The sequence below is a fragment of the Streptomyces sp. NPDC013457 genome, assembly GCF_043089925.1.
Taxonomy (GTDB): Bacteria; Actinomycetota; Actinomycetes; order Streptomycetales; family Streptomycetaceae; genus Streptomyces.
In genome coordinates, this window is the sequence record NZ_JBICBL010000014.1 from 169,198 (window position 1) to 224,111 (window position 54,914).

General features: G+C 71.9%; 56 protein-coding genes (1 of these 56 running past the window's edge). 17 read left to right on the forward strand and 39 right to left on the reverse strand.

Translation table 11 applies throughout. The features are described from left to right. Positions 1-287: the 3' portion of an SURF1 family protein gene (locus ACF1G2_RS31565; protein ID WP_391801572.1), read on the forward strand. It extends 454 nt beyond the left edge of the window; only the last 287 of its 741 coding nucleotides appear in the window; its start codon lies beyond the left edge, outside the window; the stop codon is at positions 285-287. Positions 288-442: 155 nt separating this feature from the next. Here ACF1G2_RS31565 and ACF1G2_RS31570 read toward each other — a convergent pair whose 3' ends face one another. The 7 genes from ACF1G2_RS31570 to ACF1G2_RS31600 form a co-directional block, all read right to left on the reverse strand. Continuing rightward, entirely contained in the window at positions 443-1,654 is a 1,212-nt protein-coding gene (locus tag ACF1G2_RS31570) for a hypothetical protein (RefSeq protein ID WP_391801573.1), read from the reverse strand. Continuing rightward, a complete protein-coding gene (locus ACF1G2_RS31575) occupies positions 1,651-2,382 on the reverse strand; it encodes a SigE family RNA polymerase sigma factor (RefSeq protein ID WP_391801574.1) in 732 nt (243 codons plus the stop codon). The genes ACF1G2_RS31570 and ACF1G2_RS31575 overlap by 4 nt, the downstream gene beginning before the upstream one ends. A 280-nt stretch (positions 2,383-2,662) precedes the next feature. Beyond that, positions 2,663-3,733 (reverse strand): aspartate-semialdehyde dehydrogenase, encoded by a 1,071-nt coding sequence (locus ACF1G2_RS31580; RefSeq protein WP_391801575.1) that lies wholly within the window; start codon positions 3,731-3,733, stop codon positions 2,663-2,665. Continuing rightward, positions 3,730-5,001 (reverse strand): aspartate kinase, encoded by a 1,272-nt coding sequence (locus ACF1G2_RS31585; RefSeq protein ID WP_352190376.1) that lies wholly within the window; start codon positions 4,999-5,001, stop codon positions 3,730-3,732. The genes ACF1G2_RS31580 and ACF1G2_RS31585 overlap by 4 nt, the downstream gene beginning before the upstream one ends. A gap of 340 nt (positions 5,002-5,341) precedes the next feature. Next, on the reverse strand, positions 5,342-6,004 hold the full coding sequence (locus tag ACF1G2_RS31590; RefSeq protein ID WP_391801576.1) for a DUF5063 domain-containing protein: 663 nt from the start codon (positions 6,002-6,004) through the stop codon (positions 5,342-5,344). Positions 6,005-6,045: 41 nt separating this feature from the next. Beyond that, entirely contained in the window at positions 6,046-6,645 is a 600-nt protein-coding gene (gene recR, locus ACF1G2_RS31595; protein WP_352190380.1) for a recombination mediator RecR, read from the reverse strand. A gap of 73 nt (positions 6,646-6,718) precedes the next feature. Continuing rightward, positions 6,719-7,054 (reverse strand): YbaB/EbfC family nucleoid-associated protein, encoded by a 336-nt coding sequence (locus tag ACF1G2_RS31600; protein WP_352190427.1) that lies wholly within the window; start codon positions 7,052-7,054, stop codon positions 6,719-6,721. Positions 7,055-7,356: 302 nt separating this feature from the next. On the opposite strand from ACF1G2_RS31600, the gene ACF1G2_RS31605 reads away from it, so the two are divergent. Beyond that, entirely contained in the window at positions 7,357-8,094 is a 738-nt protein-coding gene (locus ACF1G2_RS31605) for an SLATT domain-containing protein (protein WP_391801622.1), read from the forward strand. A 130-nt stretch (positions 8,095-8,224) separates the two neighbouring features. Here ACF1G2_RS31605 and ACF1G2_RS31610 read toward each other — a convergent pair whose 3' ends face one another. The 3 genes from ACF1G2_RS31610 to ACF1G2_RS31620 all read right to left on the reverse strand — a co-directional run bounded on the left by ACF1G2_RS31610 (position 8,225) and on the right by ACF1G2_RS31620 (position 11,159). Next, complete coding sequence (locus ACF1G2_RS31610; RefSeq protein WP_391801577.1) at positions 8,225-8,875, reverse strand: hypothetical protein; 651 nt, start codon at positions 8,873-8,875, stop codon at positions 8,225-8,227. Between the two features lie 114 nt (positions 8,876-8,989). Continuing rightward, positions 8,990-9,685, reverse strand: a complete 696-nt coding sequence (locus ACF1G2_RS31615; RefSeq protein ID WP_391801578.1) for a GntR family transcriptional regulator — start codon at positions 9,683-9,685, stop codon at positions 8,990-8,992. Between the two features lie 112 nt (positions 9,686-9,797). Next, positions 9,798-11,159: an aspartate aminotransferase family protein gene (locus tag ACF1G2_RS31620; protein ID WP_391801579.1), complete on the reverse strand. Its 1,362-nt coding sequence runs from the start codon at positions 11,157-11,159 to the stop codon at positions 9,798-9,800. Between the two features lie 205 nt (positions 11,160-11,364). On the opposite strand from ACF1G2_RS31620, the gene ACF1G2_RS31625 reads away from it, so the two are divergent. Next, positions 11,365-11,991 carry a DJ-1/PfpI family protein gene (locus ACF1G2_RS31625; RefSeq protein ID WP_391801580.1) on the forward strand — a complete coding sequence of 209 codons (627 nt, stop codon included), beginning with the start codon at positions 11,365-11,367 and terminating at the stop codon, positions 11,989-11,991. Further along, on the forward strand, positions 11,988-12,491 hold the full coding sequence (locus ACF1G2_RS31630; RefSeq protein WP_391801581.1) for a MarR family winged helix-turn-helix transcriptional regulator: 504 nt from the start codon (positions 11,988-11,990) through the stop codon (positions 12,489-12,491). Before ACF1G2_RS31625 ends, ACF1G2_RS31630 begins: the two co-directional genes overlap by 4 nt. Here the strand turns inward: ACF1G2_RS31630 and ACF1G2_RS31635 are convergent. The 4 genes from ACF1G2_RS31635 to ACF1G2_RS31650 form a co-directional block, all read right to left on the reverse strand. After that, positions 12,424-12,918: a VOC family protein gene (locus ACF1G2_RS31635; protein WP_391801582.1), complete on the reverse strand. Its 495-nt coding sequence runs from the start codon at positions 12,916-12,918 to the stop codon at positions 12,424-12,426. The genes ACF1G2_RS31630 and ACF1G2_RS31635 overlap by 68 nt on opposite strands. A 162-nt stretch (positions 12,919-13,080) precedes the next feature. Then, entirely contained in the window at positions 13,081-13,965 is an 885-nt protein-coding gene (locus ACF1G2_RS31640; protein ID WP_391801583.1) for a glycoside hydrolase family 19 protein, read from the reverse strand. A gap of 177 nt (positions 13,966-14,142) precedes the next feature. Then, positions 14,143-14,667 carry a MarR family winged helix-turn-helix transcriptional regulator gene (locus tag ACF1G2_RS31645; RefSeq protein ID WP_391801584.1) on the reverse strand — a complete coding sequence of 175 codons (525 nt, stop codon included), beginning with the start codon at positions 14,665-14,667 and terminating at the stop codon, positions 14,143-14,145. Between the two features lie 159 nt (positions 14,668-14,826). Next, positions 14,827-15,768 carry an NADP-dependent oxidoreductase gene (locus tag ACF1G2_RS31650; protein ID WP_391801585.1) on the reverse strand — a complete coding sequence of 314 codons (942 nt, stop codon included), beginning with the start codon at positions 15,766-15,768 and terminating at the stop codon, positions 14,827-14,829. 165 nt (positions 15,769-15,933) lie between these two features. Between ACF1G2_RS31650 and ACF1G2_RS31655 the strand changes: the two genes are divergently transcribed. Continuing rightward, a complete protein-coding gene (locus ACF1G2_RS31655) occupies positions 15,934-17,457 on the forward strand; it encodes a substrate-binding domain-containing protein (protein WP_391801586.1) in 1,524 nt (507 codons plus the stop codon). Between the two features lie 38 nt (positions 17,458-17,495). Then, positions 17,496-19,376 (forward strand): serine/threonine-protein kinase, encoded by a 1,881-nt coding sequence (locus tag ACF1G2_RS31660; RefSeq protein WP_391801587.1) that lies wholly within the window; start codon positions 17,496-17,498, stop codon positions 19,374-19,376. Positions 19,377-19,469: 93 nt separating this feature from the next. On the opposite strand, the gene ACF1G2_RS31665 is transcribed toward ACF1G2_RS31660, so the two are convergent. Beyond that, on the reverse strand, positions 19,470-20,753 hold the full coding sequence (locus ACF1G2_RS31665) for an adenylosuccinate synthase (protein ID WP_391801588.1): 1,284 nt from the start codon (positions 20,751-20,753) through the stop codon (positions 19,470-19,472). Between the two features lie 142 nt (positions 20,754-20,895). Between ACF1G2_RS31665 and ACF1G2_RS31670 the strand changes: the two genes are divergently transcribed. The 3 genes from ACF1G2_RS31670 to ACF1G2_RS31680 all read left to right on the forward strand — a co-directional run bounded on the left by ACF1G2_RS31670 (position 20,896) and on the right by ACF1G2_RS31680 (position 22,641). Further along, positions 20,896-21,705 carry a diacylglycerol kinase gene (locus ACF1G2_RS31670; RefSeq protein ID WP_391801589.1) on the forward strand — a complete coding sequence of 270 codons (810 nt, stop codon included), beginning with the start codon at positions 20,896-20,898 and terminating at the stop codon, positions 21,703-21,705. Between the two features lie 145 nt (positions 21,706-21,850). Next, positions 21,851-22,348, forward strand: a complete 498-nt coding sequence (locus ACF1G2_RS31675; protein WP_391801623.1) for a DUF2975 domain-containing protein — start codon at positions 21,851-21,853, stop codon at positions 22,346-22,348. Then, on the forward strand, positions 22,348-22,641 hold the full coding sequence (locus tag ACF1G2_RS31680) for a helix-turn-helix domain-containing protein (RefSeq protein WP_391801590.1): 294 nt from the start codon (positions 22,348-22,350) through the stop codon (positions 22,639-22,641). The genes ACF1G2_RS31675 and ACF1G2_RS31680 overlap by 1 nt, the downstream gene beginning before the upstream one ends. A 59-nt stretch (positions 22,642-22,700) precedes the next feature. On the opposite strand, the gene ACF1G2_RS31685 is transcribed toward ACF1G2_RS31680, so the two are convergent. Further along, entirely contained in the window at positions 22,701-23,228 is a 528-nt protein-coding gene (locus ACF1G2_RS31685; RefSeq protein WP_391801591.1) for a GbsR/MarR family transcriptional regulator, read from the reverse strand. Positions 23,229-23,290: 62 nt separating this feature from the next. Between ACF1G2_RS31685 and ACF1G2_RS31690 the strand changes: the two genes are divergently transcribed. Further along, positions 23,291-24,202 (forward strand): ATP-binding cassette domain-containing protein, encoded by a 912-nt coding sequence (locus tag ACF1G2_RS31690; protein ID WP_391801592.1) that lies wholly within the window; start codon positions 23,291-23,293, stop codon positions 24,200-24,202. Then, positions 24,199-25,782, forward strand: a complete 1,584-nt coding sequence (locus ACF1G2_RS31695; protein WP_391801593.1) for an ABC transporter permease — start codon at positions 24,199-24,201, stop codon at positions 25,780-25,782. Before ACF1G2_RS31690 ends, ACF1G2_RS31695 begins: the two co-directional genes overlap by 4 nt. Before the next feature lie 87 nt (positions 25,783-25,869). Here the strand turns inward: ACF1G2_RS31695 and ACF1G2_RS31700 are convergent, their stop codons facing one another. From ACF1G2_RS31700 to ACF1G2_RS31775, 16 genes are all read right to left on the reverse strand, one after another. Continuing rightward, entirely contained in the window at positions 25,870-27,072 is a 1,203-nt protein-coding gene (locus ACF1G2_RS31700; protein WP_391801594.1) for a cytochrome P450, read from the reverse strand. A 41-nt stretch (positions 27,073-27,113) separates the two neighbouring features. After that, positions 27,114-27,773, reverse strand: a complete 660-nt coding sequence (locus ACF1G2_RS31705) for a response regulator transcription factor (RefSeq protein WP_352190399.1) — start codon at positions 27,771-27,773, stop codon at positions 27,114-27,116. Beyond that, positions 27,770-29,110, reverse strand: a complete 1,341-nt coding sequence (locus ACF1G2_RS31710) for a sensor histidine kinase (protein ID WP_391801595.1) — start codon at positions 29,108-29,110, stop codon at positions 27,770-27,772. Before ACF1G2_RS31710 ends, ACF1G2_RS31705 begins: the two co-directional genes overlap by 4 nt. A gap of 76 nt (positions 29,111-29,186) precedes the next feature. Beyond that, positions 29,187-30,056, reverse strand: coding sequence for an alpha/beta hydrolase (locus ACF1G2_RS31715; RefSeq protein ID WP_391801596.1), 870 nt, complete (start codon positions 30,054-30,056; stop codon positions 29,187-29,189). A gap of 103 nt (positions 30,057-30,159) precedes the next feature. Next, a complete protein-coding gene (gene kynU, locus ACF1G2_RS31720; RefSeq protein ID WP_391801597.1) occupies positions 30,160-31,374 on the reverse strand; it encodes a kynureninase in 1,215 nt (404 codons plus the stop codon). Then, positions 31,367-32,215, reverse strand: a complete 849-nt coding sequence (locus ACF1G2_RS31725) for a tryptophan 2,3-dioxygenase family protein (protein ID WP_391801598.1) — start codon at positions 32,213-32,215, stop codon at positions 31,367-31,369. The genes kynU and ACF1G2_RS31725 overlap by 8 nt, the downstream gene beginning before the upstream one ends. 112 nt (positions 32,216-32,327) lie before the next feature. Next, the gene (locus ACF1G2_RS31730; RefSeq protein ID WP_391801599.1) at positions 32,328-33,257 is read right to left on the reverse strand and encodes a DUF3152 domain-containing protein; all 930 of its coding nucleotides are present in this window, start codon (positions 33,255-33,257) and stop codon (positions 32,328-32,330) included. Between the two features lie 184 nt (positions 33,258-33,441). Continuing rightward, the gene (locus ACF1G2_RS31735) at positions 33,442-33,855 is read right to left on the reverse strand and encodes a DUF3151 domain-containing protein (protein WP_389570563.1); all 414 of its coding nucleotides are present in this window, start codon (positions 33,853-33,855) and stop codon (positions 33,442-33,444) included. 14 nt (positions 33,856-33,869) lie between these two features. After that, positions 33,870-35,324 carry an MFS transporter gene (locus ACF1G2_RS31740; RefSeq protein ID WP_391801600.1) on the reverse strand — a complete coding sequence of 485 codons (1,455 nt, stop codon included), beginning with the start codon at positions 35,322-35,324 and terminating at the stop codon, positions 33,870-33,872. A 45-nt stretch (positions 35,325-35,369) separates the two neighbouring features. Beyond that, the gene (locus ACF1G2_RS31745; RefSeq protein ID WP_391801624.1) at positions 35,370-36,509 is read right to left on the reverse strand and encodes a MalY/PatB family protein; all 1,140 of its coding nucleotides are present in this window, start codon (positions 36,507-36,509) and stop codon (positions 35,370-35,372) included. A gap of 101 nt (positions 36,510-36,610) precedes the next feature. Beyond that, a complete protein-coding gene (fbaA, locus tag ACF1G2_RS31750; protein WP_385852202.1) occupies positions 36,611-37,633 on the reverse strand; it encodes a class II fructose-bisphosphate aldolase in 1,023 nt (340 codons plus the stop codon). Between the two features lie 251 nt (positions 37,634-37,884). Continuing rightward, positions 37,885-38,433, reverse strand: a complete 549-nt coding sequence (pyrE, locus tag ACF1G2_RS31755; protein WP_391801601.1) for an orotate phosphoribosyltransferase — start codon at positions 38,431-38,433, stop codon at positions 37,885-37,887. Between the two features lie 10 nt (positions 38,434-38,443). Continuing rightward, positions 38,444-39,241 (reverse strand): aldose 1-epimerase, encoded by a 798-nt coding sequence (locus tag ACF1G2_RS31760; RefSeq protein ID WP_391801602.1) that lies wholly within the window; start codon positions 39,239-39,241, stop codon positions 38,444-38,446. A gap of 20 nt (positions 39,242-39,261) precedes the next feature. Then, positions 39,262-40,302, reverse strand: a complete 1,041-nt coding sequence (locus ACF1G2_RS31765; protein WP_391801603.1) for an SRPBCC family protein — start codon at positions 40,300-40,302, stop codon at positions 39,262-39,264. 76 nt (positions 40,303-40,378) lie between these two features. Continuing rightward, on the reverse strand, positions 40,379-42,067 hold the full coding sequence (locus tag ACF1G2_RS31770; protein ID WP_391801604.1) for a polyamine aminopropyltransferase: 1,689 nt from the start codon (positions 42,065-42,067) through the stop codon (positions 40,379-40,381). A 75-nt stretch (positions 42,068-42,142) separates the two neighbouring features. Next, positions 42,143-42,661: a DUF2617 family protein gene (locus ACF1G2_RS31775; RefSeq protein WP_391801605.1), complete on the reverse strand. Its 519-nt coding sequence runs from the start codon at positions 42,659-42,661 to the stop codon at positions 42,143-42,145. Positions 42,662-43,261: 600 nt separating this feature from the next. Here ACF1G2_RS31775 and ACF1G2_RS31780 point away from each other — a divergent pair. Both ACF1G2_RS31780 and ACF1G2_RS31785 read left to right on the forward strand, forming a co-directional pair. Beyond that, positions 43,262-44,443, forward strand: coding sequence for a pyridoxal phosphate-dependent aminotransferase (locus ACF1G2_RS31780; RefSeq protein ID WP_391801606.1), 1,182 nt, complete (start codon positions 43,262-43,264; stop codon positions 44,441-44,443). 205 nt (positions 44,444-44,648) lie between these two features. Continuing rightward, positions 44,649-45,839: a glycosyltransferase family 39 protein gene (locus tag ACF1G2_RS31785; RefSeq protein WP_391801625.1), complete on the forward strand. Its 1,191-nt coding sequence runs from the start codon at positions 44,649-44,651 to the stop codon at positions 45,837-45,839. Positions 45,840-45,872: 33 nt separating this feature from the next. Here the strand turns inward: ACF1G2_RS31785 and ACF1G2_RS31790 are convergent, their stop codons facing one another. Continuing rightward, positions 45,873-46,409, reverse strand: coding sequence for a YbjN domain-containing protein (locus ACF1G2_RS31790; RefSeq protein WP_352190415.1), 537 nt, complete (start codon positions 46,407-46,409; stop codon positions 45,873-45,875). 169 nt (positions 46,410-46,578) lie between these two features. Between ACF1G2_RS31790 and ACF1G2_RS31795 the strand changes: the two genes are divergently transcribed. Beyond that, positions 46,579-46,989 (forward strand): hypothetical protein, encoded by a 411-nt coding sequence (locus ACF1G2_RS31795; protein WP_391801607.1) that lies wholly within the window; start codon positions 46,579-46,581, stop codon positions 46,987-46,989. 25 nt (positions 46,990-47,014) lie between these two features. Here the strand turns inward: ACF1G2_RS31795 and clpB are convergent, their stop codons facing one another. After that, the gene (gene clpB / locus ACF1G2_RS31800; protein WP_391801608.1) at positions 47,015-49,600 is read right to left on the reverse strand and encodes an ATP-dependent chaperone ClpB; all 2,586 of its coding nucleotides are present in this window, start codon (positions 49,598-49,600) and stop codon (positions 47,015-47,017) included. A gap of 120 nt (positions 49,601-49,720) precedes the next feature. Between clpB and ACF1G2_RS31805 the strand changes: the two genes are divergently transcribed. Then, complete coding sequence (locus tag ACF1G2_RS31805; RefSeq protein WP_391801609.1) at positions 49,721-50,134, forward strand: pyridoxamine 5'-phosphate oxidase family protein; 414 nt, start codon at positions 49,721-49,723, stop codon at positions 50,132-50,134. Between the two features lie 166 nt (positions 50,135-50,300). On the opposite strand, the gene ACF1G2_RS31810 is transcribed toward ACF1G2_RS31805, so the two are convergent. Next, a complete protein-coding gene (locus tag ACF1G2_RS31810) occupies positions 50,301-50,618 on the reverse strand; it encodes a (2Fe-2S)-binding protein (protein WP_352190419.1) in 318 nt (105 codons plus the stop codon). Then, a complete protein-coding gene (locus ACF1G2_RS31815) occupies positions 50,615-50,806 on the reverse strand; it encodes a hypothetical protein (RefSeq protein ID WP_391801610.1) in 192 nt (63 codons plus the stop codon). The genes ACF1G2_RS31810 and ACF1G2_RS31815 overlap by 4 nt, the downstream gene beginning before the upstream one ends. Positions 50,807-50,934: 128 nt before the next feature. On the opposite strand from ACF1G2_RS31815, the gene ACF1G2_RS31820 reads away from it, so the two are divergent. Together ACF1G2_RS31820 and ACF1G2_RS31825 are read left to right on the forward strand one after the other, a co-directional pair. Further along, positions 50,935-51,915: a helix-turn-helix transcriptional regulator gene (locus ACF1G2_RS31820; RefSeq protein ID WP_391801611.1), complete on the forward strand. Its 981-nt coding sequence runs from the start codon at positions 50,935-50,937 to the stop codon at positions 51,913-51,915. Between the two features lie 2 nt (positions 51,916-51,917). Next, positions 51,918-52,391 (forward strand): hypothetical protein, encoded by a 474-nt coding sequence (locus tag ACF1G2_RS31825; RefSeq protein WP_391801612.1) that lies wholly within the window; start codon positions 51,918-51,920, stop codon positions 52,389-52,391. Between the two features lie 106 nt (positions 52,392-52,497). Here ACF1G2_RS31825 and ACF1G2_RS31830 read toward each other — a convergent pair whose 3' ends face one another. From ACF1G2_RS31830 to grpE, 3 genes are read right to left on the reverse strand one after another with little or no spacing between them, the layout of a single operon-like run. After that, on the reverse strand, positions 52,498-52,950 hold the full coding sequence (locus ACF1G2_RS31830; RefSeq protein WP_361441888.1) for a heat shock protein transcriptional repressor HspR: 453 nt from the start codon (positions 52,948-52,950) through the stop codon (positions 52,498-52,500). A 4-nt stretch (positions 52,951-52,954) separates the two neighbouring features. Then, positions 52,955-54,145: a molecular chaperone DnaJ gene (dnaJ, locus tag ACF1G2_RS31835; RefSeq protein ID WP_391801613.1), complete on the reverse strand. Its 1,191-nt coding sequence runs from the start codon at positions 54,143-54,145 to the stop codon at positions 52,955-52,957. Positions 54,146-54,175: 30 nt separating this feature from the next. Beyond that, positions 54,176-54,820, reverse strand: coding sequence for a nucleotide exchange factor GrpE (gene grpE / locus ACF1G2_RS31840; protein ID WP_391801614.1), 645 nt, complete (start codon positions 54,818-54,820; stop codon positions 54,176-54,178). Between the last annotated feature and the right edge of the window lie 94 nt (positions 54,821-54,914).

The following is a 54,914-nucleotide window of genomic DNA, read 5'->3' on the forward strand; positions in this document are numbered from 1 at the left end:
CGGGCGGTCTCCCGGACGGCCAGCTCGGCATGATCAGCGCGGGGTCGCTGGTCAACCTGGTCCCCGACGAGGTCTACGACGCGTGGATCACGCTCACGGACTCCCCCGCCGGCCTGACCCCGGTCCCGGCGGCGGCCGCGGCGGGCACGTCGCTCGACCTCAAGGCGTTCCAGAACCTCGGCTACACCGCGGAGTGGTTCGTCTTCGCGGGCTTCGTCGTCTTCATGTGGTTCCGCCTCCTGCGCCGCGAGGCGGAGGCCCACCGCGACGCGGCCCTGGGCCTGTAGACGCCCGAGCGCCCGAGCGCCCGAGCGCCCGGGGTCCTCGGGACCGGAAGGCGGCGGGGGCCGCGGGACCAGAGGCGGCCCCGCGGGCCCTCTCCATCACCCCGCCCGGCCCGGAGGCCACGGGCAGGCAGGCCGCCCGCGCCCCCGGAGGGGCGCTACGACGCGTCCAGCACGCCCGTGCGGTAGATGGTGCCCGCGCACGCGTTGGGGATCGTCGTGGCCGCCTGGGGGCTGCCGGGCTCGGCGGTGTGGCTGATCGCGACGCTGCCGTCGGCGGGCGTCCCGTCCACCCGGAACTGCGGGGCCGCGCCGTCGACGGAGTCACCGTTGCCGGTCGAGCCCGAGGCTCCCGACGTCTGGCCTTCGCCGTCCTTCGTCGGACTCGGGGTCGGGTCCACGCTCGGGCTCGGCTCGGGGTCCGGGGTCGGCTCGGGGTCCGGGGGCGTACCGGTGGCCGGGCACGTCTCCGCGGGGACCCAGGCGAACTTCACCTCGTACGCGCCGTCCGGCTTCAGGAGCAGCGTGGACGACGTCTGCGAGGGGTCGGGCAGTCCGCTCGCCGCGTCCCCGGCGGTGTGCGCCACCACCGAGATCCGGGCCGGGTCCGCCGCCCCGAGGGCCTGGAAGCCGACGCTGCCGTCGCCGCTCACCACGCACTCCTTGCCGGAGACGTTGGACACGCGGAACGTGCCGTAGACCTTCCCCTCGGCGTCCGGGCCGCCCGCCTGCGCCGAGCTGACGGCCAGCTGCGCCGCGTCGCACACGGGCGAGGACCCGGAGGGGGACTGCGAGCCGCTGCCGGCGCTCTCGTTCGCGCCGTCCTCGGAGGCCCCGCCCTCGGCGCCCTGGCTCGGAGGGGTGGTGCCGGTCGGCGCGCCGCCGCCGTTCCCGCCGGTCTCGACGCCGGTCTCGGAGCCCGTGCCGCCCTGCGCCTGCTCGCCGTGGCCGGCGTTGACGGCCTGGTCGGCGGTGATGCCACCGGAACCGGCGACGTGCACGAAGGCGGGGACGGCGGTGCCGAGCAGCACGGCGGCCGCGGCGAAGCCGACGACGGCCTGACGCTTGCGGGTCCGCCGCGCGGGTACGGCGCGGCGCAGGTGGTCGAGAGCTCCGTCGGTGGGCTCCAGGTCCGCCACCGCGCCGTGGAGCAGGCGCCTCAGCGCCAGTTCGTCGCCGCCGAAGAGGTCGTCGTGGCCGTCGGCCCGCTCGTTGTCCGGCCCGTCGTTCACAATCCCGTGTCCCATGTCGTCGCGGTCGCCGTCGGGCAGCCCACTCGTACCGCCGCTGTTCGCCTCGCCGGAACCCGTACCGCCGGGCCTCGTGTCGTCGGAACCCGTACCGCCGGGCCTCGTGTCGTCGGTGCTCATGCCGTCGCCTCCATAGCGACGCGCAGCGCCGCGATGCCCCGCGAGCCGTACGCCTTCACCGAACCCAGGGATATGCCGAGCGTCTCGGCCACCTGGGCCTCCGTCATGTCCGCGAAGTACCGCAGGACCAGCACCTCGCGCTGACGCCGCTGCAGCCCGCGCATCGCCTTGATGAGCGCGTCCCGCTCCAGCTGGTCGTACGCGCCCTCCTCCGCGCTCGCCATGTCCGGCATCGGCTTCGACAGCAACTTGAGGCCGAGGATGCGGCGGCGCAGCGCGGAGCGCGAGAGGTTGACGACGGTCTGGCGCAGATAGGCCAGCGTCTTCTCCGGGTCCCGCACCCGTTTGCGCGCGGAGTGGACGCGGATGAACGCCTCCTGGACCACGTCCTCGCAGGAGGCGGTGTCGTCGAGGAGCAGTGCGGCGAGACCGAGAAGCGAGCGGTAGTGCGCCCGGTAGGTCTCGGTCAGATGGTCTACGGAGGTGCCCGCGGACACAGCGCCTTCAGTGCTCTCGCGGGGCGAGGGGATGCCGGACACACCGGCCGTCCGGGTCTCTGCGGGCACGGGGGCGATCACCGGCATCCCGCCGGCCGGACGCGGGCGCCTGAGCGGGCGCACCACGGAGCCCGCGGTGCCGCGTGCGGGAACGGTGAGCGTCCCTCGCGCGGGGACCACTGTCGTGCCGCGGAGCGGGACGACGGCTGCGATGTCGAGTACCTCTGCCACGCCTGTTGGACACGCTTCCCCCCGTCAGGGTTGTACGAGTACGCCACCGTTTTTGACGGTGCACCAAAAACCCTCATGCGTACCCGCTCTTCCCCAATGCCCCGTTTTCAGAGCACGTTTTCCGACACACCACATGGGTGCGCCAAGAGACGCATCCCACCCAACTACCGGTTGCGGTAAGGGGTGAAAAGCATCGTCGGACATGCCGTCACCCCAGTTCAAGAGGCATCTGACGCCGATTTGCTCACAGGTCGTCCACAGATCCTACAAAGTCGAACGATCAGCCGTGGTCGATTTCCGGACGCTCGGGGCGAATGATTGACTCCGCGATCTGCACCGCGTTCAGCGCGGCGCCCTTGCGGAGGTTGTCGCCGCAGACGAAGAACTCGAGGGTCCGCTCGTCGTCCATCGACCTGCGCACGCGCCCCACCCAGACGGGGTCCGTGCCCACGACGTCGGCGGGCGTGGGGAAGTCGCCCGAGGCCGGATCGTCGAAGAGCACCACACCGGGCGAGGTCGCCAGGATCTCGTGCGCCCGCCCGACGCTCACCGGCCGCTCGAAACGCGCGTGTACGGAGACCGAGTGCGCGGTCACCACCGGGACGCGCACACAGGTGGCCGCGACATGCAGCCCGGGGAGGTCGAGGACCTTGCGGGTCTCCTCGCGCAGCCGCACCTCCTCGGAGGACCAGCCGTCCTCCCGCAGCTCCCCCGACCAGGGCAGCACGTTGAGCGCGACCGGCCCGGGGAAGGGCCCGGTGTCGTCGCCGACGGCCCGCCGTACGTCGCCGGGGTGCGTGCCCAGCTCGGTCCCGGCCACCATCGACAGCTGCTCGCGCAGGGCGGCGACACCCGCCTGCCCGCCTCCGCTCGCGGCCTGCTGGGCGGTGACCACCAGCTCGACGACCCCGAACTCGGCGTGCAGCGCGCCCACGGCGACGATCAGCGCCAGCGTGGAGCAGCCGGGGCTCGCGACGATGCCCCGGGGCCGTACCCGTACGGCGTGCGGATTGATCTCGGGGACCACCAGCGGCACGTCCGGGTCGGCCCGGAAGGCCGCGGAGGTGTCCACGACCACCGCGCCCTTGGCCGCGGCGATGGGCGCCCAGCGCGCCGCGATGTCCTCGGGCACCAGGAAGAGGGCGAGGTCAACGCCCTCCAGCGCCTCCTCGCTCAGGGCCAGGACCTCGGTCTCCTCACCGCGCACGGCCAGCTTGCGGCCGGCCGAGCGCGGCGAGGCGACGAGTCGGATCTCGCCCCAGACGTCCGCATGCTGCGTGAGCATCTGGAGCATGACCGCACCGACGGCTCCGGTCGCACCGACGACCGCGAGCGTCGGCTTCGGGGTCATCGCCCGGTGCCTCCGTAGACGACCGCCTCGTCGGAGTCACTGTCGAGACCGAAGGCACTGTGCACGGCGCGCACGGCCTCGTTGACGTCGTCGGCGCGGGTGACGACCGAGATGCGGATCTCGGAGGTGGAGATCAGCTCGATGTTCACGCCCGCGTCGGAGAGCGCCCGGAAGAAGTCGGCGGTGACGCCGGGGTTCGTCTTCATACCGGCGCCGACCAGGGAGATCTTTCCGATCTGGTCGTCGTAGCGCAGGGAGTCGAAGCCGATCGCGCCCTTCGCCTTCTCCAGGGCGTCGATGGCCCTGCGGCCCTCGGCCTTGGGAAGCGTGAAGGAGATGTCCGTCAGGCCCGTGGAGGCCGCGGACACGTTCTGCACGATCATGTCGATGTTGATCTCGGCGTCCGCGACGGCCCGGAAGATGGCCGCGGCCTCGCCCGGCTTGTCCGGCACGCCGACGACGGTGATCTTCGCCTCGGAGGTGTCGTGGGCGACGCCCGAGATGATGGCCTGCTCCACCTTGCGGTCCCCTTGCGGCTCGTTGCTGACCCAGGTGCCCTGCAGCCCCGAGAAGGAGGAGCGGACGTGGATCGGGATGTTGTAACGGCGTGCGTACTCGACGCACCGGTGCAGCAGCACCTTGGAGCCGGAGGCGGCGAGCTCCAGCATGTCCTCGAAGGAGATCCAGTCGATCTTCTTCGCCTTCTTCACCACACGCGGGTCGGCCGTGAAGACGCCGTCGACGTCGGTGTAGATCTCACAGACCTCGGCGTCGAGCGCGGCGGCGAGGGCGACGGCGGTCGTGTCCGAGCCGCCCCGGCCGAGCGTGGTGATGTCCTTCTTGTCCTGGGACACACCCTGGAAGCCCGCGACGATGGCGATGTTGCCCTCGTCGAGGGCGGTGCGGATCCGGCCCGGCGTGACATCGATGATGCGCGCTTTGTTGTGGACCGAGTCGGTGATGACACCGGCCTGGCTGCCCGTGAACGACTGGGCCTCGTGGCCCAGGTTTTTGATCGCCATGGCCAGCAGGGCCATGGAGATCCGCTCTCCGGCGGTCAGCAGCATGTCGAACTCACGCCCGGCAGGGATCGGGGATACCTGCTCGGCGAGATCGATCAACTCGTCCGTCGTGTCGCCCATCGCGGAAACCACGACGACCACCTGGTGGCCGTTCTTCTTGGCGTCCACGATCCGCTTGGCGACCCGCTTGATGCCCTCGGCATCGGCAACGGAGGAGCCTCCGTACTTCTGCACGACAAGGCCCACGTGCGCTCCTCGGTCAGTCTCTGCCGCAGTCATTACTGCGGTCGGCTCAGTTTAACGAGCGGCCCGGAATCGCCGACCGTATATCGCATCCTGAGATGTCCCGCTCAGTCAGTGATCACGCCCTGGGCTTACCGGACCGCCCGGTGGGTCTGCCTGCCCGGGAGAGTCGGGGGTACGCGGCGACGGGCCGAGATGTGCGCGGGCTCACACCCCGCCGCCCGGCGCGCGGGCTCACACCCCACCGCCCGGCGCGCGGGCTCACACCCCACCGCCCGGCGCGCGCGGGCTCACCTCACGCCGTTCGCTGCGCGGGCTCACACCGCCGCACGGTGTGTGGTCGCTACTTCTTCAGCGTGCCCAGGCCCAGCGGTCCGGCGATCTCCTCCGCCATGACGCGCCCCGCCTCCTCGGCGAGGTCGTCCTCGGTCAGGTCCTCGTCCGTGTCGAGGCCGTCCAGGGCCGCGAGGGGCTGGTCGAGCCGCACATGGGCGACGAGGGACTGCAGCGCACGCAGGGTCGCCGAGGCGGTCGGCCCCCAGTTGGAGAAGTACGAGAACTGCCACCACCACAGGGCCTCGCTGGTGCGCCCCGCACGGTAGTGGGCCAGTCCGTGCCGCAGGTCGGTGACGATGTCGGCGAGGTTGTCGGAGATCCGCGCCGGCACGGGCGCCTTGCGCGGCTCGTACGGGTCGAAGACCTCGGAGAAGACGTCCACCGGGTCGAGCATCGTCGCGAACCGCTCGCGCAGGTCGTCCACGTCCGGCTCCGGACCCGTGTCGGGTTCGTACCGCTCGTCCGGGAGGATGTCCTCGTGCGCGCCCAGACGGCCGCCGGCGAGCAGCAGCTGGGAGATCTCCAGGAGCAGGAAGGGGACCGCACTGTCGGGCTCGTCGCCCTTGGCCACTTCCGTGGTCGCCACGATGAAGGACTCGATCGAGTCGGCGATCTGGACCGCGAAGTCGTCCGGGTCGTGCGTGATCGCGTGCAGTGTGGCATCAGACATCGCGGGTGCCTCCTTCGGGCGCGGACGCGCAGACCCTGTCGTCATACATCTAGCAGTCGCCGCCCCTCGAAGGCACGCCCCAGAGTGACCTCGTCGGCGTACTCCAGATCGCCGCCGACCGGCAGGCCGCTCGCCAGACGCGTGACCTTGAGGCCCATGGGCTTGATCATCCGCGCCAGGTACGTCGCGGTGGCCTCGCCCTCCAGGTTCGGGTCGGTCGCCAGGATCAGCTCGGTGACCGTCCCGTCCGCGAGCCGCGCGAGCAGCTCACGGATGCGCAGGTCGTCCGGGCCGACGCCCTCGATCGGGCTGATCGCGCCGCCGAGGACGTGGTAGCGACCGCGGAACTCACGCGTCCGCTCGATCGCCACGACGTCCTTCGGCTCCTCGACCACGCAGATGACCGACAGGTCCCGCCGCGGATCGCGGCAGATGTTGCACTGCTCCTGCTGCGCCACGTTGCCGCAGACCGCGCAGAACCTGACCTTCTCCTTGACCTCCAGGAGCGCGTGCGCGAGACGGCGTACGTCGGTCGGCTCGGCCTGGAGGACGTGGAACGCGATCCGCTGGGCGCTCTTGGGACCGACGCCGGGCAGCCTGCCCAGTTCGTCGATGAGGTCCTGAACCACGCCTTCGTACAACGCGAGCGCCCTTCTCAGAAGTGCTTGTTTCTTACGGTAGTGGCTGCGGGGGCGCCTTAGAAGCCCGAGCGCCTCAGAAGCCCAGGCCCGGCATGCCGCCCAGGCCCTGCGTCAGCGGGCCCAGCTTGTCCTGCTGGAGCTGCTGGGCGTTGTCGTTGGCGGCCTTGACCGCGGCCACGACGAGGTCGGCCAGCGTCTCGGTGTCCTCCGGGTCGACCGCCTTGGGGTCGATCACCAGGCCGCGCAGCTCGCCGGAGCCGGTCACGGTCGCCGTCACCAGTCCGCCGCCCGCCTGGCCCTCGACCTCGGTCGCGGCGAGCTCCTCCTGAGCGCGCGCGAGATCCTGCTGCATCTTCTGGGCCTGCTGGAGGAGCTGCTGCATGTTGGGCTGGCCACCACCGGGAATCACGGTCACTCCTGGCATTTCGACGGTATACGGATGACAACCGGACGACTGATGTGACGACTGACGTTCGGTACGGCCGAGCCTACGTGGTCCATGCCCGGCCTGCCGCCACAACTCTTTCGAGTGAGAAACTGCGGGCTCCTCTACCTGATCAAGACCCTCTTGCGGGCGGAAATCCCGGGATTCCGGGCCCACAGCCCACCATTCGGCGGTAGGAAGGGCAGGCACCACGTGCACCGCACGTCACAGAAGGACACGAGCGCTGAGCTGAACAGAGGAGTGCCCCGGTGAGCCAGCAGCCGGAGATGCAGCCGCCGCAGCCGCAGCCCGGGAAACCGGGACGACCGGGAGAGCCCGGGCGGCCGGCCGCGCGCCGCGATCTGACCGGGACACCGTTCCCGCTCGGCGACTGGGGCGAGCCCGCGGAGCGTCTGGACGAGCTGTACCGCTGGGTCGAGTCCCAAGCGCTCGACACGGCGGAGTGGTACCTCTCCGACCGGGTCTGGAAGCGCCGCTGCGCCCGGGCGCTGCGCCTCGGCACGGCGCTCGGCGTGGTCGTCGGCGCCGCGCTGCCGCTGCTCGATCTGACGGGCGCGGCGGACGGGGCGGTGGGCTGGGGGTACCTGTCCCTGCTGCTCGGCGCGGCGTGCCTGGCGTGCGACCGGTACTTCGGGCTGACGTCGGGCTGGATGCGGGACGTGGCGACGGCACAGGCGGTGCAGCGCAGGCTGCAGGCCCTGCAGTTCGACTGGGCGTCGGAGAGCGTACGGGAGGTCCTCGGGCCCACCGAGGGGACCGCGAGCGAGGCGGCCGAGCGGTGCCTCGGGGTGCTGCGCAAGTTCTCGGAGGACGTCACGGAGCTCGTGCGGGCCGAGACGGCGGACTGGATGGTCGAGTTCCGCTCCGGCCCCACGCCGCTGGCCCTGCAGTCGGTGGGCGCGGGCGGGACCCGGCCCGAGGGCGGGCACCCGTCGGCCCGCTTCCCCCTTCCGCCGGGCACCCGCCCCAACATGCCGAGGCAGCGACCGCCGGAGCCGCGCTGACCTCCGTACGGGCAGAACCGTACGTACGGGCAAGGCAGGGCAGTGCGAACGGGCAGGAGAGCGCGAACGGAAGGAAGGGCGTCCCCGGGGCGGGGGCACCCTTCCTTCGTCCGTACGGCCGGGGCCGACGTCAGCTCAGGATGATCATCGAGCCCTGGCCGAGGCTCCGGGTCGCCGCCGCGTGCAGTCCGAGCCACACATGGCGCTCGCGTGCGAACGGACTGTCCTCGTACGCGATCGGCCCGGCCGGTTCCTCCAGCGAGGTCGGCCGTTCCGGCGGCAGCGGGGCGGCGGGCGGGTTGGCCGGGTCGATCCCGATAGCGGGGGCGACGAACTCCAGCTCCCGCAGCAGCCCGTGGGAGGACCCCAGCGGACCGCCGCCTTCCAGGAGTTCGTCGTTGGAGAGCGGAGCCGGGAAGTCCACGGGGACGTACGCGCCGGCGTGGTCGTAGTGCCAGACGAGATGGGACTGCTGCGCCGTGGCCTCGAACATCTCCAGGAGCTGCTCGTAGTCCCCGCCGAGCTCGTCGACCGGCTCGACGGGCAGGCCGCACAGGTGCAGCAGATAGGCGCGGCGCAGGAAGTGCAGGGCGTCGTAGTCGAACCCGGCGACGGGCGCGACATCGCCGGACAGCCCCGGCATGTAGGCGTACACGGGAACGGTGGGCAGACCGGACGAGGTCAGGGCCTTGTCGTAGGCGGCGATCTCTTCGGCGAAGGGATTGTCGGGGCTGTGGCACAGCACGTCGACAAGCGGGACCAGCCACAGGTCACAGGCCAAGGGAGGCTCGCTCTCCGTCAGTTGCAGGGACGGCCAGGGTAGTCGGCGCGGTCCGCACCGCACACCCGGTGGTGACCTGCCCGTCGACACACCGCGCGACACCCGCGCGGAGCATCAGCGCGCCTGGCGCTCCACGCGGTCCGCCCACTCCAGCGACTGCTGGTTGTACACCCGTACGACCTCGACCGCCGCGTCCGCGTCGCCGAGGGTCAGCGCGTCGACGAGGTCCACATGGCCGCTCCACAGCCAGCCGAGGAGGTCCCGGTCGGAACGCAGGTACGGCACGGAGAAGACCCAGGCCTGGACCCGCAGGCGGTGCAGGAAGTCGGCGATGTAGTCGTTGGCGGAGACCAGCCGGGCCAGTTCGCGCCAGTAGCGGATGTCGTACCCGATGAGGATGTCGAGGTCGCCTGCGCGGGCCGCGCGGACCGCCGCCTCGCCCCGGCGCCGTATGGAAACGAGCGCGACCCCGCGCGAGACGTCGGGCCCGGGCGCGTGCACTGCCGGGTCGTGGCGGCGGAAGATGCCGTCCACGACGAGCATGCGGGCCTCGACCATGCCGCGGTAGTCGTCGATCGTGAACTGGTGGACGCGGAAGCCGCGGTGCTGGTCGGAGTCGAGGAGCCCCTGCGCCGAGAGGTCGACGAGGGCTTCGCGCACCGGTGTGGCGGAGACGCCGTACTGCTCGGCGATCTGCTTGACGGTGAACTCCTCACCCGGCTGCAAACGCCCGGCGAGCACTTCGTCACGGAGCGCGTCCGCGATCTGCCGCCGCAGGGTGTTGCGGGTGACAGCTCCGCTCGCGGGCATGGTTCGGCCCCCTCCGTCCGGCTCTGGGACACCCTAGACCAGACGGAGGGTCCGGCTCTGTGACGCTTCTGACGCCGACGGCGCGCGGGGCCCCGCGCGCCCGGCCCGCTTCCTAGACGGTGTGCTCGTCGGCCACCGAGAGCGCCGCGTCGAGGGCGCTGAGGCCCTCCTTGGCCTCCGCCTCGGAGACGTTGCAGGCGGGGACGGCGTGGGTGCGGTTCATGTTGATGAAGGGCCACAGGCCGTGCTTCTTGGCCGCCGCGCCGAAGGCCGCCATGGGGGCGTTGGCCTCGCCCGCCGCGTTGTACGGGACGAGCGGCTCGCGCGTCTCCTTGTTCTTGACGAGGTCGAGCGCCCAGAACGTACCCATGCCGCGGACCTCGCCGACGGAGGGGTGACGCTCGGCGAGTTCGCGCAGGCCCGGGCCGAGGACGGTCTCGCCGATGCGGGCGGAGTGCTCGACGACCTTCTCGTCCTCCATCACCTGGATGGTGGCGACGGCGGCGGCGCAGGCGAGCGGGTGACCGGAGTAGGTCAGTCCGCCCGGGTACGGCCGCTTGTCGAAGGTCGCGGCGATCTCCGCGCTGATCGCGACGCCGCCGAGGGGCACGTAACCGGAGTTCACGCCCTTGGCGAAGGTCATCAGGTCGGGCACGACGTCGAAGTGCTCGGCGGCGAACCACTTGCCGGTCCGGCCGAAGCCCGCCATGACCTCGTCGAGGACGAAGACGATGCCGTACTTGTCGCAGATCTCGCGGACTCCGGCGAGGTAGCCGGGCGGCGGGGTCATGATGCCGGCGGTGCCGGGGACGGTCTCCAGGATGATCGCGGCGATGGTGGCCGGACCCTCGAAGGCGATGGTGTCCTCGAGGTGGGCGAGGGCGCGCTCGCACTCCTGCTCCTCGGTCGTCGCGTAGAACGGCGAGCGGTAGAGGAACGGGGCCCAGAAGCGCACGACACCCGCGGAGCCCGTGTCGGAGGCCCAGCGGCGCGGGTCGCCGGTCAGGTTGATCGCGGTGGAGGTGGCGCCGTGGTACGAGCGGAAGGCGGAGAGCACCTTGTGACGGCCGGTGTGCAGCCGGGCCATCCGTACGGCGTTCTCGACGGCCTCGGCGCCGCCGTTGGTGAAGAAGATCTTGTCCAGGTCGCCGGGGGTGCGCTCGGCGATGAGGCGTGCGGCCTCGGAGCGTACGTCGATGGCGAAGGCGGGCGCGAAGGTGGTGAGCTTCGCGGCCTGCTCCTGGATGGCGGCGACCACGCGCGGGTGCTGGTAGCCGATGTTGGTGTAGACGAGGCCGCTGGTGAAGTCGAGGTAGCGGTTGCCGTCGTAGTCCCAGAAGTACGAACCCTCGGCGCCGGCGACGGCGAGCGGGTCGATCAGGCCCTGGGCGGACCAGGAGTGGAACACGTGCGCACGGTCTGCGGCCTTCACGGCCGCGCCGGCCTGAGGGTCGGGTTCGACATGAGGGGTCATGGATCCAGGGTAAGGACGCGCAGGTCGGAGCGGCCATGACCATCTTGTCCACCGAGACCGACACGGACCAGACACGTTGCCGTCCCCGGCCCGTAGGCCCTGCGGTGCCCCCGCGGTTTCCCCTGGGGTCTATTGACAGCATCCTGTCGATCTGACAGTCTGCTGTCATAAAGACCGGCACCGACATCACGCTGGAGGCCCCGAAATGCCCCGCACCGTCCACCTCGCCGTCTACGACACCCTCGCCGACTGGGAGACGGGCCACGCCACCGCCTGGCTCGCCCGCTCCGGCTTCACCGTCACGACCGTCGGCCCTGTCGCCGAGAAGCCCGTCACCACCATCGGCGGGACGCGGATCCTCCCCGACCTCTCCCTCGCGGACCTCCGGCCCGAGGACAGCGCGCTCCTGGTGCTCCCGGGCGCAGACCTCTGGGACACGAGCGACGACCTCGCCCCTTTCGCCGCCGCGGCCCGCCGCCTCATCGACGCCGGCGTGCCCGTCGCCGCCATCTGCGGCGCCACCGCGGGGCTCGCCCGCGAAGGCCTCCTCGACGACCGCGCCCACACGAGCGCCATCTCGTACTACCTGGCGGCCACCGGCTACCGGGGCGGCGAGCACTACGTCGACGCCGACGCGGTCACGGACAAGGGTGTCGACGGCTCCGGCGACCTCATCACCGCCGGGCCGACCGAGCCGGTCGCCTTCGCCCGCGAGGTGCTCGGCACGATGGGCGCCTTCGACGGCACCAGGCTGGACGCCTGGTACCGCCTCTTCCACCACTCGGACGCGGCGGCGTACGAGCTGCTCAACGCGGAGGACGAGCCGTCGTGAGCCGGGAGCAGCAGGACGCCCTCACCCGCACCGCGCTAAGCGTCTTCCGGCTCAACGGCCAGTTCCTCGCGGTCTCGGAGGAGCTGGCCCGCCCGGTGGGCCTCACCGCCGCCTGGTGGCAGGTCCTCGGAGCCGCGCTCCGCACCCCGCAACCCGTCTCGGGCATCGCCCGCACCATGGGCATCACCCGTCAGAGCGTCCAGCGGATCGCGGACCTCCTGGTCGAGCGGGGCCTCGCGGTGTACGAGCCCAACCCGGCCCACCGGCGCGCCAAGCTCCTCGCGCCGACCCCCGAGGGCCTCGCGGCCGTCGAGCGGCTCGACCCCGGCCACGCCGACCTCGCGGCCCGGCTCGCGGACGCCCTCGGCGGCCAGGCCGAGTTCGAGGAGACCGTACGGGTCCTGGAGCGGCTCTCCCGCGCGCTGGAGGAGGTCAGCGGGACCGACCCGGCTCCCCCGGTCGGTACATGGCCCCCCGTACGTACTCCATCGCCCGAGTGAAGACGGGGTCCGTCAGCCGGCGGGCCGTCTCCTCCTCGTCGACGTCCTCGATGTGGGCCTGGATCCACCACAGGTTCCCGAACGGATCGCGGACCCGGCCGACCTTGTCGCCGAAGAAGAGGTGGGTCACCTCGGTGACCGACGTGCCGCCCGCCTCGACGGCCTGACGGTGCGTGGCCTCCGCGTCCTCCACGTACAGCCGGATGAACGCGGGGGTCGGGTCCCAGCCCGGCGGGCTGTCGAACGCCATGAGCCGTCCGTTGCCGATCCGGAGTTCGGCGTGGCCGATCGTGCCGTCCTCCATCTCGAAGCGGCCCAGGTCCTCGGCGCCGAAGGCGCGCTCCAGGTAGTCGATGAGCCCTGCGGTGTCGCGACCGATGATCCAGGGCGTGACGGTGGTGTACCCCTCGGGGATGGTTGCGCTCATGCCGCGACCGTACGAGGCGAATAGGCCGGATCCTGTCCTACTCGGGCGGGTCGCGCGGACTCGGCAGCGTCGCGCGGACGTACGTAGACGGCGGGCCCGCAATCGTCCGTGGAGCCCGCCGTCAGGGTCGTGCCGCCGTTCGGGGAACCGGGAGACCAGCGACTAGCAGTACAGGTTCGCGCCCGTCGGCACGCCCAGGATCTGGGCGAACTGCTGGTACTTCGTCACCCGGCTCTGGACCTGCGCCGGGTTCTTGCCGTCGCACTCCAGCGAACCGTTGATCGAACGGATCGTCTGGCCGAAGCCGGCACCGTTGACCATGGCGTTGTGGCCGGTCATCGTGCCGGGGCCGTTCTGGGTGTTCCAGTACCAGAGGCCGGTCTTCCAGGCGACGGCCGACTCGCGCTCGACGCGCCAGGGGTCGGCCAGGAGGTTGATGCCGAGGGCGTCACCGGCGGCCTTGTAGTTGAAGTTCCAGGAGAGCTGGATCGGACCGCGCCCGTAGTACGCGGCCTGGCCGGCGGGGCAGCCGTAGGACTGGCTCCAGTCGCAGTAGTGCGGGTAGTTGGCGGTGTTCTGCTCCACGATGTGGACCAGACCGCCGGTCTCGTGGTGGACGTTGGCGAGGAAGGCGGCGGCCTCCTGCCGCTTCACCGTGTCACCGCCGGTGTTGGCGAAGGCGGGGTAGGCGCCGAGGGCCGCCGTGAGACCGCTGTACGTGTAGAACGAGTTCCGGCTCGGGAACATCTGGTTGAACTGGGCCTCGGAGACGACGAATCCGGAGGTGGGCGGCGGGGTGGTGCCGCCGCCGCAGGCGCCCTCGTCGCGCCAGACGTCCGACGTGCCGGGGCGTTCGTTCTGGGTCCACCACTTGGCGTACCAGTTGTGGCCGTTGTACGAGGAGGTCATCCCTCCCGTGTAGACGCTGGAGGAGTTCCAGGCGCCCACGCAGGCGGGTGCGGCACCGGCGGTGGTGGCGGGGAGGAAGACGGCCAGTCCGACGGCCGTACAGAGTGCGGAGACGAGAATCAGCAGACGTCGCAACATGCGCTCGCCCTTCGGTGGGGGAGAGCCCAGAGAAGCGTTCTTGGTCTGGACCTGTCAAGGTCTAGACCAACACTTGGGACGATGACCGCACGTGGGGCGACGGCCGCACGTGGGGCGATGGCCGGCCCTCCACGCTCGCGCCGCCCCACACGGGGCGGCGCGATCCGCGGGCACCGCTCAGCTTCGCAGCATGCGCTCCAACAGGCTTGTCAGCAGCTCCCGTTCGAGCACCGTCAGGCCGTCCATCAGCTCGTCCTGCGCTTCGGTCAGCACCTCGTCGAGGCGCTCCAGGTGCCGGCGGCCGCCCTCGGTCATGGTGATGACGTTGCGCCGGCGGTCGTCGGGATCGGGAGTCCGCTCGACATGGCCGCGCGCGGAGAGTTCGTTGATGACGGCGACGAGGTCGCTGCGGTAGATCCCGGTGCGTCGGCTCAGTCCGGCCTGGCTGGTCGCACCCCCGTCGTCGAGCGCGGCGAGGACCGCGTAGTGCCACTTGCGGGCGTCCTGCTCGGCGAAGCTCGCGGCGACCAGGCGGTCCGCCCGCGCGGCGGCCATGTTCAGGAGACGGCTGGGGAGGCCGCGGAGGCGGGCGGGGGTCTGCCGCTCATCCATCTCGGCACCTTCAGCGCCTTGGGCGCTCTCGGCACTCTCGGCGCTCTTAGCAGCCCTGGCGGTTTCGGCGCCCGCGTCGTCCGTCGTCATGCGCGCAGGTTACCCCTTGCGTTAGGGCGCCGAACGATATAACTTCGTTAGTGTCGTAAACGTTAGCGATACGAACGCAGCCGCGGCGGCCGCTGTGGGACGCGGACCGCCCACGGCTGAGGTGAGATGTGGGGGAAAGGTGAAACTGAAAGGTGCCGATCAGATCATCAGGATGATGCGGCCGGGCCGGTGGCCCGCCTCCGCCCTGCGGTGGGCTTCCGCCACTTCCTCCAGAGGCATGACGTCGGCCACCCGGGTGATCAGCTCCCGCGCCGCCACCTTCTCCAGGGTCTCCTTCAGCCGGGCGGCGTCGGGCCGGCCGCGCACCGTCTCGACCCGGATGTTCCGCTCGGCGGCGGGAGTCCGGTCGGCGGCGAGGGCGATGAAGGCACCCCCGTCCTTCACGGCGGCGAGAGCCGGGGCCGAGTGGAACGCCCCGTCGAAGCAGGCATCGACCCGCTCCGGGACGGCGGCGACCACCCTCGCGACCACGTCCTCCGGTGTGCCCCGCTCGACGCTGTGCTCCGCGCCGAGGAGTTTCAGCTCCCGCTCGTCGCCCTCGTGGGCGACGGCCACCACCCGCACGCCGGCCGCCGCGGCGTACTGGACGGCGAGACGGCCCACCACCCCGCTCGCGCCGGTCACCAGCAGCGTCGCTCCCGCCGGGAGCGCGAGCCGGTCGAGACCCTGCTGGGCCGTGGCGGAGGCCAGCGGGACGGAGGCGGCCACCGTGTAGTCCACCTCGTCCGGGATCGGGGCCAGCCACTCCGGAGCGGCCCGCAGCACCTCGGCGTACGTACCCTCGCCCGTCAGCTCCTCGAACCAGGGCACGAAACCGGCCACGCGGGTTCCCTCGGGCATGCCGGGCACCGGGTCCATCAGCTTGCCCGCGAAGTCCGTACCGAGCACGAAAGGAGGCTTGAGATCGCCGACATGACCGGGGTACCGGCCGGCGCGGATCCGCAGGTCCGCCTGGTTCACTCCGGCCGCCTTCAGACGCACGCGGACACGTCCCGGGACGTCCCCGGCCTCGGGCTCGGGCCGGCGGGCCATCCTCAGGACCTCAGGGCCGCCGTAGGCGGTCACTTCGACGACACGCATGGGGTTCCTCTCCGATGGGCCCCCTCGTGGCCATTACACCCACGGTCCACACCCCCGGCAACAGATACGCGGCCAACCCGTAGCAACCTGAACGAAGGGAGAACAGCTGGTGGCGGGAGGCGACCTCCCCCACAGAACCGCACACGCGTCCGTACCGTCTCGCTCGTGGACTGGGTCACCGCAGAGAACGTCATCGCCGTGGTCACCGCGCTCCTCGGTGTCCTCGTCTCCGCCGGTGTCGTCGCCTACGAGCGCTTCCTCCAGCGGGGCAGGCGGCTGGGCTACCGCGTGCAGCTCAACACGCCCCTGCACATGGCGGACGAGAGCGTGGGCGACCTGACGCTGCGGGACGGCGACCTCGGCGACGCCAACGGTTCCACCCTGGTCCTCCTCCGGATCGAGAACGACGGCCTGCGCGAGATCAACCACGGGGACTACACGCAGTCCGGCGAACGCGAGGGCCTGAAGATCACCTTCGGGAACAGAACGGTCCAGGCGGTCGTCGCCACGATCCCGCGGGCGTTCGAGCCGGTACGCAACGACATGGCGACCGGGCGCGGGCTGCGCAAGGACGGCGACTCCGTCCTGATGCCCAAGGTGTCGCTGGAGCGCGGGCAGTACTTCAAACTGCTCGTCCTGCTCTCCGGCGGTGTCACCGAGCGCGCGATCCGGATCACCGGCACGCGGGACGTGGTGGACATCCACCGCAACGAGAGCATGAGCGTCGACGACAAGGCGCCGACCTTCAGCCCCGCCGCCCGGAACATCACGCTCGTCCTCGCCGCCTGCGTGGTCACCCTCGCCACGATCATCGTCCGCAGCGACGACCCGGCGCCCATCGGCTGCGCCCGGGGCACCCTGACGGTCACCGGCTCCACCGCGTTCGCCCCGGCGGTGCGCGAGCTGGCGCGGAAGTACGAGAAGGACTGCGCGGGGTCCACCGTCGTGGTCGACGCCCACGGCTCGACGGCGGGGATCCGGGAGCTGGCGGCGGCGGGCGCCCGCGCCGGGAAGGGCTCCCCGGCCGTCGTCGCGCTCTCCGACGGCCGAAAGCCCGGCGGATACCCGCAGTTGCGCGAGAGCATGCTCGCCGTCTCCCTCTTCACCCTCGTCGTCCACGACGGGATACCGGTCGCCGACCTCACCCTCGACCAGGTCCGCAGCCTCTACCAGGGCCGGATCACCAACTGGAGCGAGATACCGGGCGGCCCGGACGTGCCGGTACGACTGGTCAGCCGGGACGCCAACTCCGGTACGCGGGAGGTCTTCCAGCGCCGGGTCCTCGGCCGGAACGAGCCGGGGAACTCCTCCCGCGACTGCCAGAACCAGGACGACCCGGAGTCCCCGGTCGTGCGCTGCGAACTCGACAGCACCGACCAGGTGCTGTCGACGGTGGCCAAGCTTCCGGGCGCCGTCGGCTACACCGAACTCCGCGCCGCGAGCGGGCTGAAGGGCCTGCACCGGGTCGCCATCGACGGCCGTGCGGCGAACGTGGACGAGATAGGCGAGTCGACCTACCCGTACCGCGAGATCGAGTACGCCTACACCTGGGGCGAGCCCCCGGCCGACTCGCTGACCTCCAGCTTTCTCACCTATCTGAGCCGGGGCAGCGGCCAGGACGTGATCCGTACCCACGGCCATCTGCCCTGCGCCACACCCAAGGGTCTGCGGATCTGCGGCGAAGGATGACGCCACACCTCCGAAGCCGTCTGGCATCCTCTTCCCACGTGGAGCCATTGAACGCGGAAGACCCGGTCAGCATCGGCCCGTTCCGTCTGCTCGGACGGCTGGGCGCCGGCGGGATGGGCCGGGTGTTCCTGGCCCGTTCGGCGGGCGGCCGGACGGTCGCGGTGAAGGTCGTGCACGCGGAGCTGGCCGCCCGGGACGAGTTCCGGCGCCGGTTCGCCCGCGAGGTCGCCGCGCTGGAACAGGTCGGCGGCACCGGCACGGCCCCGGTCCTCGGTTCGGACACGGCCGCCGAGTCCCCCTGGGTGGCGGTCGGTTACGTCCCGGGACCGTCGCTGCGGGCCGTGGTGGGCGAGGAGTTCGGACCGCTGCCGGCCGCGACGGTACGTACGCTCGCCTCCGGGCTCGCCCGGGCGCTGACTCATGTGCACACCGCCGGGCTCGTCCACCGCGATCTGAAGCCGTCCAACGTGCTGCTCACCGTCGACGGTCCGCGGATCATCGACTTCGGGATCGCCCGCGCCGTGGAGACGGTCACCGACGGCGGGCTGACCAGCACCGGGGCCGTGGTCGGCTCGCCCGGCTTCATGTCACCCGAGCAGGTGCGCGGCGAGAAGCTGACCGCGGCCTCGGACATCTTCTGCCTGGGCTCGGTCCTCGTCTACGCGGCGACGGGCCAGGCTCCCTTCGGTACGGCCGACAGCGGTGTCCACGCCACGATGTTCCGCATCGCCCACGACGAACCCGACCTGGGGGACCTGCCGGCCGAACTGGCCGGTCTGGTCCGGGCCTGCCTCGCCAAGGACCCGGCCGCCCGCCCCACGGCCGCCGAGCTGGTGGAGACGATCACGGTCGCCGACCCGTGGCTCCCGGCGGAGGTGCTGGCCCGCCTCGGCCGTCACGCCGCGCTGGTCCTGGAGGCGGAGGCGACCACGTCGGCCGGCACCGCGGACGGCACAGCGCAGGGCACCGCCGGGCCCGGCCGCCCCGGCGACCCCACTCCCCCGCCCACCCCGAAGGCGCGCAGGCGGCGGCGCGGCGGCCTGATCGCCGCGGCCACGGCCCTCGTCCTCGCCGCGGCTGCCACGCTCACGTACGTCTTCTGGCCGGATCCGGGCACGGGCGGCGACGGGCAGAAGAACCGCACCGCCGGACAGACGGGCGAGGTGTCCGCACGCCCGTCGGGAATCGTGGCGGCCTCGTTCCTCGGTGCCTGGGAGGGTGTCCAGAGCGGCTCGGCCGACCACCCCCGCGAGACCGCCCGGATCGAGATCGGCCAGGGAGCCGAGGGCTCCAAGGTCGCCGTCTACGTCCAGGTGAGCGAGGAGCGGCTGTGCATGGGCCGTTCGCGGCTCGTCTCCGCCGACGAGGACAAGGTGGTCCTGGGCGAGTCCGACGTCACGACGAGCGTCCCCGCCCAGCGCTGCACCCCCGCCGCGCACCAGACGCTCACCCTGCGCTCCCCCGACGTCCTGGAATGGTCGTCCGGAGCCGCGAAGGCCACCTTCCGCAAGGCGGGGACCGGCACCAGCGTCGTTCCGGAGCGGCTCCTCGGCCGGTGGAGGATGGAGAACGACCCGCTGATCTTCGGCGAGAACCGCGACCGTTACAGCGACGAGGTGACGATCACGCAGGGCCCCGTGGGCGCCGCCGTCTTCCGCCGAGTGCACGTCTACCCGCGCACCGACGACGAGGGCAACGAGACGTCCGAGTCGCTCGTCTGCACCTTCACGGCGATCCTCGCCGGCACCGGGACGCCGCTGGTCGTCGGCCCGGCGACCTCGGTCCCCGAGGCCTCCGACCGCGGCTGCGAGCGGGCCGACATCTCCGGCTACCTGTCGGTCGACCGCTTCAAGGGACGGGAGCGCCTGCTGGTCTTCCCGATGATGGACGGGGAGCCGGGCGAGTACTACCGGGTCTGACCGCCCCGGCCTCCGGAGACGGCTGTGCCCCGGTGCCAGGTCCGGCACCGGGGCACACCCGCAACACCTGAGCGCCTGAGCGCGCCCGGGCTCCTAGAGGAACGAGTTGATCTCGATCGTCTCGGTCCGGCCCGGGCCCACGCCGATCGCCGAGATCGGCGCGCCCGACATCTCCTCCAGCGCCTTCACGTACGCCTGCGCGTTCTTCGGCAGGTCGGCGAAGGTCTGGGCCTTGGTGATGTCCTCGGACCAGCCCGGCAGCATCTCGTAGATCGGCTTCGCGTGGTGGAAGTCGGTCTGCGAGTACGGCAGCTCCTCGACGCGCTTGCCGTCGATCTCGTACGCGACGCAGACCGGGATCTGCTCCCAGCCCGTCAGCACGTCGAGCTTGGTGAGGAAGAAGTCCGTCAGGCCGTTGACCCGGGTCGCGTACCGCGCGATGACCGCGTCGAACCAGCCGCAGCGACGGTCACGGCCGGTGGTGACGCCCCGCTCGCCGCCGATGCGGCGCAGCGCCTCGCCGTCCGCGTCGAAGAGCTCCGTCGGGAACGGGCCGGCGCCGACGCGGGTCGTGTAGGCCTTGAGGATGCCGATGACCCGGCTGATCTTCGTCGGACCCACGCCCGCACCGGTGCAGGCGCCGCCCGCGGTCGGGTTCGAGGAGGTGACGAAGGGGTACGTGCCGTGGTCGACGTCCAGGAGCGTGCCCTGGCCGCCCTCGAAGAGCACGACCTTGTCCTCGTCCAGCGCGTTGTTGAGGATCAGGGTGGTGTCCGCGACGAACGGCTTGATCTGCTCCGCGTACTGGAGCATCTCCTCGACGATCTGCGCGGCGTCGATGGAGCGGCGGTTGTAGAGCTTGGCGAGGAGCTGGTTCTTGCCCTCGAGCGCCGCCTCGACCTTCTGGGTGAGGATCGACTCGTCGTACAGGTCCTGGACCCGGATGCCGACGCGGTTGATCTTGTCGGCGTAGGTCGGGCCGATGCCGCGTCCCGTCGTGCCGATCTTGCGCTTGCCGAGGAACCGTTCCGTCACCTTGTCGAGGGTGACGTTGTACGGGGTGATCAGATGCGCGTTGCCGCTGATCAGGAGCTTCGACGTGTCGACGCCTCGCTCGTTCAGTCCGCTCAGCTCGGAGAGCAGGACCGCCGGGTCGACGACGACTCCGTTCCCGATCACCGGGGTGCACCCCGGGGAGAGGATTCCGGAAGGGAGAAGATGCAGCGCGTACTTCTGGTCGCCGACGACGACGGTGTGGCCGGCGTTGTTGCCGCCCTGGTAGCGCACTACATAGTCAACGGATCCACCGAGGAGGTCGGTGGCCTTTCCCTTGCCCTCGTCACCCCACTGAGCACCGAGCAGCACAAGTGCGGGCACAGGCGTACACCCCTTCCGGGTGGGGCATGTCCAAGGTCAGGGGCCGAGGCCGCCTCACCGGTGTGCCCCGGAATAGACGAAGCCCCTGGCGCAATAGCGCAAGGGGCTCTTGCACAAAGATGCTACCCGAGGAAGGACCGAGGTGTCGGCTCACGACCAGCTGCTGGTGGTCATCGACCCGGTCGCCCGCCGAAGTGACGGCGAGTCCGTACGGATCGCGAAAGATGTGTTGTGTGCGGGAGCGGAGACGAAGATCTGTCTTCCGGACAGCCCGGAGGAATTCTCCCGGGCCCTTGCCCGCCGGGGCTCCCGGCGTCTCGTCGTGGTCGGCGACGACCGTGCGCTGCTACGGACGGTGACTCTGTTGCACCGTGAGCGTGAGCTCGCGGACGGGGCGCTGTCACTGGTTCCGGTCGGCGCGCCCGACACCCTGGAAGTGGCGTACGCGCTCGGCGTGCCGCGGAGCACGGTGGCGGCCGCCCGGGCGGTGCTCGACGGGGCGGCGCACCGGCTCGACCTGCTCGTCGACGACAGCGACGGGGTCGTCCTGGGCGATCTGCGCATCCCGGCGGGGCGGCGTCCGCTCGTACCCGCGCCCGCCGCGCCGACCGTCTGGGACACCTGCCGGTCCCTCGTCCGCACGCTGGTCCACCCCGCCCCGGCGCAGGCCGCGGTCCGGGTGCACCGACTGCGAGTGGAGGCGGACGGCGTCCTGCTCAGCGATGTGAGCGCGCCGGTGGAGGGGGTGCGCGTGCGGTCGTCCCTCACGGGTCTTGCCGCGATCACGATCCAGCCCCCGTCCGCGCCGCCCATCCGGACCGACGCCCGCACCCTGACGGTGTCGGGTCCCGACTTCCGCTACCGCGCGGACACGGTGGTGTCGGGCCCGGTCCGGAGACGGACGTGGACGGTGCGGGAAGGGGCCTGGGGGCTGACCCTGCCCAAGACCTGAGAGGCCTGAGGGGCCTGAGAGGCCGGAGACCGGAGGGCCGGGGACCTCAGGCTCACGGCGACCTGAGGCGCGAGGTTCCTTCCCCACTTGCGAGACCTATCGTTTATCAATAGATTCCCATCGTGACTCGATCGAAGGAGCGATGATGGGACAACTCGCGGTACTGGCCCTGCGCGCCGTGCTGGTGACGCTGCTCGCCGGCTCGGTGTTCGTGCTGGCGGTGATCGTGCCGGCGATGCTCCTGGACACCGAGGACCCCAGCGGCGAGCTCTCGCATCTGCGCGTGCCGATCATCGTGATCTTCGCCCTGGGCGTCGTGTGCGCCCAGACCGTCCTGGTCTGTGTCTGGCGGCTGCTCACGATGATGCGCCGCGGGACGGTGTTCTCCCACGCCGCCTTCCGGTACGTGGATGTCATCACCGGCGCCTTCGTGGCCGCCGCGCTGCTGGTCTTCGCCCTGGGCACCATCCTGGCGCCCGGCGAGGCCGTCGCCCCGGGCGTGGTTCTGCTGCTCGGCGGGGTCGGCCTCGGGATCCTGGGGGTCGGGCTGATCGTCCTCGTCCTGCGCATGCTCCTCGCCCAGGCCGTCGCGCGCGACGTCGAGGCGACGGCGCTGCGGGCCGAGCTGGACGAGGTGATCTGATGCCGATCACCGTCGACATCGACGTGATGATGGCCAGGCGGAAGATGTCCGTCGGCGAGCTGGCGGAACGCGTCGGAATCACCCCGGCCAACCTGGCGGTCCTCAAGAACGGCCGCGCCAAGGCGGTGCGCTTCACGACGCTGGAGGCGCTCTGCGAGGTACTGGAGTGCCAGCCGGGGGACCTGCTGCGGTGGGCACTGGGGGACACCGAACCGGACCCCGGACCCGACACCGACTCGGCCGTCGAACCCGCCGACGCCGCCGCCGGACCCGCCGCCGAGGCCCAGGCCTGAGCTCGGAGCCCAGGCCCGAGCGCGGAGCCCAGGAGCCCCGCCCCCACGCCGCGCCCCTCCTATGCCTCCGGTTCCTCCGCCGCCATGGCCGCCTTGTGGTCGCGCCAGCGGTCCAGCATGGCCAGCATCTCCTTCTGGAGGAACTCGAAGAAGGCCGCCGTCTCCGCCGTCCGGCGCCCCGCCGCCGTGTCCGCGCCGAGGATCTCGGAGCCGTCGCGGAGCACCTTCTCCCACCGCGTCAGGATCGCGTCGCGGCGGGTGAGCGTCTCGTACCAGACCTCGTTGTGCAGGACGTAGCGGTCGCGGCGCGAGCCTGGGTCGCGTTCGCGGCTGACCATGCCGACCTGGCTGAGATAGCGGATCGCCCCGGAGACGGCGGCCGGGCTGATCCGCAGCTGGTCTCCGAGTTCGGCGGAGGTCATGGACGCGCTCTCCGAGGCGAGCAGCGCCGCGAAGACGCGCGCCGCCATCCGCTGCATCCCGGCCTCGGTCAGCTCGGCGGCGAAGCGCTCGACGAAGCGCGACACCGCCTCGTCGCCGCCCGCCGCACTGCCGTCCGCACTGCCGGTGGTCGTCATCTCGCTCATCCCCCAACTTTATACGGTTCCTTAACTTCACAACTTTGTGAAACTAGCGTACGTTCTGAATCATGACGAAGGCAATCACCGTGGTCGGGCTGCACAAGTCGTTCGGCCGCACACACGCGCTGGACGGCCTGGACCTCGCGGTCGAGGCCGGCGAGGTGCACGGCTTCCTCGGCCCCAACGGCGCCGGGAAGTCCACGGCCATCCGGGTCCTCCTCGGACTGCTGCGCGCCGACTCCGGCGCCGCCCAGCTGCTCGGCCGGGACCCCTGGCACCATGCCGTCGAGCTGCACCGCCGCATCGCGTACGTCCCCGGTGACGTGACGCTCTGGCGCAACCTCTCCGGCGGCGAGGTCATCGACCTGTACGGGCGGCTGCGCGGAGGGCTCGACAAGGCCCGGCGGGCCGAGCTGATCGAGCGGTTCGAGCTCGACCCGACGAAGAAGGGGCGGACGTACAGCAAGGGCAACCGCCAGAAGGTCGCCCTCGTCGCCGCCTTCGCCTCCGACGTCGACCTGCTCGTCCTCGACGAGCCCACCAGCGGCCTCGACCCGCTGATGGAAGAGGTCTTCCAGCGCTGCGTGGCGGAGGAACGCGAGCGCGGGCGGACGATCCTGCTCTCCTCGCACATCCTCAGCGAGGTCGAGACCCTCTGCGACCGGGTCAGCATCATCCGCAAGGGGCGGACGGTCGAGAGCGGCTCGCTGGCCGAGCTGCGCCACCTCACCCGTACCAGCGTCATCGCGGAACTCGCGGGCGCCCCCAACGGCCTGGCCCACCTCCCCGGCGTCCACGACCTCGCCGTACAGGGCCACCGGGTGCGGCTCCAGGTCGACACCGACAAGCTCGACGCCGTACTGCGCTCGCTCACCGAGTCGGGGGTGCGCTCGCTCACGAGCACGCCGCCCACCCTGGAGGAGCTGTTCCTGCGCCATTACGCCGACGACGCGCGTACGGACGGGGTGACCGCGCGATGAGCACGCTCGCCGTCCAACTCACCGGGACCGGGTCGCTCGCGCGGCTCGCCCTGCGCCGCGACCGGCTGATGATGCCGATCTGGGTCGTCGTCACCGGCGGGCTCGTCGCGAGCGGGGTCGGCTCCCTGGAGGGCCTGTACGGGACCCAGGCGCAACGCGCCGAACTGGCCGCGTCCATGACCGCCAACAGCTCCATGCGCTCGCTGTACGGACCGGTGTTCGGCGACTCGCTCGGCGGGCTCGTGGCCTGGCGGTTCGGCACCTTCGCCGCCGTGCTCGCGGCCGTGATGAGCCTGATCGTCGTCGTACGGCACACCCGGGAAGAGGAGGAGACGGGGCGTCAGGAGCTGCTCTCCTCGGCCGTGGTGGGCCGGCGGGCCCCGCTGACCGCCGCGCTTCTCGCCGCGCTCGTCGCCAACGCGGGCGTCGCGCTCCTGATCACCGCCGGACTCGCGGGACAGGGGGCGGGCGGTGCGCTCGCGCTCGGCCTCGCCGTCGGCGGTACGGGGATGCTCTTCGCCACGGCGGCGGCGATCGTCGCCCAGCTCACGGAGAGCGCGCGGCTCGCCAAGGGCCTGGCGTCGGCGCTGCTCGGCCTGGCCTTCGTGCTGCGGGCGGCGGGGGACGCGGGCGACGCCTCCGGCTCCTCGGCGCTGACGTGGCTCTCGCCGATCGGCTGGGCCGAGAACGTCCGCGCCTTCGCGGGTGAGCGGTGGTGGGTCCTGCTCCTGATCGCGGTGGGCGTGCTCGTCCAGGCGGCGGTGGCGTACGAGCTGGCCGGCCGGCGTGACGTGGGCATGGGCTTCCTGCCGACCCGGCCGGGCCCGGCGGAGGGCCTGCTCGGCACGGCAGGGGCGCTGGCCTGGCGGCTGCAGCGCGGGACCGTGCTCGGCTGGTCGCTCGGCTTCCTGCTCGGCGGGCTCGTCTTCGGCGGGATGGTCGAGGGCGCGGCGGACATCGTGGGCGACAACGAGCAGGCGCGGGAGATCTTCGAGCGGATGGGCGGTCAGAGCGGTCTGACCGACGCGTTCCTCGCGACGATGGTCGGCATGTTCGGGATGATCGCGGCCCTGTACGCGGTCGGCTCGGTGCTGCGGCTGCACGGCGAGGAGACCTCGCAGCGGGCGGAGCCGGTCCTGGCGAACGCGGTCGGGCGGGTGCGCTGGGCGGCGGGTCATCTGGTGATCGCCTTCGGCGGGGCGGCACTGATCATGCTGCTTGCCGGGCTGGGCCTGTACGTCTCGTACGGCCGGGACCTCGGCCCGATCCTGGGCGCGTCGCTGGCCCAGCTCCCCGCGATCTGGACGCTGGCGGGTCTCGCGGCGCTGCTGTGGGGCGCGTTCCCCAGGGCGGCGGTGGCCGGCTGGGGGGTGGCGGGGCTCTGCCTGGCACTGGGCTGGATCGGCCCGGCGCTGGACCTGCCGCAGTCCGTCCTGAACCTGTCGCCCTTCGGCCACCTGCCGAAGCTGCCCGGGCAGGAGATGGCGTGGGGCCCGGTCTGGACGCTGACGGCCGTCGCGGCGGCGCTGGTGACGGCGGGCCTCTGGCGCCTCCGGAACCGCGACCTCACGACGTCCTGACGCCGGGACCGGGCGGGGGCCCTGGCCCCGAATCGAGCCCGAAGGGCCGTCGTCCCGCGCCGCGGGACGACGGCCCTTCGGCCGTGGCTACACCTCCACCAGCAGCTCGCTCACGCCCCGGATCACATAGCCGGGGTTCCAGCGCGGTTCCGCCGCCAGGCGCAGGCGGGGGGCCCTGCGGAGGAGTTCGCCGAAGCTGGCCGTCAGTTCCAGTCGGGCCAGCGGCGCGCCCAGGCAGTAGTGGATGCCCGCGCCGAAGGTGATGTGCGGATTCTCCGTACGGGTGAGGTCCAGGACGTCCGGGGAGGCGAAGCGGGCCGGGTCGCGGTTGGCCGAACCGAAGAGGAGGGCGACCTCCGAGCCGCGCGGGATCACGACACCGCCGACCTCGATGTCGTCGAGCACCCAGCGCTCGAACATCTGCAGCGGTGTGTCGTAGCGCAGCAGTTCTTCCACAGCTGTGGACAACATCCCGTCCGGATCGGCCCGGAGCGCGGCCAGCTGCTCCGGGTGGCGCAGCAGCGTCCACCAGCCGTTCACGGTCGTGTTCACCGTCGCCTCGTGCCCCGCGTTGAGCAGCAGCACGCACGTCGAGACCATCTCCTGCTCGGTCAGCTCCTCCACGGCGATCAGCGAGGAGATGAGGTCGTCCCCCGGGTCCTTGCGCCGCCGCTCGATCAGCTCCCGCAGATACGCCGAGAACTCGAGCGAGGCCTGGACCGCCCGCCGCGCCGTCTCCTCCGACGGGTTCAGCTCGAACATCCCGCAGATGTCCGACGACCAGGGCCGCAGCCGCCCCCGCTCCTCGTCCTCCTCCGGGATGCCCAGCATCTCCGCGATCACCGCGACCGGCAGCGGCTCCGCCACCTCCGCGAGCAGGTCGCCGCCGCCCCGCGCCACGAGACCCGCCACCAGGTCCGCGGCGAGCCGCTCCACCGTCGGCGCCAGGTTCTCCACCGTCCGCGGGGTGAACGCCTTCGACACGAGGCGCCGGATCCGCGTGTGGTCGGCCGCCTCCAGGTCGAGCAGGCCGTGGTCGTTGAGCGTGTGGAACGGCTCGTGCGCGGCGGGCGGGGCCGTACGCCCGAACTCCTCGTGCGTGAACCGGTGCGTGTACGTGCGGCCCAGGCGCCGGTCCCGCAGCAGCGCCGACACGTCCGCGTAGTGCGGGATCAGCCATTGGCGGGTCGGCCCGTACCAGTGTGCCCGGCCCATGGCCCGCAGTTCGGCGTAGGCGGGGTACGGGTCGGCGACGAAGTCGGGCGACCACGGCTCGAAAGGAACGTCCATGACCGGACGCTACCGGCCCGCCCGCCGGCCCGCACCGGTCGCTACCCGCCGACCTGCACCAGTCTCGCCTCGTAGGCGAAGACGGCCGCCTGGGTCCGGTCGCGCAGGCCCAGTTTCACCAGGATGCGGCTCACATGCGTCTTGATCGTCGACTCGGCCACCACCAGGTGGTCGGCGATCTCCGCGTTCGACAGCCCCTGCGCGATCAGCACCAGGACCTCCGTCTCCCGCTCGGTCAGCTCCCCCACCTGCGACAGCGCAGGCGCCCTCGGGGTCTCCGCGGCCTTCGCGAACTCGGTGATCAGCCGCTTCGTCACGGTCGGCGCGAGCAGCGCCTCGCCGGCCGCGACCACCCGTACCCCGTCGGCCAGCTGCCGCGCCGAGGCGTCCTTCAGCAGGAAGCCCGAGGCCCCGGCGCGCAGCGCCTGGTACACGTACTCGTCCAGATCGAAGGTCGTCAGGACGAGGACCTTCGCGTCCGCGTCCGCCGCGACGATCTCGCGGGTCGCGTCGATGCCGTTCAGTTCGGGCATGCGGATGTCCATGAGGACCACGTCCGGGCGCAGGGCCGCGACCTGGGCTATCGCCTCGCGGCCGTTGACGGCCTCGCCGACGACCTCGATGTCCGGCATCGCGCCGAGCAGCACCGAGAAGCCCTCGCGGACCATCATCTGGTCGTCGACGATCAGTACGCGGATCACTGGTCCATCTCCTCGCGGGTCACGGGGATGAAGGCCGTGACCTCGAAACCGCCGTCCTCGGTCGGCTCGGCCGTCATCTCGCCGTTCAGCATCGTCACCCGCTCGCGCATCCCGGTGAGCCCGTGACCGGCGCCCGGGGAGGCCTTCACCAGGCCGCGCGCCGGACCGTTGACGATCCGCAGGCCGAGGCCGCCGAGGACGTAGCTCACCTCCACCTTCGCACCGGCGCCGGGCGCGTGCCGCAGCACGTTGCTCAGCGCCTCCTGGATGATCCGGTACGCGGAGAGCTCCACCCCCTGCGGCAGCTCCCGGACCGCGCCGGTCACCGTCTGCTCGACGTCGAGCCCGGCCTCGCGGACGTTGCCGATCAGCCCGCCGAGGTCGGCGAGCGTGGGCTGCGGGGCGTCGGGCGCCTCGTAGTCCTCCGCGCGGACGACCCCGAGGACGCGCCGCAGCTCGGTCAGGGCGGCGACGGCGTTCTCGCGGATGGTGACGAAGGCCTGCTCCAGCTCCGGCGGCGGGTTCTCGACCCGGTAGGGCGCGGCCTCGGCCTGGATGGCGACCACCGACATGTGGTGGGCGACGACGTCGTGCAGTTCGCGGGCGATGGTGGTGCGCTCTTCGAGCAGCGTGCGCCGGGAGCGCTCCACGGCGGTCACGGTCTGCTGGGCGGTGACCGTCTGCTCGGCCTCGCGACGGACCTGGACGACGGTCACGAAGAGCAGGGCGAGCGCGGCGGGGAAGAGGACCGACAGGGCGTTGTCGCTGCCTCCCCGGAGGCTGGTGGCGAAGAAGGCGTAGACGAGGGTGACCAGCCAGATCCAGGCGGCGGTACGGGGCCGGGTGCGGGCCGCCACCACCGTCATGACCACGACCTGGGCGATGCCGGAGGTCGGACCCCACGGCCAGCCGTAGTCGTACGAGCCGAGGAAGGCGACGAAGGGGGTGAACGCCAGCGACGCCCAGAACGCGAGCACCGGGCGGACGAGCGTCAGCAGCACGGCCACGGCCGGCATCGCGGCGTAGACCAGGACGAAGACGCCGTTGCCGGAGCCGAGGTCCATGCCCATCGCGAAGACGAAGAAGGCGAAGGCGGCGACCACGACGTGCGGCGTCCAGCGGGCCTTCCTGCGTATCCGTTCCGGCAGGCGCCGCGTCAGCGGACCGTCGACCGCCATGGGACCGAGCGGCCGGTAGGCGAACGCGTCATGGAAGAGGTCCTGTCGCAGCCCGCCGAGCGCGCCCTGGGCCAGGCGGAACTCGGGGCTGCGGCTCATGTCACGGGTGTCTGTCACGCCAGCAACGGTACGGGCGGCGACGGACGCGGTCGTCACCATGACGGCGGATCCTCCCGCGTCCGTCCCAGGTACTATGCGCCCGGCGGCCTCGTCCCCGGTCGGCTCGACCGGCAGGTCAGAACGCCAGCTGGGCGATCTCCTCCGCCACCACCGCGCACGCGTCCGCCGCCGGGTCGATCAGGGGGAAGTGGCCGACGTCCTGGAGGAGCGTGAGGCCGACCGTCTCGCCCGCCTTCGCCGCCGCGTCCACGTAGGCGTCGGCGACGGCCTGCGGGACGACGACGTCGTCCCGGCCCTGGACGACCGTGGTGGCGATCCCCGTCGGCAGCAACAGCGCCGGGTCGGCGTGCCGGGCCCGTACGTCGAACTCACCCTCCCCGCCGAGGAACTGGGTCACCGCACCGCCGCACACCCCGAGTTCCACGGCCCGGTCGAAGTGCGCGATGGGCGCGAGCGCCACCACTCCGCGCAGTGCGGGCGGGGACGGCAGGCGCCAGGGCGCGTCGGGCGCGAGGACGTGCCGGGCCGCGGCCCAGAGGGCGAGGTGGCCGCCCGCCGAGTGCCCGGTGAGCACGATCCGGCGCGGATCGGCCTGCGGCAGATGCTCGGCGGCCAGCCGCGGTACGGCGTCGAGCGCGGCGGCCACGTCGTCGAGGGTCTCCGGCCAGCGGCCGGCGACCGGTCCCGTGCCGCCCTGCCGGGGCAGCGCGGAGCCCCGCCGGTACTCGACGTTGGCGACGGCGAACCCCCGGCGGGCGAGAAAGTCCACGAAAGGGGTCAGATGCTGCCGGTCGTACGGCGCCCGCCAGGCACCGCCGTGCAGCGCGACGACGAGCGGCGCCCGCTGCCGGCCGTCACGCGGAGCGTAGAAGTCGACGACCTGGTCGGGGTGTTCGCCGTACGCGGCGGACGCGTCCGGGGCGACGGCCGGGTGCGAGAACGCCGACGCTTCTTCGGCGGCGTCGCGCGCGGCGGGGTCCGGCATGCTGTTCCAACCTCTCGGGGACGGGGCCGAATTGGCCTGACCTGCGGGGACCGTATCAGGACTGACGCCCCCACAGATCAAGCGATCATCGGACCGTCCGACCTCAGCCGTCGAGGCCGGACCCCACCTCCGCCAGCACCTCGGCGAGGACGCGCGCCGCCCGCTCCGCGTCGGCGAAGCCGACGTACAGCGGCGTGAAGCCGAACCGCAGCACGTCGGGGCGGCGCAGATCGCCCACCACCCCGCGCCGTATCAGCTCCGGCATGACGACGGGGGCGTCGGCGCACCGCAGCGCGACCTGGCTGCCGCGCTCGCCGTGCGCCTCGGGCGTCAGCGACTCGACCCGGCCGGCCGGAACGTACTCCCGGACGCACTCGAGGAAGAAGTCCGTCAGGGCGAGGGACTTCGCCCGTACGTCCGCCATGTCGACGCCGTCCCAGACGTCGAGCGCGGCCTCCAGGGCCAGCATGGACAGGATGTCGGGCGTACCGACCCGGCCCCGCAGCGCGCCCTCGGCCGCCGCGTACCCCGGGGTCATCCCGAAGGGGTCCGCGTGGGACGTCCAGCCGGGCAGCGGCGAGTCGAAGCCGGCCTGGTGGCGTTCGGCGACGTACAGGTACGCGGGCGAACCGGGGCCGCCGTTGAGGTACTTGTACGTGCAGCCGACGGCCAGGTCGACGCCGTGCTCCTCAAGCCCGACGGGCAGCGCGCCCGCCGTGTGGCACAGGTCCCAGATCGCCAGGGCGCCCGCCGCGTGCAGCGCGGCCGTGATCCCGGGCAGGTCGTGGAGCCGGCCGGTGAGGAAGTCGACGTGGTTGACCAGCGCGGCGGCCGTGCGCGGCCCGGCAGCCTCCGCCATGTCGGCGGGGGCGACGGGCACGAGCCGGCGGCCGGTCATCCGCGCCGCCGACGCGGCGATGTACCCGTCCGTGGGAAACGTCGTGGCGTCGACGAGGATCTCGTCCCGGTCGTCGGCGCAGAGCCGGGTGGCCGCGACGACCGCCTTGAAGACGTTCACGCTCGTCGAGTCGCCGACCACGATCCGGCCGGGGGCGGCGCCGACGAGCGGGGCGATCCGGTCGCCGATCCGCTCGGGCGCGGTCCACCAGCCGCTCTCGTCCCAGGAGCGGATGCGCAGCTGCCCCCACTCGCGGGTGATGACGTCGGCCATCCGGTCGGCGACGTGCGCGGGGAGCGCGCCCAGCGAGTTGCCGTCGAGGTAGACGGTCGCGTCGTCGAGGGCGAACCTCTCGCGCACCTTCGCCAGCGGGTCGTTCGAGTCACGGAGCAGCGCGTTCTCGCGCATCGCCTCAGACATGGCTGCGCGCCGTCCACAGCTCGGGGAAGACATTCTTCTGCGCCCGCTTCTCCAGCCAGGCGACGCCCGCCGAGCCGCCGGTGCCCGTCTTGGAGCCCATGGCCCGCCGGGTGGCGACGAGGTGGTCGTTGCGCCAGCGCCAGATCAGCTCGGCGACATCGCTCAGCGCCTCGCCCAGACGGACGAGTTCCCCGTTCTGGTCGGCGTCGGCGTAGATCCCGGCCCAGATCTCCTCGATCTCGGGCGACGGCTCGTACTTCTTCGCCAGGTCACGGGCGAGCACGGCCTGCGGCACGGGCAGCCCGCGGCGGGCGAGGAGCCTGAGGACCTCGTCGTACAGGCTCGGCTCGTGCAGCGCCTTCTCCAGCTCGGCGTGGACGCGGGGCGCCCCGCGGTGCGGCACCAGCATCGACGCGGACTTCTCGCCGAGCAGGAACTCCATGCGCCGGTACATCGCCGACTGGAAGCCGGAGCCCTCGCCGAGGGCCGCGCGGTAGGAGTTGAACTGTGCCGGGGTGAGCTGGGCCAGCGGGCGCCAGGAGTGGTTCAGCGCCTCCAGCTCGCGCACGGAGCGCTTGAGCGCGTCCATGGCCACCGGGATGCGGTCCTCGCGCAGCGCGCGGCTCGCGGTCTCCCACTCGTGGACGATGACGGTGAACCACAGCTCCATGACCTGGGTGGTGACCAGGAAGACCATCTCGCCCGGGTCGTCGGAGCGGAGGTGCTGGAGGTGGGTGAGTACGTCCGCCTGTACGTAGTCCTCGTACGGCGTCGTGCCCGCGAAGTCGAGGTTCGGTGCTTCGACCGAACCGGCTCCGGAGGCATCGGGGAAGGTGGACATCGCTGTCTCCTCGATACGCAACTACCGGGTAGCGGTCCGCTCCTTCCGTGTGGCAAGTGGAGCCCCGGTCCCCTCGGGCCCGCGCGCTTCGTCGCACGCGGTCCCATGCGCATCATGGCACGATCGGACCCTCGATGTAGCTACCGTCTTCGTCATACGGATACGCGTTCGAACGGCAGCCCTTGAGCCCCTTGATCTGCTGCATCATGACGGGCGCGGGCCTGCCGGAACCGGGACAGCTCATATGGCTCCGGATGCCGATCTCGTGCCCGACCTCGTGGTTGATGATCAGATGCCGGTACTCGGCGGGGGTCCCGGCGAAGGTCGGGGAGCCCAGCAGCCACCGCTTCAGGTTCACCACGACGCCGTCCGTGGTCTCGCAGTTCAGCTCGCCGTGCGTGTTGAGCCCCTGGGCGAGACAGAGCTTGTCGGCGGTCGCCGGGGTGGCGATCCGGATGACGAAGTCGGCGTTCTCGGAGACCAGCTGGAACCGGCCACGGCCATTGGCGGCCCAGCCGCGCGGATGGTCGAGGATCTGCTGGATCTCGGTGGCGACCTGGGAGGCGGAGAGGTCGATGCCGCCCTCGACCTGGACGCGGTAGCGGCGCAGGGAACCGCCCGTGCCGACGGCGTCGCCGGAGGATCTGGCGGTGGTGAAGCTGCCGGAGCCCTTGGCGGGCACCTTCGGCTTCTCGGGGGTGGCCGACGGCTTCGGCTTGGGGGTGGTCGGCTTGGGCTTCGGGGGCGCGGCCTTGGGAGTGGGGACCGCCTTCGTCGTCTCGGCCGCTGGGGAGGGGGTGGTGGCGACGGCGCGGTCGCCACCGGAGTCCTGGCCGCTGTGGTAGTGGGCGAGGGCGGCGCCGCCGCCGAGGGAGAGCGTGACGAGCGCGAGCGCCGGGAGGGCCAGCCGTCCTATCGGGCTCCGCCCGGACCGGCCACGGGCGCGGCCCCGGCCACGGCCCCCGCTCTGGCTCCGGCTGCGGCTGCGGCTGCGGCTCGGCGTTCGTCCCCGTCCCGCGGGTGCGGCGGCGCGCTTGCCCAAGACAGACTTCTCCCCTGCGTCGGCCGGTTGGGGGGAAGAGGGTGGGGCCTCAGTTCCGGCTGCTCTCGGTACAACGGTCCGAAGGATCGTAACCGCCGCTTCGAACGGCCTCGAACATTCCGGGGACGATGACCGGTTTCCCCCTGCCCCACGGGAGGAGGAAACCGGTGCGGTCGGCCCGGTGTCAGCCCAGCGTCTCCGCGGCCGTCTCCGAGGAGTCGCGCAGGAACGTCGAGCAGCGCTCGTACTCGTCCTTCTCGCCGATCTCGCCGGCGGCCCGCGCCAGCGCGTGCAGGGCCCGCAGGAAGCCGCGGTTCGGCTCGTGCTCCCACGGCACCGGGCCGTGGCCCTTCCAGCCGCTGCGCCGCAGCGCGTCCAGGCCGCGGTGGTAGCCCGTACGGGCGTAGGCGTACGACTCGATGACGCGACCGCCCTCGTACGCCTCGTCGGCGAGCTGGGCCCAGGCCAGCGAGGACGTCGGGTACTTGGCGGCGACGTCCGCCGGCGCCGTGCCCGCCGCGAGCAGCTCGCGCGGCTCCGGGTCGTCGGGCAGATGGGTGGGGGGCGGTCCCCCCAGGAGGTTCTCGTGGATGGCCATGGGGCCAGTCTGCCTCAGCCGCCCTCCTCCCGTGCCGAGCGGTCCCCCGGGTCCAGCGGGGGTGCCGTCACCCCGCAGTGGACCTTGCACTCGGGGTGGCAGTCGGCCGCCTCGGTCGGCTTCCGCACGGTCGCCCAGGCCAGGACCGCGCCCGCCACCATCAGCCCCGCACACATCGGCATCGCCCGCCGGAACGTCTCGCCGAACTCCTCCGCCGAGCGGTACGCCTCCGGGCCCATCCCGGCCAGCGTCGGCAGCGCCGCGACCGCGAGCAGGCCGGCCGCGCGCGCCGCCGCGTTGTTGATCCCGCTCGCCAGGCCCGCCCGCGCCACGTCCACCGAGGCCAGGACGGTCGCCGTCAGGGGAGCGACCACGACGGTGAGCCCGAGGCCGAGGACCACCATCGCGGGCAGCACGTCCTCGACGTACGAGGCGTCCTCCCCGACCCGCAGCATCAGGACCATCCCCACCGCGCACAGCAGCGGCCCCACGGTCAGCGGAATCCGAGGCCCGATCTTCTCGCCCAGCTCGCCGGACTTAGCCGAGAGCAGCAGCATCAGGACCGTCGTCGGGAGCAGCGCCGTGCCCGCCGCGAGCGCCGAGTAGCCGGACACCACCTGGAGCTGGAGGGTGGCGAGGAAGAAGAAGCCGCCGAGTGCCGCGTACACGCAGAGCGTGACCAGGTTGACCATCGTGAACAGCCGGGACGCGAAGATCGACGGAGGCACCATCGGCTCCGGCAGCCGTCGCTCCAGGACGACGAAGAACGCCCCGACCACGACCCCGGCCCCGGCGGCCCACCAGGCCTCGGAGATCAGCGCGTACGTGACGAGGGCGAGCGCGGCCGCGCCCAGGAAGGCGCCGAGGACGTCGAAGCGGCCGTGGGCGGACTCGTCGCGCGACTCGGGCACATGGCGCAGCGCGACGGGCACGCACAGCGCGGCGAGCGGCACGTTGAGCAGGAAGACCCACCGCCAGCCGGGCCCGTCGACGAGCCACCCGCCGACGAACGGCCCGATCGCCGCACCGACCCCGCCGAAGCCGGACCAGAGCCCGACGGCCTTGGCCCGGTCGTCCGGATGGAAACTGGCCTGGATCAGCGCGAGCGACCCGGGGGTGAGCAGCGCGCCACCGATGCCCTGGAGGGCACGGGCGGCGATCAGGACGCCCGCGTTCGGCGCGATCCCGCACAGCAGGGACGCGACGGCGAACCACACGATCCCGATCACGAAGACCCGCCGCCGCCCGTACCGGTCGCCCAGCGCCCCGCCGAGCAGGATCAGCCCGGCAAGGGTCAGCATGTAGGCGTTGACCGTCCACTGGAGCGCGGCCATGTCGGTGCCGAGGTCCTCGCCGATGTGCGGCAGGGCGACGTTGACGACGGTGGAGTCGAGCAGCGCCATCCCCGAGCCGAGCACGGTGGTGAGCACGATCCACCGACCGGTGCCCGAGGCGAGCCTGATGTCCATGCCTGCCATGCTCCCCCCGTCACGCCCGATCGTCCCGCTGGGGCCTCAGGCCGTGCGGAGTCTCGTGGCAGCCCTCACCAAGGCCTCCACGCCGCGTTCCGCCTTCTTCCTCGGGCAGCCGACGTTCAGACGGACGAAGCCCGGGGCGCCGTAGACGCGGCCCGGCATGATCGCGACCTTCTCGACCTCGACCAGCTCCCGCTGGAGCGCCTCGTCGTCGATCCCGAGCGGGCGCAGGTCGATCCAGGCCAGATAGCCGGCCTGCGGAGGCGTCCAGCTCACGCCCGGCAGCCCCGCCGCGAGCCGCTCCTCGAGGAGCCGCATCGTGCCCGCCACATACGCCCGCAGCTCGTCCAGCCACGGCGCGCCCTGCTGGTACGCGGCGACATGGGCGGTCATCGAGAGCACCGCCGGCGAGGCGAGGCCCTCGCCCGTCTCCATCCGGCGGATGAACTCCGCCCGCTCGTCGGGGTCGCCGATGATCCCGTACGAGCCGGTCAGCGCCGGGAAATTGAAGGCCTTCGTGCCCGAGGTGATCAGGGCCCACCGCCGGCCGCGCCCCGGCTGCGCGAAGCGGAGCCACGGGAGGTGCCGCTGCCCGTCGGCCACCAGGTCCGCGTGGATCTCGTCGCTGACGACCGCGACCCCGTGGAGCTCGGCCAGGCGCGCGAACTCCGCCAGCTCCTCCTCCCGCCACACCCGGCCCGTCGGGTTGTGCGGCGAGCAGAGCAGCAGCATCGTGCTGTCCGGCCGGGCCAGCTCCGCCTCCAGCGCCGCGGTGTCCCCGACCGGCACGCCCCTCAGCTCCCGCCCCAGACCGGTGACCGCCTTGCGGAAGCCGTCGTACGTCGGCGTGTGCACCACCACGCCGTCGCCGGGCGCGGTCCACATCTGCAGCAGCTGCGAGAGCTGGCTGAGCACGGACGGCGCGTAGACCAGCGTCTCGACGTCGAGCGCGGTGTCGTGACGGGTCGCGTACCAGTGGCGTATCGCCTCACGGAACTCGCCGATCCGCCAGTCCGTGTAGCCGAAGACCCCGTGCTCGACCCGGGCGCGCAAGGCGTCGAGGACCTCCGGCGGGGAGGCGAAGTCCATGTCGGAGATGGTGAAGGGGAGCAGCTCGCCGACACCGAAACGGTCCGCGATGCCGTCCCACTGGACCGAGCAGGTCCCGCGGCGGTCCATCTCACGGTCGAAGTCGTACGTCGTCACTCAGTCCTCCTGGAGTGCGGAAAGGCCCGGCACCCCAGGGTGCCGGGCCTTTCCACCACTGACTAACGCTTACTTCACTTCAGCTTCGTACCGGTCGAGCGCAGCGCCGCGCACGCCTCGGTCACCCGCACGGCCATGCCGGCCTCGGCGAGCTTGCCCCAGGTGCGCGGGTCGTAGGTGGACTTCTTGCCGACCTCGCCGTCGACCTTCAGGACGCCGTCGTAGTTCTTGAACATGTGGTCGGCGACCGGACGCGTGAAGGCGTACTGGGTGTCGGTGTCGAGGTTCATCTTCACGACGCCGTTCTCCAGCGCGGTGGCGATCTCCTCGGCGGAGGAGCCGGAGCCGCCGTGGAAGACGAAGTCGAACGGGTTGGCCTTGCCGAAGCGCTCGGCGACGCCCGCCTGCAGGTCCTTGAGCAGCTCGGGGCGGAGCACGACGTTGCCCGGCTTGTAGACGCCGTGCACGTTGCCGAAGGAGGCGGCCAGCAGGTAGCGGCCCTTCTCGCCCAGGCCCAGGGCCTCGGCGGTGCGGATCGCGTCGTCGACGGTGGTGTACAGCTCGTCGTTGATCTCGTGGGTGACGCCGTCCTCCTCGCCACCGGTCGGGGTGATCTCGACCTCGAGGATGATCCGGGCGGCGGCGGCCTTGGCCAGCAGCTCCTGGCCGATGGCCAGGTTGTCGGCGAGGGTCTCGGCGGAGCCGTCCCACATGTGCGACTGGAAGAGCGGGTTACGACCGGCCTTGACGCGCTCGGCGGAGATGTCGAGCAGCGGACGGACATAGCCGTCCAGCTTGTCCTTCGGGCAGTGGTCGGTGTGCAGCGCGACGGTGATGTCGTACTTGGCGGCGACGATGTGCGCGAACTCGGCCAGGGCGACGGCGCCCGTGACCATGTCCTTGTTGTGCTGGCCGCCCAGGAACTCGGCGCCACCGGTCGAGATCTGGATGATGCCGTCGCTCTCGGCCTCCGCGAAGCCCCGCAGCGCGGCGTGCAGAGTCTGGGAGGAGGTCACGTTGATGGCCGGGTAGGCGAACTTGCCTGCCTTCGCCCGGTCGAGCATCTCGTTGTAGACCTCGGGGGTTGCGATGGGCATTCGTCCGCTCCTTGTGATGTGCGGGTGGGTGCGTTACTAGACCCTGACCTGGGGCGACGTCATCGTCGGGGCCCATCTTTCCAGACTCTTCCGCGGACACCAGGAGCAAGGGGCGGAGCGTTTCACGTGAAACACTCCGCCCCTTGCCAAAGCCGCAGGTCAGGGCCGCCGCCGGGCGGCTCCGGGACCTAAGTCACGACTTCGCCTCGATCACCCGGGGTCGATCACCCGGCGTCGGTCACCCGCGTCGGTCAGCCGAGACCCAGCTCGTCGAGCGCGAAGGCGTAGAGGTACGGCACACCCGCGGTGGTGCTGATCTTCTCGCCCGCGCCCGTCGCCCGGTCCACGATCGTGGCGACCGCGACGACCTCGGCGCCGGCCGCACGCGCCGCCTCGACGGCGGTGAGCGGGGAGCCGCCGGTGGTGGAGGTGTCCTCGACGATCAGGACCCGGCGGCCCTTGATGTCCGGCCCCTCGACCTGGCGCTGCATCCCGTGGGCCTTGGCGGCCTTGCGGACGACGAAGGCGTCCAGACGCTTCCCCTGGGCGGCGGAGGCGTGCAGCATCGCCGTCGCGACCGGGTCGGCACCGAGCGTCAGACCGCCCACGGCGTCGAACTCCAGCTCCGCGGTCAGGTCGAGCATGACCTGACCGACGAGCGGAGAGGCGGCTCCGTCCAGCGTGATCCGGCGCAGATCGACGTAGTAGTCGGCCTCCAGCCCCGAGGAGAGGGTCACCTTGCCGTGCACCACGGCCTTGTCCTTGATCTGCTGGAGCAGGTCAGCGCGTACGTCAGTCATGCTCATGAGCTTAAAGCCGCCGCCAGGCCAGCGTGGCCGCGATCTCCAGCGGCTCGATCGGTGTCACGAGGTGCGGGAGGGTGTTGAGCCCGTTCGGCGGGCCCGACTGCGGCTCCACACAGACCGCCGCCTCCTGCTCGTCGTAGATCACCACCCATTCGCTCCGGCTGGTCACCTTCAGCTCCAGCTGCTCCGGCCAGGTGAGGGTGACGTCGACGCCTCCCGGCATGCCGAAGCAGTCGTCCCAGGGCCCGGGAGTCGGGCCGATCCTCCGCCCGGTGGGGAGGTGGTCCTCGCCACGCTCCTCCTGCCAGTCGGGCGTGAAGTCGATGCGTACGGGAGCACCGCCGTCGAGACTGCGGTGGAACCAGGGGTGCCAGCCGGCCTGCGCCGGGAAGGAGTCGGCGAGGGTCTCCACACCGAGCTGCACGGTGAGGCTCTCCTCGGTGAGGGCGAAGGTCTGCGTGACCCGGCCGGTGTACGGCCACGGGTCGCCCAGCTCGTAGGTGAACGCCGCCGCGCGTCCGTCCTCGTCCGCCGTCCGGGCGGGCTTCCACACGGAGTCGCGGCCGGTGCCGTGGATGGCGTGCGGCGGAGAGTTGAGGGGCATCTGGTGCTTCACCCCGCCGTTGCGGAACTGCCCCAGCTCGATCCGCCCGCACCAGGGCACCATCGGGAAGCAGCCGTACCGCTCGCCCTGGCGCAGCAGCTCCGTGCCGCCGATGCGCAGGCTCTCGATGCGGCAGCCGTTGTCGGGGTTGATGGTCAACTCGGCGTCGCCCGCCGTCAGTCGCGTCTGCTTGCTCACGCCCCGACAGTAGACGGGGATCAGCGCCGGCGGCGCAGCGCCCGGCCGACGACCACCGCCGAGGCGAGCGCGAGGGCGGCTGCGGGGGCGATCCAGCGCAGGGTGGCGCCGGCGCTGGTCGCCTCCGGCGCGGGGACGGGGGCGTACCGGCCGCGCGGCGGGGCGTGGTCGACCTCCTCGGCGCTCCGTCCGATCATCGTCCGCCGGGCGTGGGCGGCCTCGGCGGCCGGGGGCTCGGCGGGGTACTGCACGGGGGCGTCCTCGAAGTCCCCGCCCTCGAACGGGTCGAGTGAGGGCGGGGGGACGGGCGTCTCGAAGACCGACGGGCGGTGGGGCTCCTCGACGCCGTCGTCGACACCGTCGCTGTCGCTGTCGGCCTCGTCGTCGTCGATCGCGTCGATCGCGTCGACGGCGTCGCCCACGGCCCGGTCCGCGGACGCGGATCCGGGCTCGGGCTCGGACCCGGGCTCGGGCTCGGACCCGGGCTCGGCGCCGGACTGGGCGCCGGACTCGGGGCCCGGCTCGTCCCCGGGCCCGGCCGCGGTCCCGGCTTCCGCACCGGACACGTCGTCGGACTCCTTCGCCGCCCCGCCGTTCAGCGCCCGGCCGTTCACCGCCCGGCCGTTCTCCGCGCCGCCCTGCTGCGCGGCCGCGGCCAGGCTCTCCACGAACTTGCCGATCAGCCGCTGGGCCGCCGCCTCCCGGGCCTCCTCGGAGAGGTCGGAGAGCCGGCCCGCGCCCTTCACGGCGCCGGTGAAGGCGAGCGTCGTGCCGCCGGCCGCCGGGATGATCGCGATCGTCAGCGCGAGCTGCACCGAGCCCTTGCCTCGGACCTCGGTGCCCTGGCCCTCGACGGCGACGCCATCGCCCCGTTCGGTCAGCCGCAGCGCGCCCCGGTAGGTGATCGTGTTGCCGCCGGCCCGGATCTTCAGGCGCCCTGCGAGCGGGCCCACCTCCGCGTCCTGCTGGAGACCGGGGACGCAGCGCGCCACCCGTGCGGGGTCCGTCAGGGTCGCGCGGAGGACCTCGGCCGGTACCGGAACGAACACCTCATGCTCCATGGAAGCCGAGCCTACTCAGACCGGGCGTCGTCGTCGCCTGTTTGTCCCGGGTCCGCGGCGGCGGACCCTCACGAGGTCAGCCGCCGTACCGCGGGTGGACCAGTGTCGAGGGCGGCGGCGGGGCGCCCCGGTCGTCCCGGGTCCGCTCGGCCGCCCGTGCTCCCGTCACCAGGGCGCCGGCCGTCAGCGACCGGAGCCGGGGCGCGTCGGCGGCGAGGCGCAGCTCGGGTGGGTAGGTGCCCGCGGCCGCGAGCAGAAAGCCCCAGTCGCCCGTCCCCGTCGCCGTGCCCTCCGAGCGGTCGGCACGGTCGGGACCGGCGGCGAGGTGCGCCCCGCGGCCGTGCGCGCTGTAGGCCCGGGTGGCGAAGCCGGCCGCGCGCAGGGTGGAGTCCACCGTCCAGAAGGTGTGGGGGCGGGCGGATGCCGATCCGGCGTGCACGACGAGTCGCCCCTCGTCGGCGAGGACCCGGGCGGTGAGTCCGTAGAACTCCTCGGAGTAGAGCTTCGTCCCGGCCGAGATCCCGGGATCGGGCAGGTCCGAGATCACCACGTCGTACCGCTCGCGCGGGCCCTCGTGAGCCCCTCCGGGGCCGGTCGTCGCCGTCTCGCGCAGCCATCGGAACGCGTCCTCGGAGGCGACCCGGACGCGCGGGTCGCGCAGGGCGTTCTGGTTGAGCGCGGCCAGTTCGGGGTGGCTCCGGGCGAGCCGTACGACTCCGGGGTCCTCCTCGACGACGGTGACCGCGCGGACTCCGGGATAGCGCAGCACCTCGCGGGCGGCGAGACCGTCGCCGCCGCCGATGATCAGTACGCGCGCGTGCGGCCCGTTCATCGCGGGGTGCACGAGCGACTCGTGGTACCGGGAGCCGTCCTCGCCCCCGGCCCGCAGCCGGCCGTCGACGAAGAGGTCGGGCGCGCTGCCCCGCTCCCCCGTGACGACCACCTCCTGGAGCTCGGTCTGTACGGCGACACGCACGCTGTCTCCGTACACCGCACGGCGCGCGGCCCGTTCGAAGTCGTCCACGAGGACGGCGGCGGTGGCGAGGACGGCGAGGACGGCGAGGTTCATGCCGATCAGCAGGGCCCTGGAGCGGGCGGTCAGGTCGCGCCGGAACAGCCACAGCACCAGCCCGCCGCCCGCCACCGCGTTCACCCCTCCGGTGACGAGCGCGCCGGTGACCTGGCCGAGCCAGGGCAGCAGCAGAAAGGGAAAGGCGAGCCCGCCGACGAGCGCGCCGACGTAGTCCGCGGCGAACAGGTCGGCGACCGTCCCGGCCGGATCGGCGGCCTTGTCCTTCTCCCGTACGCCGGGGGAACGCGCCGACTCCGCCCGCTGGATCAGCGACATGAGCAGCGGGATCTCCGCCCCGATGAGGACCCCGATGGCCAGCGAGAACGCCACCAGGACGTACCGCGCCTCGCCCAGCCAGGCGAACGCCGCGTACAGCACGAGGGCCGAGCAGCCTCCGATCAGCGCCAGTCCGCCCTCGACGAGCCCGAAGCCGACGGCGGCGCGGCAGCGCAGCCGCTTGGCGAGCAGCGAGCCGACGCCCATCGCGAAGACCATCACGGACAGCACGACGGAGGCGTGGGTGACGGAGTCGCCGATCAAGTACGAGGCGAGGGCGACCAGTTCCAGCTCGTAGACGAGACCGCAGGCGGCGCAGACGAAGACGACGACGAGGACCGGAAACCGAACCGCTCTCGGCCGCACGGGCAGCCGCGTCACCCTCTTGGGTGGCATGGTCAGGGGCGGATCGATCATGTTCGTAACGCTACGTCACACATCTGTCGCCGCTTGTCACCCACACGAGTGCACATGGAGCTTCCGGGCGGCGCGTTACAGCGGGGCGGGCATACGAACGCCGATCCGCGTCCGGGTGACCACCAACTGCCCTTCCTGTGGGTACGCGTGCCAGGTGCGCCACCGCACCTGGCCCTCGTGGCGCTGGGCCAGCATCGCGGTGAAGGCGTGCGGGGAGCCGGGAAACGTCCCCGCGAGGCCGTTGGGATGGTCGGCGACGAGTGCGAGCAACTCCTGGGCACGGCCCGCGAAGGAGCCGTGCGAGAGCTTCTCGACGCGGGCGGCGAATTCGTACTCCCAGCCGCCGATGCGCTTGGAGACGCCCAGCGGCAGCGGCGTACTGCTGCCGGCCATACAGGCGACGGTCTCCGAGCAGTTGTGCTGCTCTTCCTCCAGGAGCACCTGATGGGAGGCGCCGAGCAGCCGCAACTGCAGCTTTGCGCCCGCCAGTTCGAGGTCGAGCACGGCGAGGGCGGGCAGCGGCTCGCGCCCGAGGGCCCAGGCCAGATCGGCCGCACGCGTATCGGTGTAGGAGGTCTTCAGGGTCGTGAGCATGGGTCGGCTCCGCAAACACGGTTTGACGGGTGGGCCGGGGGCGCCCCGGAGAAGGGTCCAACGGGAGTGGGGGATCGCCGGCTCGGGTCCACACACGGTCCGAGGGCTGTCTCTATCAAGTGCGAGGGAATCATGGACTTCGAGCGACTCGCAGCGTTTTTACCCAACTTGCCGTGGTTTCCATCCCCTTCGGGGACCCCACAGTTCAATTGTTCAATCGGATTCGACGAACGGCTCCAACACGAAGGTGCCCGGCGGATGTTGGAGCGGCCGGGCACCTGGGTGAACATGAGGGCGACTGCCCCGTGTCAGTCGCCCCCGCCGCCACCCCCGCAGCCGCCTCCGCCGCCGCAGGACGAACCGCCCCCGCAGCCGCCTCCGCCGCCGTCCGACCAGCCGCCACCGCGCCGCGACCGGCCGCCACCGCGCCGCGACCGGCCGCCGATGGATGAGGCGATACCTGCCACCACGAACAGAATGACGACTCCGATGAACAGAGCTTCCATGAGTGACACCCCCGTAGGTCTTGTGTGACAGGGGGATGCCCCCCGCGCCCGCGGCCCAAAGCGCACTTGAGGAAGTCCAGAGCTTCACCGCAGGATGACGGGCATGACACGACCGCTGCTCAACCGCCGGCTCGCCGAGTTCGGGACGACGATCTTCGCCGAGATGTCCGCGCTCGCCGTCCGGACCGGGGCGATCAACCTCGGACAGGGCTTCCCCGACACCGACGGCCCCGAGGAGATCCGGGAGGCCGCGGTCCGGGCGCTGCGCGACGGGCGCGGCAACCAGTACCCGCCCGGCACCGGTGTGCCCGAGCTGCGCACCGCCGTAGCCGAGCACCAGCTGAAGCGGTACGGCCTCGCCTACGACCCCGACCGGGAGGTCCTCGTCACGGCGGGCGCGACCGAGGCGATCGCCGCCGCGCTGCTCGCACTCGTCGAGCCCGGCGACGAGGTGATCGCCCTGGAGCCGTACTACGACTCGTACGCCGCGTGCATCGCGATGGCGGGCGGCACGCGCGTCCCCGTCACCCTCCGGCCGCACGAGGGCGCCTACCGGCTGGACCTGGACGAGCTGCGGGCCGCCGTCACCGACCGGACCCGGCTGATCCTGCTCAACACCCCGCACAACCCGACCGGCACCGTCCTCACCCGCGCCGAGCTGACCGCGATCGCCGAGCTCGCCGTCGCCCGCGATCTGCTCGTCGTCACCGACGAGGTGTACGAGCACCTGGTCTTCGACGACGCCGAGCACCTGCCGATCGCGAGCCTCCCGGGGATGCGGGAGCGCACGGTCACCATCGGCTCCGCCGGCAAGACCTTCTCCTTCACCGGCTGGAAGGTCGGCTGGATCACGGCGAGCCCGGAGCTCACCTCCGCCGTCCGGTCCGCCAAGCAGTTCCTCACGTACGTGGCGTCCGGCCCGTTCCAGTACGCCGTCGCGGAGGCGCTGCGCCTGCCGGACACGTACTTCGACACCCTGCGCGCCGACCTGCGCGCCAAGCGCGACCTGCTGAGCGACGGCCTGGCGCAGGCGGGGTTCGAGGTCTACCGCCCGGCCGGGACCTACTTCGTCACCACCGACATCCGCCCTCTCGGCGAGACCGACGGCTTCGCCTTCTGCCGTTCCCTGCCGGAGCGGGCGGGCGTGGTGGCGATCCCCAACGCCGTCTTCTACGACCACCGCGCGGAGGGCGAGCCCTTCGTCCGGTTCGCGTTCTGCAAGCGCGTCGACGTCCTGGAGGAGGCGGTCTCCCGCCTGAAGGGCCTCGCGGGCTGACGGCGGGGCGCCGTTCGGCGCCGGTGGGGCCCGCCGGGGCGGACCCCGGGCATCGGCCCGCCCCGGCGGCGGGGATTTTTCACCCGGTGGGCCCCGCGCTCGCGCGCGCTTCCTCCGTGCCACGCCGATGGTCGGGTAGACCGATTTGTCGGGCTGATCCCGGATCGCGGGGCGCTCTCGATTCCCGTGCGCACGGAGGTGCACCCTGTCCGCCGAGACACTCGACCGCCGGGCCACGACCGCCGGCGCCCGGAGCGTCCCCCGTTGGCGGGCCTCGCTGTACCGGGCCGCCCCCGCGCTCGGCCTGTTCGCCGCGGCCCGGCTGACCGGGATGCTGGTGCTCGCGGCCTGGGCCTGGCACATCGGGCGTTCACCGCGGGCGCTGCTCGCCACGTCCTGGGACTCGGACTGGTACACCCGGATCGCCGCGCACGGCTACGGCCACACGCTCCACTGGCCCGACGGCGTCGTCCAGTCCGACCTGGCGTTCTTCCCGCTCTACCCCGCCCTGGTACGCGCGGTCACCACGGTCCTGCCCGTCGAGGGCGGCACGGCGGGGCTGCTCCTGTCCTGGCTCTCGGCCGGAGTCGCGGCGTGGGGGATCTACCTGATCGGCGAGCGGCTCCACGGACGGCCCACCGCCGTCCTGCTCGTACTGCTCTGGGGCCTGCTGCCGCACTCGATCGTGCTCTCGATGGCGTACACCGAGCCGCTGATGACGGCCCTGGCCGCCTGGTCGCTGTACGCGCTCCTCACCGGCCGCTGGCTGTGGGCCGGCTCGCTGGCCGCGCTGGCCGGCCTGTCCCGCCCCAACGGCGTCGCCATCGCGGCCGCGGTCCTGGTCGCGGCGGGGTGCGCGCTGTGGCGCGGGCGCGGGAGCGGAGACGGCCGGGGCGATCCACGGGTGTGGGCGGGTGCCGTGCTGGCACCGGTCGGCTGGCTCTCGTACCTGCTCTGGGTGGGTGCTCGGCGCGGGGATCTGCTCGGCGGCTACTTCGCCGTCCAGGACGGCTGGACCTCCCGCTTCGACCTCGGGCGCGGCGCGCTGCGCTTCGTCCTGGAGATGCTGCGGGGGCCGACGCAGTTCGGCTTCGCGATGGCGCTGCTGATCACGGGCGCGGGGGTGCTGCTCTTCGCGCTGCTCGCGCTGGTGGAGCGGCCACCGCTGCCGGTCCTGGTCTACACGGCGGTGCTCGTGGTCATCACGGTCGGCGGCTCCGGCTTCTTCGAGTCCAAGCCGCGCTTCCTGCTGCCCGCGTTCCCGCTGCTCCTCCCGCTGGCGCGGGCACTGACGAAAGCCCGGCCGAGGGCCGCGATCGTGGTGATCGCCGCGCTGGCCGGGCTGTCGTTCAGCTTCGGTGCGTACGCGTTGACGCTCGCACGCATGGCCCTCTGAGGGGACGGGGGCCGATGCCGGCCCCGTGGCGGCTCAGGCCTCGTCGCCGTCGGAGGACTTGTCCTCCGGGGATTCCAGGCCGAACTGCTCGACGAGCCACTTGTCGAACTCGATGGAGGCGCGGACCCAGCTGACGGTGGAGGACACGAAGTGCTCCAGCGCGACGCCGGTGCCGATCAGCATCTGCGCCTCACCGATGAGGCGGAGGGTGGCGGAGCCGTCCTCCTCCTCGTGCAGGTGGGTGTAGACCTTGGGCCACAGGGTGCGGCGGTTCCAGTCGTCGATCGCGTCGAGAACCTTGGCGCGGTCGTCGGCCGAGTGCGGGCGGTCGTAGAACGTCCGCACCGAGAAGACACGCTGGTCCTCCTCGCCGCGGAACATGAAGTACGTCCGGAACTCCTCCCACGGCGCCGCGAGGTCACCCTCGTCGTCGACGACGTACTTCAGCTCCATCTGGTCCAGGAGCTGCTTGACCAGATCCTGGTCGGGGACGACGGGGCCCGCCGGTCCTGCTGCCTGAGGCTGGGGCTGGCCCCCGAAATTCGGAATCGAGGACGGGTCGATGCTCACCGTGAATATCCCTTCGTACGGTTGACGCCATCCTCCCCCATGCCGGGCGGTACGGCGCAAGCCCCGGCTCCCGCGATCCGCTGCGGGCTGACAAGATCTGGTTCCTATGGGGGAAAAAGTGAGGCCGCTGGGGGAAAAAGTGAGGCCGCGCGCGTCGACGTGGGTCTGGGTGTCAGTGCTGGTGTCGATCTTCTGCGGGGGCCCGGTCGCCTTGCTGGCCTGGGGAGCGATGGCCTTCGACGAGTCCACCGAGGCGAAGCCGGTCGACTGCGCGGACGCCATGGAATGGGCACAGGCGACCTTGCCCAAGAGCGCCGCGGAGCCCCGGTGCACCCAGGCGAGCTGGCTGGACACCCAGGTCACGGCCGACTTCCGGATGCCTCGCCGCGAAGCCGCGCAGTGGCTCGCCGGGACCTACCCGGGCACGGAACCCGACAAGCCCCAGTTCTGCGACCACGACCTCTGCCTGAATGTGCAGTACGACGGTGAGGCCGAGCCCGGCGGCCCGGTCGCGGTCGACGTGACCGTGACGTACGAGGGCGAGTCCGCCCTCGTACATCTGCTGGCCTTCGACACCTGACCGCGGCCTGGTCACCGCGCCCCGCCTACTGCGCCGCGCCCACGATCAGCCCGTCCTCGAAGCGGTCCACCCGGACCGTGTCGCCGTCGCGGACCTCGCCCGCGAGGATCTCCTTGGCGAGCCGGTCGCCGATCGCCGTCTGGATCAGACGGCGCAGCGGCCGGGCGCCGTACGCCGGGTCCATGCCCTCGTCGGCCAGCCAGGCCAGTGCCGCCGGCGTGACGTCCAGCGTGAGCCGGCGCTCGGCGAGCCGCTTGGCGAGCCGGTCGATCTGGAGCTGAGCGATCCGCCCCAGCTCGGTCTTGTCGAGGGCCGAGAAGACCACCAGGTCGTCGAGCCGGTTGAGGAACTCCGGCTTGAAGGAGGTCCGCACCACCTCCAGGACCCGCTGCTTCTTCTCGTCCTCCCCGGTCAGTGGGTCCACCAGGTACTGGCTGCCCAGGTTGGAGGTGAGGATCAGGATGGTGTTGCGGAAGTCGACCGTCCGCCCCTGGCCGTCGGTGAGCCGGCCGTCGTCGAGGACCTGGAGCAGGATGTCGAAGACCTCCGGGTGCGCCTTCTCCACCTCGTCGAGCAGCACCACGCTGTACGGCCGGCGGCGCACCGCCTCCGTGAGCTGGCCGCCCTCCTCGTAGCCGACGTAGCCGGGAGGCGCGCCGACGAGCCGGGCGACGGAGTGCTTCTCGCCGTACTCCGACATGTCGACGCGGACCATGGCCCGCTCGTCGTCGAAGAGGAAGTCGGCGAGCGCCTTCGCCAGCTCGGTCTTGCCGACGCCGGTCGGGCCGAGGAAGAGGAAGGAGCCGGTGGGACGGTCGGGGTCGGCGATCCCGGCGCGCGTACGGCGCACGGCGTCGGAGACGGCCCGTACGGCCTCGGTCTGGCCGATGAGCCGCCTGCCGAGCTCGTCCTCCATGCGCAGCAGCTTCTGCGTCTCGCCCTCCAGGAGGCGGCCGGCGGGGATGCCGGTCCAGGAGCCGACCACGTCCGCGATGTCGTCGGGGCCGACCTCCTCCTTCACCATCGTGTCCTTGGCGACCTCCTGCTCGGCCTCCGAGGCCTCCTCCAGCTCGCGCTCCAGCGTCGGGATCTCGCCGTACAGCAGCTTGGAGGCGGTGTCGAAGTCGCCGTCGCGCTGGGCACGCTCGGCGCGGCCGCGCAACTCGTCGAGCTGCTCCTTGAGCTCACCGACGCGGTTGAGGGACTGCTTCTCCTTCTCCCAGCGGGCGGTCAGCCCGCGCAGCTCCTCCTCGCGGTCGGCGAGGTCGCGACGGAGCTTCTCCAGGCGCTGCCGGCTGGCGTCGTCGGTCTCGTTCTTGAGCGCGAGCTCCTCCATGCGCAGCCGGTCCACGGACCGCTGGAGCTCGTCGATCTCGACAGGCGAGGAGTCGATCTCCATCCGGAGCCGGGAGGCCGCCTCGTCGACGAGGTCGATGGCCTTGTCGGGGAGGAAGCGGGAGGTGATGTACCGGTCGGAGAGGGTGGCCGCGGCCACGAGCGCGGAGTCGGCGATCTGGACCTTGTGGTGGGCCTCGTACCGGCCCTTGAGTCCGCGCAGGATCGCGATGGTGTCCTCGACGCTCGGCTCGGCGACCAGGACCTGCTGGAAGCGGCGCTCCAGCGCGGGGTCCTTCTCGATCCGCTCGCGGTACTCGTCGAGGGTCGTCGCGCCGACCATGCGCAGCTCGCCGCGGGCCAGCATCGGCTTCAGCATGTTGCCGGCGTCCATGGCCGAATCGCCCCCGGCGCCCGCGCCGACGACGGTGTGCAGCTCGTCGATGAAGGTGATGATCTGGCCGTCGCTGGCCTTGATCTCGGAGAGGACGGTCTTCAGGCGCTCCTCGAACTCGCCGCGGTACTTGGCTCCCGCGACCATCGCGCCGAGGTCGAGCGAGACCAGCCGCTTGTCGCGGAGGGACTCGGGGACGTCGCCCTTCACGATCCGCTGCGCGAGGCCCTCGACGACGGCGGTCTTGCCGACGCCGGGCTCGCCGATGAGGACCGGGTTGTTCTTGGTGCGGCGGGAGAGCACCTGGACGACGCGGCGGATCTCCTGGTCGCGCCCGATGACGGGGTCCAGCTTCCCCTCGCGCGCGGCGGCCGTGAAGTCCGTGCCGAACTTCTCCAGCGCCTTGTACTGACCCTCCGGGTCGGGTGTGGTCACCCGGCGTCCTCCCCTGCTCTTCTCGAACGCGTCCAGCAGCTTCCCGGCGCCGGCCCCCTGCTGGGCCAGCACCTCGCCCGCCTGTCCGCCCTTCGCCGCGATCCCGATGAGCAGGTGCTCGGTCGAGAGGTACTCGTCCCCGAGCTCCTTGGCCTGCCTGGCGGCCTCGGCGATCACGGCGAGCAGCTCACGGTCGGGCTGCGGCGGCGCGACCGTGGAGCCGGTCACGCTGGGCTCGGCGGCGAGCAGCCGCTCCGCTCCGGACCGTACAGCGGCCTGGTCCGCCTCGACGGCGGCGAGCAGGTCGACGATGTTCTCGTTGTCCTGACCGGCCAGAAGCGCGAGCAGCAGATGCGCAGGGGTCAGGTCGGGGTGTCCCGCGGACACGGCGCGGCCGGTGGCCGCGTTGATCGCGTCCCGGCTCCTGTTGGTCAGTTCGGCGTCCACGTGCGCTGTCTCCTCCTCGACGTCGGCTCCACACGGTCCATGACTGGTCCAGCGTACACAAAGTTGAGTCTATTCCGCTCAAGGTGTCGCGCGGGCCCGTGCCACGGGTAGGTTCCGGGCATGGCGACTGACCCGAGGAACCCCGACGACGCGTATCTCAGCTTCTGGCGCGAGTACCACATGTCCACCCTGACGACCCCGCGCGCGGACGGCACGCCGCACGTGGTGGCGGTGGGGGTGACCTACGACCCCGAGGGCGGCGAGAACGGCATCGCCCGGGTCATCACCAACAAGCACAGCCGCAAGGTCGCCAACGTCCTGGCGGCGGGCGCGGAGGGCGCGCGCGTGGCGGTCTGCCAGGTGGACAAGGGGCGCTGGGCGACGCTGGAGGGCGTGGCGCGCATCCGTACGGAGCCGGACGTCGTCGCCGACGCGGTCGACCGGTACGCGACGCGCTACGGCCGGGTCCCGGCGCCCAACCCCGACCGGGTCGTCATCGAGATCGCGCTGACCCGGGCCATGGGCCGGGCCTGACCCGGTGAGGTGCCGGGCGGCGCGGTTACGGGGTGGTGGGTCACGGGGTGGGGCACGGGGTGGGGGGTCACGGGCACAGCACAACGGCGCCATCGCGTTTCAGGTCCGCGATGGCGCCGCTGTGTGGGGGAAGCACCTGAGCGATCTACAACGACGGGGGAACCGCTCAGGCACTGCGGGGGGTGGCGGTGATGGTCTCGGACTCGACGAGCTGGTGGTCACGCTGGTCGAGATTGACGAAGATCATGCCGTACCGGATGGCACAGCGGACGGGCTGAGGGGCGCCACGGGGCTTCCGGAGACATCGGTAGGCGCGAATATCCTCATCGTCCCCGCGCGTGATGATGATCGGCTCACCGAAGAGGGTGACCATCAACGAATCGCCACCGTGCGGCACGGCTGTGACGAGGTCGATGAAATGCCACCCGGAGCGGTAAGCGGCCGCCATCTCACGCCGGAATCGAGGATCTTCGGGAACCGTCATGCCCGCACGGACTCCCAACCAGGGTCGGAGTCGGCCGGCGCTGCGCCCCAGCCAGGGTCGCCCGCCTTGGCGACGACCTGCTGCGGAGCGAGGCCCCAGCCCGGATCATCGGTGACTGCCACCGCGCCGACCGCGGCAGCAGCTATGAACGCGACACCAACTACGGTGCGTATGAGCTTCTTGGCCATGACCGAGCAACCTCACTTGGTGTGTATCTCCTGCTCCCCCGCAGGCACGACGATGGCTCACTCCTCACGTTTCCACCACTGGCTCAATGCATCATGTTCCTGTATCGGAAAAGCCTGGGGGTGTACATATGCGAATAGAACCGGATAAAACGGGGCATCCTCATACGCACGCCGAGCTGTGCGAAGCGGGCACACGGGTCTATAAAGAGGCCCTGCGTACGGGACGTATCGCCCGGTCGGACATCGAATCGACGCCCTGCCTGATGGACCTCGACCTCCTTCGGCCCGACCCCGACGACGTCCAGTGGCTCCGGCCGGTTCCCCCCTCGGCCGCGCTGGCCCGACTGCTGCTCCCGATCGAGAAGGAGATCCAGGAGCGTAGACGTCTCAGCATCGAACTCTCCGACGCGTTCGAGCCATTCATGTCGGTCAGCGTCCAGGACCCCACGACGACCCACGCGATCACCGTCCTGGAGGGCCTCACGAGGATCAACACCTCCCTGGACCGCGTGGTGGCCGAATGCTCCTCCGAGCTGCTGACCGTGCAGCCCGGCAGCGGCCGCAGCGCCCACACCTTCGGCGAGGCCCTGCGCCGCGTCAGACCGCTCCTCGGCCGCGGCATCCGGATGCGGACGCTCTATCAGCACACCGCCCGGCACCAGCCGATCACCCTGGCCTACCTCGAACGCATCGGCCCCGAGGTCGAGGTCCGCACGCTCGAGGAGATCATCGACCGGCTCATCATCGTGGACCGCAAGGTCGCCTTCGTCCCCGCCAGCCGGGACCGCCAGGTCGCCCTGGAACTGCGCCACACCGGCCTCGTCGAGTACCTCGTCGGCGTCTTCGAGCAGTTCTGGCTCCAGGCCATCCCCCTGGACAACCCCGTCACCTACGAGCCGCCGCTGGACGGCATCAGCGGCATCCAGCGCTCCATCGCCAAACTCCTCGTCGAGGGCCACGTCGACGAGGCCATCGCCCGCCGGCTCGGCATGAACGTCCGGACCTGCCGCGCCCACATCGCCAAGCTCGCCTCCGCCCTCGGCAGCGGCAGCCGGGCGCAGCTCGGCTACCTCATCGCCCAGTCCGGAATCCTGGAGCAGGAACACTGACCGTGTACGTACAGATCGACCTGGACGGCCCCGCGGGGACGCTGCGCGTCTCCGGGTACGAGATGCCCACCGTGGAGCTTCTGCGGGCGCCGGGCGACGAGCCCGACCCGCTCATCCCCATCGGCACCCGCGCCGCCGGCCGGCTCACCCTCACCGTCGACGGCGCGCCCGCGCGCATCCGGCCCGGCCGCGGGCGGCTCCTGCGGCGCTCGTACCGGGTCGACGCCGTGTTCTCCGGCATCCGCTACCGGCTCGTGCCCTGCTCCTACGTGGAGAGCCGGCTGCTCCGCGACGGACGCCCCCTGGGCACCCTGGAGTCCTCCGGGGACGGCAAGGTGGACGCCGAGTGGGCGACCGGCACCGGACCCGAGCCGCTGGACCGGGCCGTCGGCACCGCGCTCGCCGCCGCCTTCGGCACGGGCGCGGCGCCCTGGTGGGACACGGCGACGAACATCGTGGCCGAACTCATCCCGTAGCGCGTACGACAAGGCCCCCTCCGCGGGAAGCGGAGGGGGCCTCGTCGGTCGTACGGAGCGTTCCGGCCGGGCTGCTCGGGATCTCCCCGGAGCGCTGCCCGGAGCTCTACTCGGGGCGCTTGGGGCGCCACACGACCAGCGCGCTCGCCTGCTGGACGTCCGTGTAAGGCACCAGGTCGCGCCGGTACGAGGCGTGCACCTGCGCCTCGCGCTGGCGCATCGCCGACGCCGCGCCCTCGACGGCCGCCGACAGCTCGGCGACCCGCTGCTGCAGCGCCGCGACCTGGTTCTCCAGCTCGATGATGCGCTTGATGCCCGCCAGGTTGATGCCCTCGTCCTGCGACAACGCCTGTACCGTACGGAGCAGTTCGATGTCACGGGCCGAGTAGCGCCGCCCCCGGCCCGCCGTGCGGTCCGGCGAGACCAGACCGAGGCGGTCGTACTGACGCAGCGTCTGCGGGTGCAGACCCGACAGCTGGGCCGCCACCGAGATGACGTACACCGGCGTCTCGTCGGTCAGTTCGTACGGATTACGGCTGCGTCCCGGTCTGCTGTCCATCGGGTCATGCTCCCTTCGCGGCCTGGAACAGCTCTGCCCTGGGGTCCTCGCCCGCCGTCGCCTCACGGTAGGTCTCAAGGGCCTCACGGGCCTTGTCGTCGAGCTCCTTGGGCACCGCGACCTCCACCGTCACCAGCAGGTCGCCGCGCGTGCCGTCCTTGCGGACCGCGCCCTTGCCGCGGGCGCGCATCGTCCGGCCGTTGGGGGTGCCGGCCGGAAGCTTCAGCGTCACCGCAGGGCCGCCCAGCGTCGGCACCTTGATGTCGCCGCCGAGCGCCGCCTCGTCGAAGGTGACGGGGACGGTGACGGTCAGGTTGTCGTCCCTGCGGCCGAAGACCGGGTGGGCGTCGACGTGCACGACCACGTACAGGTCACCGCTCTGGCCGCCGCGCTCGCCCGGAGCGCCCTTGCCGCGCAGCCGGATCCGCTGCCCGTCGGCGACACCGGCGGGGATGCGGACCTGCATGGTGCGGGAGGACTTGGCCCGCCCGCTGCCCTTGCAGACGTCGCAGGGCGTCTCGGCGATCAGGCCGCGCCCCTTGCAGTCCACGCACGGGTCGGTGAGCGAGAACGAGCCGCTGCCGCCGCGCGAGACCTGGCCGGTGCCGACGCAGGTCGGGCACACCCGGGGCGTGCCGTTCTTGTCGCCGGTGCCCGAACAGGCCTTGCAGGGCGCCTGGGAGGACATCCGCAGGGGCACCGTCGCGCCGTCCACGGCCTCGGTGAAGCTGAGCGTCACCTCGGACTCGATGTCCTGGCCGCGGCGCGGCTGCGTACGCGTGCCCGCGCCGCCGCCCGCGCCCCGGTTGAACAGTCCGCCGAAGACGTCGCCGAGACCGCCGCCGAAGCCGCCGGCCCCGCCGCCCGCGCCGCCGGGGCCCTGGGCGCCACCGAAGAGGTCGCCCAGGTCGAAGTTGAAGTTGCCGCCGCCCGGGCCTCCGGAACGGAACCCTCCGTTGCCGAAGAGCGCGCGGGCGTCGTCGTACTCCTTGCGCTTCTTGGGATCGCCGAGGACGTCGTTCGCCTCGGAGATCTCCTTGAAGCGCGCCTCGGCGCTGGTGTCGCCCTTGTTGGCGTCCGGGTGGTTCTCGCGGGCGAGCTTCCGGTACGCCTTCTTGATCTCGGCGTCGGTGGCGTCCTTGGGGACGCCGAGAACCTTGTAGTAGTCCTTCTCGACGAAGTCCTTCGTGCTCATCGACGTCCCTCCTCTCGGACGATCTTCGCGCTAGCCCTCCTCGGGGCCACCGCTCTCCTCGTCTGCCGACTTCTCTTCCTTCGTGGCCGGCGTCGCCCCGGGCTGGGGCTCGGCCACCGCCACGCGCGCGGGCCGGATGGTCCGCTCGCCGATCCGGTACCCAGGCTGCAGGATCGCCACGCAGGTCGTCTCGGTGACGTCCGGTGCGTAACTGTGCATCAGGGCCTCGTGGATCGTCGGGTCGAAGGGCTCGCCCTCCTTGCCGAACTGCTGCAGCCCCATCTTGGCGGCCACCGTCTCCAGCGACTCGGCGACCGACTTGAAGCCGCCCACCAGCTCGCCGTGGTCCCGGGCCCGGCCGATGTCGTCGAGCACGGGCAGCAGCTCCGTCAGAAGACCCGCGACCGCGATCTCCTTGACGGTGACACGGTCCCGCTCCACCCGACGGCGGTAGTTCTGGTACTCGGCCTGAAGGCGCTGGAGGTCACCCGTGCGCTCGCTGAGCGCGCTGCGGACCTGGTCCAGCTGCGCCGTCAGGCCGGCCGTCTGTGCGGCGTCCCCGGCCTCGGCCGCCGAGCCCTCCTCCGTGGAGGGGGCCTCGGCGGCTTCGGCAGCGTCCTCGGCGCCGGAGGGGACGTCGGGCTTCTCCTCGAAGCCCGGGGTCTCCTCCGTCATCAGGCAGCGCCGCCCTTCGGCTTCTCGTCGTCGACGATCTCGGCGTCGACGACGTCGTCGTCGGCCTTGGCCTCGCCCTGCGGGGCGTCGCCGC

What these genes read in the sequence shown, in the direction of transcription:
- ACF1G2_RS31765 (WP_391801603.1), bottom strand. Translation starts at nt 40,302, where the DNA reads ATGGAGCATGAGGTGTTCGTTCCGGTACCGGCCGAGGTCCTCCGCGCG.
- ACF1G2_RS31625 (WP_391801580.1), top strand. Translation starts at nt 11,365, where the DNA reads ATGCCCCGCACCGTCCACCTCGCCGTCTACGACACCCTCGCCGACTGG.
- ACF1G2_RS31830 (WP_361441888.1), bottom strand. Translation starts at nt 52,950, where the DNA reads ATGGACAGCAGACCGGGACGCAGCCGTAATCCGTACGAACTGACCGAC.
- ACF1G2_RS31820 (WP_391801611.1), top strand. Translation starts at nt 50,935, where the DNA reads ATGCGAATAGAACCGGATAAAACGGGGCATCCTCATACGCACGCCGAG.
- ACF1G2_RS31690 (WP_391801592.1), top strand. Translation starts at nt 23,291, where the DNA reads ATGACGAAGGCAATCACCGTGGTCGGGCTGCACAAGTCGTTCGGCCGC.
- pyrE (WP_391801601.1), bottom strand. Translation starts at nt 38,433, where the DNA reads ATGACTGACGTACGCGCTGACCTGCTCCAGCAGATCAAGGACAAGGCC.
- ACF1G2_RS31620 (WP_391801579.1), bottom strand. Translation starts at nt 11,159, where the DNA reads ATGACCCCTCATGTCGAACCCGACCCTCAGGCCGGCGCGGCCGTGAAG.
- ACF1G2_RS31740 (WP_391801600.1), bottom strand. Translation starts at nt 35,324, where the DNA reads ATGGACATCAGGCTCGCCTCGGGCACCGGTCGGTGGATCGTGCTCACC.
- ACF1G2_RS31615 (WP_391801578.1), bottom strand. Translation starts at nt 9,685, where the DNA reads ATGCCCGCGAGCGGAGCTGTCACCCGCAACACCCTGCGGCGGCAGATC.
- ACF1G2_RS31815 (WP_391801610.1), bottom strand. Translation starts at nt 50,806, where the DNA reads ATGGCCAAGAAGCTCATACGCACCGTAGTTGGTGTCGCGTTCATAGCT.
- ACF1G2_RS31695 (WP_391801593.1), top strand. Translation starts at nt 24,199, where the DNA reads ATGAGCACGCTCGCCGTCCAACTCACCGGGACCGGGTCGCTCGCGCGG.
- ACF1G2_RS31635 (WP_391801582.1), bottom strand. Translation starts at nt 12,918, where the DNA reads ATGAGCGCAACCATCCCCGAGGGGTACACCACCGTCACGCCCTGGATC.
- ACF1G2_RS31805 (WP_391801609.1), top strand. Translation starts at nt 49,721, where the DNA reads ATGGCGACTGACCCGAGGAACCCCGACGACGCGTATCTCAGCTTCTGG.
- fbaA (WP_385852202.1), bottom strand. Translation starts at nt 37,633, where the DNA reads ATGCCCATCGCAACCCCCGAGGTCTACAACGAGATGCTCGACCGGGCG.
- ACF1G2_RS31710 (WP_391801595.1), bottom strand. Translation starts at nt 29,110, where the DNA reads ATGGTGACGACCGCGTCCGTCGCCGCCCGTACCGTTGCTGGCGTGACA.
- kynU (WP_391801597.1), bottom strand. Translation starts at nt 31,374, where the DNA reads ATGTCTGAGGCGATGCGCGAGAACGCGCTGCTCCGTGACTCGAACGAC.
- ACF1G2_RS31775 (WP_391801605.1), bottom strand. Translation starts at nt 42,661, where the DNA reads ATGCTCACGACCCTGAAGACCTCCTACACCGATACGCGTGCGGCCGAT.
- ACF1G2_RS31580 (WP_391801575.1), bottom strand. Translation starts at nt 3,733, where the DNA reads ATGACCCCGAAGCCGACGCTCGCGGTCGTCGGTGCGACCGGAGCCGTC.
- ACF1G2_RS31640 (WP_391801583.1), bottom strand. Translation starts at nt 13,965, where the DNA reads ATGTTGCGACGTCTGCTGATTCTCGTCTCCGCACTCTGTACGGCCGTC.
- ACF1G2_RS31645 (WP_391801584.1), bottom strand. Translation starts at nt 14,667, where the DNA reads ATGACGACGGACGACGCGGGCGCCGAAACCGCCAGGGCTGCTAAGAGC.
- ACF1G2_RS31590 (WP_391801576.1), bottom strand. Translation starts at nt 6,004, where the DNA reads ATGTCTGATGCCACACTGCACGCGATCACGCACGACCCGGACGACTTC.
- ACF1G2_RS31725 (WP_391801598.1), bottom strand. Translation starts at nt 32,215, where the DNA reads ATGTCCACCTTCCCCGATGCCTCCGGAGCCGGTTCGGTCGAAGCACCG.
- ACF1G2_RS31570 (WP_391801573.1), bottom strand. Translation starts at nt 1,654, where the DNA reads ATGAGCACCGACGACACGAGGCCCGGCGGTACGGGTTCCGACGACACG.
- ACF1G2_RS31780 (WP_391801606.1), top strand. Translation starts at nt 43,262, where the DNA reads ATGACGGGCATGACACGACCGCTGCTCAACCGCCGGCTCGCCGAGTTC.
- ACF1G2_RS31810 (WP_352190419.1), bottom strand. Translation starts at nt 50,618, where the DNA reads ATGACGGTTCCCGAAGATCCTCGATTCCGGCGTGAGATGGCGGCCGCT.
- ACF1G2_RS31735 (WP_389570563.1), bottom strand. Translation starts at nt 33,855, where the DNA reads ATGGCCATCCACGAGAACCTCCTGGGGGGACCGCCCCCCACCCATCTG.
- ACF1G2_RS31770 (WP_391801604.1), bottom strand. Translation starts at nt 42,067, where the DNA reads ATGATCGATCCGCCCCTGACCATGCCACCCAAGAGGGTGACGCGGCTG.
- ACF1G2_RS31650 (WP_391801585.1), bottom strand. Translation starts at nt 15,768, where the DNA reads ATGCGTGTCGTCGAAGTGACCGCCTACGGCGGCCCTGAGGTCCTGAGG.
- grpE (WP_391801614.1), bottom strand. Translation starts at nt 54,820, where the DNA reads ATGACGGAGGAGACCCCGGGCTTCGAGGAGAAGCCCGACGTCCCCTCC.
- ACF1G2_RS31675 (WP_391801623.1), top strand. Translation starts at nt 21,851, where the DNA reads ATGGGACAACTCGCGGTACTGGCCCTGCGCGCCGTGCTGGTGACGCTG.
- ACF1G2_RS31680 (WP_391801590.1), top strand. Translation starts at nt 22,348, where the DNA reads ATGCCGATCACCGTCGACATCGACGTGATGATGGCCAGGCGGAAGATG.
- dnaJ (WP_391801613.1), bottom strand. Translation starts at nt 54,145, where the DNA reads ATGAGCACGAAGGACTTCGTCGAGAAGGACTACTACAAGGTTCTCGGC.
- ACF1G2_RS31700 (WP_391801594.1), bottom strand. Translation starts at nt 27,072, where the DNA reads ATGGACGTTCCTTTCGAGCCGTGGTCGCCCGACTTCGTCGCCGACCCG.
- ACF1G2_RS31745 (WP_391801624.1), bottom strand. Translation starts at nt 36,509, where the DNA reads ATGGACCGCCGCGGGACCTGCTCGGTCCAGTGGGACGGCATCGCGGAC.
- ACF1G2_RS31685 (WP_391801591.1), bottom strand. Translation starts at nt 23,228, where the DNA reads ATGAGCGAGATGACGACCACCGGCAGTGCGGACGGCAGTGCGGCGGGC.
- ACF1G2_RS31605 (WP_391801622.1), top strand. Translation starts at nt 7,357, where the DNA reads ATGCAGCCGCCGCAGCCGCAGCCCGGGAAACCGGGACGACCGGGAGAG.
- ACF1G2_RS31715 (WP_391801596.1), bottom strand. Translation starts at nt 30,056, where the DNA reads ATGCCGGACCCCGCCGCGCGCGACGCCGCCGAAGAAGCGTCGGCGTTC.